Genomic DNA, 56,924 nt, shown 5'->3' on the forward strand with positions numbered 1-56,924 from the left:
GTGTGGGTCCCCCTCGCCGTGGCCCTCCTGATGGCCATGCTGACTGCCGCGTCCTACGCGGAGCTCGTCACCAAGTACCCGCGTGCGGGCGGCGCCGCGGTGTTTGCTCGGCGCGCGTACAAGAGCCCGATCGTCTCGTTCATGGTGGGCTTCTCGATGCTCGCGGCCGGTGTGACCAGCGCGGGTGGCCTGGCTCTGGCGTTCTCCGGTGACTACCTGCAGGTGTTCGTCGACGTGCCGGCGGTGCCCGCTGCGCTGATCTTCTTGCTGGTCGTGGCGCTGCTGAACGCCCGCGGAATCACCGAGTCCCTACGGGCGAACCTGGTGATGACCGTCGTCGAAGTGTCCGGCCTGGTGCTCGTCATCGCACTCGCCGGGTTGGTGCTGAGCCGCGGCGACGGAACCCCGTCCCGAGTGCTGGAGTTCGACGACTCCACCACCCCTGCACTGGCGGTTCTCGGTGCAGCGCTTCTGGCGTTCTACTCGTTCGTCGGTTTCGAGACGTCCGCCAATATGGCCGAGGAAGTGCACGACGTCAGCCGCGTCTATCCCCGGGCGCTGTTCACCGCACTCGCGACGGCCGGTGTGGTCTACGTCCTGGTGGGTCTCGCCGTCACCACGGTCGTTCCCCCGGAGACGCTCGCGCAGTCGAGCGGTCCGCTGCTCGAAGTGGTGGCCGCTGCCGACGCGGGCATCCCGCCGTGGCTCTTCAGCCTCGTCGCACTCATCGCTGTCGCGAATGGGGCGCTGCTGACGATGATCATGGCGTCGCGTTTGACGTTCGGGATGGCCCGCGACGGATTGCTCCCGTCGGCACTGAGCAAGGTCCTGCCCGGCCGGCAAACGCCGTGGGTCGCGATCATCGCCACCACCGTTGTCGCCATGATCCTGTGCGCGACGGGATCCGTGGCAGCACTCGCGGAAACCGTGGTCCTGCTGTTGCTCGTGGTTTTTGTCAGCACCAACATCGCGGTTCTGGTTCTGCGCCGGGACACGGTGGACCACGACCACTTCCGCGCGGCTACGATCCTGCCGGTCCTCGCGCTCGTCACGTGCGTGGTCCTCGCGACGCAGCAGTCCGCGGAGACGTGGCTACGGACCGGGGTGCTGCTTGCTGTGGGTGTCAGCTTGCACTTCCTTCAGCGCGTAACAGCCGGAAGACGCAGTGCCGCAGCATGACGGGGTCCTGACAACCGTCGAACCGTCAGGCCGAGTGCGATTCGGTGCGCAGCGCCGACCACCGTTCGGTCGCGGTTGTGCCGCCCCACACGCCGTGCGGCTCACCGGCGTCGAGTGCGTGACGCAAGCAAGACGCGATAACCGGGCATGCTGCGCAGATCTCCTTGGCGGCATTCTCTCGGTCTCTTCGCCGATTTCCGCGTTCGCGTGTCGGCCCGAAGAACAATGTTGGGTCAGCGGATCTGCAGGCCCCGGACAGTCGCCAGTCCCACACGTCGGGACGGGCACTGGGAAGAACGACGTTTCGAGTCACTCGGCGCGAGGTCATGCCATTCAGCGTCGTCGAGTGAGATCAGGATGGGCAGAGTTCCGATCGCCCGGATTCGATCGATCGTCCGGCCGTGTCATCGTCAGGTCGTCGGCAATTCGAAGTTGCCGAACAGCACAGTCGCAAGGCCCAGCGCCACAACGATGTTGACGACGGTGGCCGAACCGAAGACCGCGATCGGACGCCACCCCGCCTCACGAATGCCGGATGCGGAGAATTCCAGTCCGATCGAGACGAACGCGAAGATGAGGAACCAGGTCCGAAGATCGTTGATCGTCGTGACGTCGGCTTTACCGCCGGACACGTTGGCCACCCACAGCGTTCCGATGATCGACGCGGCGACGAAGCCGAGGACGAACTTGGGGAACCGTGCCCAGAAGTCGCCCACGGTCGGACGAGCCGACGACGTCCGCTCCACTTTCAGCGCGAAGTAGGCAGTCAGTGCGATCGCCACGACACCGATCAGCGCGTTCTGAGTCGTCTTGACGATCGTGGCGATCTGCAGGGCGTCCTCGCCTGCGATGGCTCCCGAAGCAGCTACCGCAGCGGTGGTGTCGATGTTTCCGCCGATCCAGGCGCCGGCGACTGCGTCGGACAAACCGAAAACGCCTGCGAGCCATGGTAGAAGGAATATCGACGGCAGGGCAAACACAATCACCAGCGACGCGCTGTAGGCGAGTTGCTCCTTCTTCGCCTGCACCGCGCCGGCTGCGGCGATGGCCGCGCTGACGCCGCAAATGGACACGGCCGAGGCCAACAGCGCACGCAGTTTGTCGTCGATGCCCAGTCTGCCGGCGAACCACCAGGTGAAGCCGAAGACGATGGTGATCAACAGGATTGCCTGAATTATGGCTGGTCCCGCCGCAGTCACGAGAACCTTCAGGTCGACGGATGCGCCCAGCAGCACCAGGCCGGTCTTGATGAAGAACTCGGTGCGGTATCCACCGGACAATTTCTCCCGTACACCCAGCCTCCCGAGCACGAGGTTGCCGATCAGTCCCAACGCGATTGCGTAGACCGGGAACTCGATCGCTTTCCCGAGCCGCTCGAACGGGGTGTCGGTGAGCCAATGCGGAACCTGCGTGTCGAGGAATCGGACCAGTGCGCCGAGAACCAGTACGACCAGCACGCCGCCCACCGCCAGTGGCAACCCGCGGCTCGCGCGCTCGTTCTCCAGAGCAAGGTTGTCGCTCATGGGACCAAGCTCGCGGGAATCACGCCCGCAAGTACGAGTGCAACGAGCACCAGGCCCACGACCACGGACGCCCAGTTCTCGGTCAGCCAGGCACGTCGTACTGCTTCGATGGACTGGTCGCCGCCGCGTTCGGCAGATGTATCGGACATGGTTGGGAACACTATCGGCGATCTGCCGCATATGAGCGGTTTGCAATCATGCTGATTCTTAGGTTGTCGGCAGACTTTCGCTCACCGTGATTGACACTCTTTTCCCAGCTCAGATCGGGCCATTCGCGCGACATAGGTCCACGACAATCTCAGGTGTCGGACCGAACGTTCTGCGTCGACGACGAACTCTTTTCATGTGCCGACGGATTCGTGCCCACGCTGGCGAAGTACGGTATTCCGCTCAACGGGCCGGGCGGTGTTCCCACCGGCAGATGCAAGATCTGAACGGGCGAGTGGACATCGGGGGTCAAGAACCGGCGAACGTAGCTACGACTGGTCGAAGGGCGAGCAGCTGATCAGCTGAGCGATGGGATCACGTCAGTTCCCCAGCACCTCGAGGACCTGCCGAACCAGATCGTCGATGTCCGCGCCGGTGGTGTCGATCGACAGGTCCGGGTCGTCGGGAGTCTCGTAAGGGGCGTCGACTCCGGTGAGTCCCTTCAGTTCTCCCGCGCGTGCGCGGGCGTAGAGGCCCTTCGGGTCGCGCCGCTCGCATTCCTGCAGTGGCGTCGTCACCGCCACCTCGATGAACCGTAGATCCGCCGCGTCGTTGAGTGCCCGCGCGATCTCACGATCGGATCGCAGGGGCGACACCAGCGAGGCAATGGCCACCACGCCGGCGTCGGCGAGCAGTCGGGTGAGATGTCCGACGCGCCGGACGTTCTCGGCGCGGTCGCCCGGGCTGAACCCGAGGTCGTCGGACAGTCCGTGCCGCACGTTGTCCCCGTCGAGGAGGTACGCGGTGCGGCCCGATTCGACCAGTGCCCGCTCCAACGCGACTGCCACCGTGGACTTCCCCGACGCCGGCAATCCGGTGAACCAGACGGTGGCACCGCGTTGACCGGTCGACGCCCACCGCTGACCACGGTCCAGCGCAGACGGATGCCATTTGATGTCGTTGCGTGTCTGCACGCCGGGTTTGACCTCACGGGCAACGGTGATGGTTCCCGCCCCGACGGTGTCGTTCGTCGTTTCGTCGATGAGGATGAACGATCCCGCGTCGCGATTGCCGAGGTACGGATCGGCGACGACCACAGACGACGTGCGGAGTGTGACCGACCCGATATCGTTGAGCGCCAACTCGACCGGGGAATCCTGCTCGTCGAGAGTCTCCGGGTCCAGCTTCGTGTCGAGCGCCTGCACGGTCGCGCGGACCGTCGATGCGGTGTGCTTGAGCGAGACGCGGTCACCCGCGCGCAGCGGAGTTTCCCCGAACCAGCACACGGTTGCGTCGATCTCTCTGGCGAGTACCGGCACGTGCGCGCCGTCCACCGCACTCACGATGACGTCGCCTCGACCGATGTCGATGTCGTCGGCCAGAGAAATCGAAATCGACAGCGGCGCAACCGCAACGGTTCGGGCTTCGTCGAGGGTGTCGATTTCGGTGACGGTACTGGTGGATCCGGACGGAAGCACGGTCACCGCGTCGCCGACGGACAGGGTGCCTGCAGACAGACGGCCGGTGTAGCGCCGGCGCTCGAGCTCGTTCGGTCGTGACACCCATTGAATCGGAAGACGCAGCTCGGCGGGTTCCGCTGCGGGAGCGGTCAGTTCGACCGATTCGAGGTACTCGAGCAGCGTCGGCCCGGAGTACCACGGTGTGTTTGCGGAACGATGCACGACGTTGTCGCCGTCCTTCGCGGCGAGCGGGACGACGGTGAGTTCCGCGGCGCCGAGTCGTGTGGCCAACTGCTGGAGCTCTGTTTCCACTTCCCTGAATCGCGATTCGGAGTAGTCGATCAGGTCGATCTTGTTGACCGCGGCCACGAGATGCTTGACCCCGAGCAGGCTGGAAATGCGCGCGTGACGGCGAGTTTGGCGGAGTACGCCGGCGCGTGCGTCCACGAGCAGCACCGCGACATGCGCGTTGGAGGCACCGGTGAACATGTTGCGGGTGTAGCGCTCGTGCCCCGGCGTATCGGCCAGGATGTAGCTGCGCTTGGCGGTCGAGAAGAAGCGGTAGGCCACGTCGATAGTGATGCCTTGTTCCTGCTCGGCGCGCAATCCGTCGGACAGGGCGGCAAGGTCGGGTAGGCCGTCTGCTTTCGTCACGGCCTGGAGGTGGTCGAGCGGGAGGCTGTCGGTGTCGAACATCAAGCGACCGATCAGGGTACTTTTCCCGTCGTCGACCGATCCGGCGGTGGCCATTCGAAGGAGCTGCCGCGGGGTCTCGTTACCGGTAGTCATCAGAAGTATCCCTCGCGTTTGCGGTCTTCCATGGCGGCTGTGGATGTGCGGTCGTCGGCGCGGGTTTCGCCGCGTTCGGAGACGGTGGCGGCGCTGATTTCGTCGATGACGCCGCTGATTTCGGTGGCGTGAGATCGGACGGCTCCGGTGATGGTGAGGTCGCCGACGGTGCGGTAGCGGACCATTTCCACGCGGGCCTGTTCGGTGTCGGTGGCTTCGGTGAATTCGGAGGTGGCGAGCAGGATGCCGTCGCGTTCGAAGACTTCGCGTTCGTGGGCGTAGTAGATGGAGGGTAGTTCGAGGTGTTCGAGTTCGATGTAGCGCCAGATGTCGAGTTCGGTCCAGTTGCTCAGGGGGAACACGCGCACTTGTTCGCCGCGTTTGATGCGTCCGTTGTAGAGGGACCAGGGTTCGGGGCGTTGGGCGCGGGGGTCCCATTGGCCGAATTCGTCGCGGAAGGACAGGACGCGTTCTTTGGCGCGGGCGCGTTCTTCGTCGCGGCGGGCTCCGCCGAATGCGGCGTCGAATTTTCCGGCTTCGAGGGCGTCGAGGAGGGTGCGGGTTTGTTGTCGGTTGCGTGATCCGCTGGGTCCGCCGATTTCGGTGACGCGTCCGGTGTCGATGGCGTCTTGGACGGAGGCGACGATGAGGCGGTGTCCGCCGGCGGCGAGGCGGCGGTCGCGGAATTCGATGACTTCGGGGAAGTTGTGTCCGGTGTCGACGTGCATGACGGGGAAGGGGATTGGGGAGGGCCGGAACGCTTTCTCTGCCAAGCGGAGGAGGACGATGGAGTCCTTGCCCGCCGAGAAGAGCAGGACGGGTCGTTCGAGTTCGGCGACGACTTCGCGGATGATGTGGACGGATTCGGCTTCGAGAGCGCGTAGTTCGTCGACATGGGTGACAGCTGGCTGGGTGACAGTGGTGGCGGTCATGCATTCACCCCTTCCTTCTTGAAGCGGGTGATCCAGTCGTCGGACCGGGCGTTGCCCTGTCGCTGGAGTGCCGGTGGTGGGGCGAGACCGGGGTCTAGTCCGAGCGCCGTGAGTACGCGCGCCGTGACACCGGTGGTGTCCGCGGCGAGGTCGGCGAAATCGACTTCCACCGGTTCGATGTCGTTGTCGGCGAACCACTGTCGCCAGTGGGCCTCCTGGTCCTCGAGGATGGTGAGCAGGTGTGCGATCCCGCCGGCGTGATATTGCGCTGCCGCATCCTTGTCCGGATCGCCCTTGCCGCGCCACACCTGCGTCTGCACCGCGCGCCACATCGACACTGCCTGCGCCACCACGTCGCTGCGGTAGACGTGCACGAATGTGACGTCACCGACGACGTCGTGGAGTGCGGAGAGCAGGTCGTCGCCGGAGCGCGTGGGAAGGCCGCGCGCGCGGTCGAGCACCAGAGGAGTTTGGTTCCACATGAGCTTGCCGCCCCACACACGGTTGGAGCTTCTGCCCTCACGCAGGATGCGGTCTCGCCACTGCTCGCTGGTCTCGGTGGACGGTGTTCCTGCCTCGAGCGGTGCGAGCAGGCGCAGAATGGAGTCGTCGGTGACACCCTCGAACCATTGCCTCGGCTGCGGCGGCCTCGATGTCGATGGGAGGTACTGGAAGAACTCCTGCGGTTCACCGGCCTGGCCGGTGGCCCGAAGCGACTCCACCAACAACGTGCTGCCGCTGCGTTGCGACGCCAGAACCAGATACGAACGCGGTTGATCGCTCATGGTCGCAGATACTAACGGCAGCCGAAGTGGGGCGCGCACCAGCAGTTTTCATGCACGGTGAGTGAAACCATTGCCGAATCAGGCAGGGTGTGTATCAGGGTTCGTGGTCGTCGGCGATTCCACGTTCGGAGCTGATGGCGGATCGAGACGGTAGTTTCAGACCTTTGATGGCCGCGTAGTCGTGGGTGTAGCGCTCCGAAATGCGTTCACCGACGAACTCGGACGGAATCACGTCGCGCGTGAACTCGCGCCAGGTATGCAGCCGCATGGCGAGATCTGCAGCGACGGAGGCAAATTCGGGGTCGTCGTGCAGATTCACGGTCTCGCTCGGGTCTGCAGTCAGGTCGTAGAGCTCACGCCTTGCCCGAGGCCCGCCGACCGAGTCGACGACCGCCTGACCCGACGGGCTCTCCTCGATGTCCCACGGAAGATCGAGTTCGGGCCGATCGGCATAGTTCTCGATGTAGCTGAATTCCTTGGTCCGGACGGCTCGGATGGGATCGAACGAATCGTGGTACGTCTTCGACGTGAAGACCTGTTGCCGCGCAGGATCACCGCCGATGGTCAATTGGGATGCGTGCGAGATGCCCTGCACCTCGTCCGGCACCGGAACGCCGAGGAGCTCGAGCACTGTGGGCACGATGTCTACACCGCTGAACAACTCGTCGTAGCGCGAAGTGGACACCGAACGGCCGGTTGGCGGCCGGACGATCAACGCGATGCCGGTACCCGGTTCGTAGAGCGTCGACTTGGCTCTCGGGAAGGCCGGCCCGTGGTCGGTGAAGAACACCACCCATGTCGACTCGTCGAGACCCTGCTCGGCAAGGGTGTCGAGCAGTCGGCCGACTGCCGCGTCCGCGACAGTCACCGACCCGTGGAACTCGGCGAGGTCCGCCCGCACCTCGGGGGTGTCCGGCAGGTAGTCGGGAACGTCGACGATGTCGGTGTCGTCAGGTGTGTAGCGCGCGCGGGGATAGGGGCGGTGCGTCTCGAAGAACCCGGCCGTCAACAGGAACGGCCTCGATTGCTCCGTACGAAGCCACGCCTGCGACTTCTCGACCACGTACTCGCAGTACGAGTTGGATACGTCGAACTCGTCGAAACCGAGCCGCGATGGAAATGACGTCTCGTGCTGCATGCCGAAAAGCGCAGTGTACCAACCGGATCGAGACAATATGGCGGGGAGCGTCTCCACGTCGGGTCGGTATTCCCACCCGTGGTGCGCCAACCCGACGAGGCCGTTGCTCTGTGGGTAGCGGCCGGTGAAGATCGACCCACGCGAGGGGGAGCACAGCGGAGCCGTTGCGTGCGCGCGGGTGAAGAGGACCCCCTCGGCCGCCAACGTGTCGAGCCTCGGGCTCGACACGGACGAGTGACCGTATGCGCCCAGATGACGCCCCAGGTCGTGCCAGTGAATCAGTAGCACATTGTCTTTCGCCATGGTCACTGAGTACCACATGCGATCATGTGGTGATGGCCGGATGCTGCTCCCCTTCGCGTGACGCGCGAGGCGCACGCGCTCGCTCGGTCTCTGCCGGCGGGTCGGCCCCACCCTTCGTCACGCTGACGGGCGGCACCTTCCTCATGGGCAGCGACGACGCGTATGCCTACCCGACCGATCTCGAGGGTCCGGTTCGCGCTGCGTTCGTCGGAGCATTCGACATCTCGGTCGCCACCGTCACTGTGGCGGAGTTCGACGCCTTCGCGCGCGCCACCGGGTACGTCACCGATGCGGAATCGTTCGGCGACTCGCTGGTGGCCGCGGCGGCCCTTCCCGTGGCCGACGCCTCCCCCGCAGTCACGTCGACGCCGTGGTGGCGGGTGGTCCGGGGTGCATCGTGGCGTAGGCCGTCGGGTCCGGATTCCGAGCTTGACGCACGTCGCGATGTGCCTGATCACCCGGTTACGCACGTCTCGCGACGTGACGCTTGGGCGTTCTGCGCATGGTCGGGGACGACTCTGCCTACCGAGGAACAGTGGGAGTTCGCTGCCCGCGGCGGTCTCGAGCAGCAGCCGTTTCCGTGGGGCGCCGAGGAAGACCTGACGCGCATGAACACGTGGGCGGGCGAATTTCCAGGTTTCAGAACCGACGTTGTGCTGACCGAACCCGCGGTGTCCCACGCCCCCAACGACTTCGGGCTCTACAACTGCACCGGGAACGTGTGGGAATGGACGACCGGAACCTTCGATGCAGCACGACGGGATCCGCGAGGCGTCATCCGAGGGGGCTCGCACATGTGCCACGCCAGCTACTGCCGGCGGTACCGGACCTCGGCCCGGTCGGGGGTCGGTGACGACACGTCCAGTGGGCACATAGGATTTCGCGTCGTGAGGAATTCATGACCGCTCTCGACGTGCGCGAGGTCCCCTGGGACCACCCGGACGCGGCGCAGTTGCGAGCGGAGATGGCGGCCGAGGTCGGGCCCCGGTACGCCGACCGCGAGGCCGACATGGCACGCACGAAAGCCAATGCGGTTGCGCCCGATACCGTGGCGAGGACGTTCGTGGTCTACGCGGCGGGAGAGCCCGTGGGCCACGCCGCTGTGCGGTGGAACGGCGACGACTTGGAACTCAAGAGGATGTTCGTCCGGCCCGCTGCCCGCGGAACCGGTGTGTCGCAAGAGATTCTGTACGCTGCTGAGAACTCGGCTCGTGACGCGGGCTTACCGCGGATCATTCTGCAGACCGGGGATCGCCAGCCCGATGCCGTTCGGCTATACGAGAAGAGTGGGTACACGCGGATCCCGATTTTCCCGCCATACGAGTCCATGCCCTTCTCCAATTGCTTCGAGAAGATCTTCGATGCGAGCGAATGACGGGAGTCGAACCCGTGTGGACGGCTTTGCAGGCCGCTGCCTCGCCGCTCAGCCACATTCGCATCTGTTCTGACGAACTGTCACCGGGCGAAACGGTGACAGGAACAACATCTCGCACGTAGTTGCACAGCAACACATTTTGGATCGCCGTGATCGAAACCGGTCACGCGACGTCCGCGACCGCGATGTGGACAGTCGGATATTGTGCAGACTCGACCACGGTGCGCGACGCGCGCAGCAAGCCGACGTTCTGAGTGCGTGCGCGCCGGGCAAGTACTTCGAACGCGTGCTCCCTGCTGTAACCGTACAAACCGATGAGAACGCCGATGGCGACGTCGATATCCGTTCGGGACGAGGAGGGGGAGGGTGTGTCGTGATTGTTCATGGGGACTAGTCTCCTGCGCGCGGCCAGTTCTGGACAGACTTCGGATCGTCGTGGTTGTTACTACCTCGGAGTTCGAATCAGCTCGAGTAAAACTCTGGACTCGGACGACTGGATCTGTTGCAGCGCAATCGATTTGTGGTGAACAGCGCCGCCCGGGAGGCTTGATCGTATGACGACGGAGATTTCCGTGCATCCACTCGACGACCCTGTGCGGTCGTCACTGCGGGGCGCACATGCCAAGTTCGCAACCTGGTCGGGGCAGATAGCTCGCTACGACTCCGAGGTCGCCGGTTTCGTCGGTCACCCGCCCGATCCGGCCGCGCAGGATTTCGCCGATCTGGCGAGTCTCGTCGGCCCGTCTACCGAGGTGGCGCTCCGCGGCGCCTTTGCGCCGCCGCCCGGCTGGGACACAGTTGGGGCGTTCGACTCGGTGCAACTGGACGGGTCGGCGCTCGAGGTCGAACAGGATTCGGAGACCGTGGTTCTCGGTCCCGAGCACGTGCCGGCCGTTCTCGATCTGGTCGAGCGAACCAAACCCGGGCCCTTTCGTCCCCGAACAATCGAGATGGGTACTTATCTGGGATTGTTCGACGGAGACGCACTCGTGTCGCTTGCCGGCGAGCGGATGCACCCGCAGGGGTGGACCGAGATAAGCGCTGTATGTACCGATCCCGACTATCGGCGCCGCGGTCTCAGCGCCCGGTTGGTGCGGGCCGTCGGGCACGGCATCCGTGAGCGCGGCGAGATCCCGTTCCTGCACGCACGGGCTGACAACTACTCGGCGATCGCGATGTACGAGTCGCTGGGCTTCGTGCTGCGCAAACGGTCCGTGCTGACGCTGGTGCGGACACCGGGGTCATGACGGAGATGGGGAACGTGTACGAGTCGGTCGCGGACGCCATCGGCCACACCCCGCTGGTCCGGTTACGCAGAGTCGCTCAGGGAATCGACGCCGCCGTGTACGCCAAGCTCGAATTTCTCAATCCCGGTGGTAGCGTGAAGGACCGGGCTGCTGTGTCGATGATCGACGCCGCCGAGCGCGACGGTTCGCTGAGAACCGGCGGAACGGTCGTCGAGGGTACGTCGGGCAACACCGGCATCGGTTTGACGATGGTTGCAGCGTCGCGCGGCTACCACAGCATCGTGGTGGTCCCCGACAAGACCAGCACGGAGAAGATTGCGACCCTGCGTGCGCACGGCGCCGATGTGCGGGTGGTCTCGGGCGCGAGGCCCACCCAGCATCCGGAGCACGTTCGCAACCTGGCCGCCCGCATCGCCGCCGAGACACCGGGCGGGTGGCTCGCAGGGCAGTACGACAACCCTGCCAACCCCGACGCGCACTACCGCACGACCGGTCCTGAGATCTGGCAGCAGACCGGCGGGCGAATAACGCACTTCGTCGCCGGGATCGGTACCGGTGGAACTGTCACCGGCGCAGGACGATTCCTGAAGGAGGCGTCCGCAGGACAGGTTCGGGTGATCGGCGCCGACCCTGAGACCTCGAGCTACGGCGGTGGCGACGGACGGGCTTTCTACATCGAGTCGGTAGGTCACTTCGTGCACCCCGAGTCCATCGAGGACACCTGGCCGGCGTCGTACGACCCCACAGTGCTCGACACCGTGGAACGGATTTCGGACCAGGAATCCATCGACGTGGTGCGAGATGTTGCACGCAGGGACGGTTTGCTCATCGGCGGCTCGTCCGGCACAGCGGTAGCGGCGGCCCTTCGTGTAGCGCGCACCCTCCCAGCCGATTCGATGGTGGTGGTGATTCTCCCGGATTCGGGGCGGTCGTACGTGTCCAAGTACTTCGATCCGGAGTGGTTGCAGCGCTTCGGTTTCGACGGCGTGGCTGCTCCCGTTGCAGCCGAAGGACCTCGTGCCGTTCGCTCCACCGCCACCATCGGTGAGGCACGAGAAGCGCTGGGCAACCGTCCCACGCTCCCCGTGGTGCTCGGGCGAGCGAAACTCGAGCCGGTGGTCGCAGCCGAGATAGTCGGCGCGATTCATCTTGCCCACGTGGCGGATGCACCGGCCGACGATCCGATCACCGACTACATCTCAGCAGCGCTTCCTCTCGTCGGCTCCGGGGACTCTTCCGGAGTTGTCGTGCACGGTGGGCGTGTTGTCGACGTGCGCTGAGGACGGCCCTCACGTCTGGACCGTGCGCGTATCAACGTAGGGCCGGCTACACCTTTTCGATCGCGCTGATTCGAACCGTCGACCGCATGCGATCGACCCCATAGCGTCGTCACCGACCTATGGGGGAGAGATGACCACTACCGACGCACGTCCCGTTGTGCCGCAGACACATCCGGTAACCGGTCCGGAATCCAGCCCGACCCGGTCAGCCTGGCAGCGCTACCGGTGGACCGTTCTGCGTGTTCTGTCGCCGATCGCGATCCTTCTGCTGTGGCAGATCGCCAGCGCTGCTGGCGTTCTTTCCGAACGGGTACTGCCCGCACCGTCGTTGATTCTAGACGCGGGCCTGGAACTACTGCGCAACGGTGAGTTGGCCGACGCGCTGGTGGTATCCGGCGGACGGGTGGTGCAGGGACTCGTGCTCGGAGGCGTCATCGGGGTGGTGCTCGGCGCTCTGGTGGGGCTGTCTCGTTTCGCCGAGGCGACCGTGGACCCGCCGCTTCAGATGTTGCGCGCGCTTCCCCATTTGGGTCTCATTCCGCTGTTCATTCTCTGGTTCGGCATCGGAGAGACACCGAAGATCCTTCTCGTCGCCCTCGGTGTGGCGTTTCCGCTCTACCTGAACACGTTCTCCGCTATCCGGCAGATCGATCGCAAGTTCGTGGAAACTGCTGTTGTGCTGGGGTTCACGTGGCGCCAGAAGTTCTCCACCATCATCCTGCCGAGCATCGCGCCGCAGCTACTCGTGGGTCTGCGCCAGTCGCTCGCGATCGCGTGGCTCTCACTCATCGTCGCCGAGCAGATCAACGCGGACACGGGACTGGGCTACATCATCAACAACGCACGCGATTTCCTTCGCGTCGACACCATCATTTTCGGACTCGTGGTCTACGCGCTGCTGGGTATCTCCACCGATGGCATCGTGCGCATCCTCGAGAAGCGCGCTCTGCGCTACACGGCAGGTTCATGATGACTTCGGCCACGAAAACCGTTGCGACACTGCAGAATATCGACAAGTGGTACGGGACCAATCAGGTTCTGCGCGGCGTCGATCTCACAATCGGACGGGGTGAAATCGTCTCACTGGTCGGACGCTCCGGCTCCGGCAAGTCGACCATCCTGCGAGTGTTGGCCGGCCTATCGACCGATCACACCGGTGAGCGCGAGGTCGAGGGCAACCCGGCCGTCGCATTTCAGGAGCCGCGTCTGTTTCCGTGGCGCTCGGTGCGCCAGAACGTCTCCTACGGGCTCAACACCGCCGGAGTGACCGGACAGGCTGCGCTGTCCGCGGCCGACGCCACGCTGGAGGAGGTCGGGCTGGGAGACAAGCGAGATGTCTGGCCGCTCACACTGTCCGGGGGACAGGCGCAGCGAGCATCGTTGGCCCGTGCGCTGGTCGGCGAGCCGGAACTACTGCTTCTCGACGAACCGTTCGGAGCTCTCGACGCACTCACCCGACTCACGATGCAGTCGTTGCTGCTCGATCTGTGGGGGCGTCACGAGTTCGGCATTCTGCTGGTCACGCACGACGTCGACGAGGCGGTAGCGCTGGCCGATCGAGTCCTCGTACTCGACTACGGCGCCGTGACCCTGGACGTACCAGTCGACCTCCCCCGACCCCGTGATCGCGGGACATCGGGCTTCTCCCGGATCCGTACCCATCTGCTCGGCGCCCTCGGCGTCCACTGAGCTCCTCCAACCGGAAAGAACCATCGTGTCCAACACACGCCGCTATGCCGGCGCCCTCATTGCCCTGTCCCTGTCCGTTGCCGCTCTGACCGGGTGCGTCTCGCGCGGCCAGGACACCGCCACCGCCGACGCGCCGGCGTTGGTCTCGAACGAGGACTTGTCGACCGTCACACTGAACGTCGGTGACCAGAAGGGCGGTACCGAGGCCCTCCTGAAGGCGTCGGGCCAACTCGACGGCACCGCGTACCAGGTTGCGTTCTCCACGTTCACATCCGGTCCGCCGCAGGTGGAAGCCGCAACGGCAGGGCAGATCGATTTTGCTGTCACCGGCAATACGCCGCCGGTGTTCGGAGTCGCGGCCAACGCGCGCATCAAGATCGTCTCCGCATACTCGAACAACGCGAGTGGCGATCAGATTCTGGTCCCGGCCAATTCGACGCTGACGTCGTTCGCAGACCTGCGGGGTAAGAAGATCGCCGTCGGAAAGGGTAGTTCCGCACACGGCCACGTGCTGCTTCAGCTGCAGAAGGCGGGGCTGACCGACAAGGACGTTCAGCTGGTGTTCCTGCAGCCGGCGGACGCCGGAACTGCGTTCGCGGCCGCGCAGGTCGACGCGTGGGCAATCTGGGATCCCTACACCGCCATCACGCAGGTGCAGACGGGTGCGAAAACGCTGACCACGGCGGAAGGCGTGGCCAACGGGTACGGCTTCGGTATCGCATCCCAGCAGGCGCTCGACGACCCGAAGAAGAACACGGCCTTACAGGATCTCGTGGTGCGCCTCGCCAAAGCGTCGGCCTGGGCGAAGGACAACCCTGCCGTGTGGGCTGCCGACTACTCCGCGGCGGTCGGCATCGATCCGAAGGCCGGCGAGCTTGCGCAGGGCCGGAGCCAGCGACCGGCAATTGCGCTGGACGCCGCTGTGATCGATTCCGAGCAGAAGCTGTACGACGCGTTCGTCGAGAGCGGATCCATCCCCGGTGGAAACGAGTTCGCCGACTTCGTCGACACTCGATATGCCGACGCCATCGGTTCCGCCACCTAATTTCTCGAGGAGTGACATATGACCGCACGCATCTTCTGGTTCCTCCCCACCGCGGGCGACGGACGCTCGATCGTCGGCTCGTCCCACGCCTCCGGGCAGAAGGTGGAGCCGGCCGGGTTCCGGCGACCCACTCTTCGCTACCTGACCGAGGTCGCACAGGCGGCCGACCGGCTCGGATACGAAGGGGTTCTGACTCCGACCGGAACCTGGTGCGAGGACGCGTGGCTCACCACCGCTGCATTGCTCCAGAGCACACGGCGTCTCAAGTTCCTGGTCGCCTTTCGTCCCGGCCTCACCCCGCCCACACTTGCTGCTCAGCAGGCGGCGACTTTGCAGCGGTTTTCCGAAGGTCGGCTCCTGCTGAACGTCGTCACGGGGGGTGACGACGTCGAGCAACGGCGGTTCGGTGACTGGAACGACCACGATCGCCGGTACGCCCGCACGGACGAGTTCCTCGATCTGGTGCACCGCATCTGGACCGAAGGCTCGGTCGATCACGAGGGCGAGTTCTTCAAGGTCGCAGATGCGCGGGTGTCCGAAGCGCCGGACCCGTTGCCCGAGTTCTGGTTCGGTGGGTCGTCCGACCCCGCACTCGCCGTGGCGGCGAAGCGGGTGCAGACGTACCTGACCTGGGGTGAGCCGCCCGCGGACGCTCGCGCGAAGATCGAACGGGTGCAGACCCTGGCCGACGAGGAGGGCCGCAAGCTTTCCTACGGCATCCGTCTGCACACCATCAGCCGTGACACGTCCGAGGAGGCGTGGGCGGTGGCGCAGCGCCTGCTCGACGCATTACCCGACGGGCAGGTTGCCGACGCGCACCAGCTGCACTCGTCGTCGCAGTCAGAAGGTCAGCGCAGAATGGCTGCGCTGCACGGTGGTTCGAAGGACTCACTCGAGATCTACCCGAATTTGTGGGCAGGAGTGGGGTTGGTGCGCGGTGGCGCAGGAACGGCGTTGGTCGGCTCGCACGAGGAGGTCGCGAACCTGATCGCGGAGTATCACGACGTCGGTTTCGACGAGTTCATCCTCTCGGGCTATCCGCACCTGGAAGAGGCTTATCACTTCGCGGAAGGCGTGCGCCCGATCCTGGACGCGCGCGGGATCACCGTGCCGGCCCCGTGAGAAGCCCACTTGTAATCAGTCTGATTCGAACTATCGACCCGTTCTTCACGAACACGTAGCTTTCTCCCTAGCCATCCAGAGCGACCGAGAGACCTTGGCTCGACGACGTCGCAGCAACCCCGTGCTTGCACGTGAGGGTGCTACCGCCAGGACCGATGGGAGAGAACAGAAGTGACCACTACCGACGCGCGTCCGGCTGCCGAGAAGGCAGAACCGTTGGACGGCGAGAATCTGATCGTCGCCAGAACCTGGCACCCGTGGCGGTGGGTCATCTCCATTGTCACGCTGGTGCTCGTTGCGCAGTTCGTTCACGGATTGGCAACCAACGCCGGCTGGGACTGGGCAACGTTCGCCCAGTACTTCACGGCCAAATCCGTGATGGCAGCGCTGTGGCTCACCATCCAACTGACGTTCTGGGGAACGCTGATCGGATTCGCCCTGGGTATCGCGCTTGCGGCGGCCCGCTTGTCGCAGAACCCGGTGCTGCAGATCATCTCGTGGTTCTACATCTGGGCGTTCCGTTCCATTCCACTGATCGTGCAGCTGCTGTTCTGGTTCAACATCGCCTACCTCTATCAGACGCTGTCGCTCGGAATCCCGTTCGGTCCCTCGTTCTTCGAGTTCAACGTCAACAGCGTGATCAGCGGGTCGACCGCGGCAATCATCGGTTTGGCGTTGCACCAGGCCGCCTACTCCGCCGAAATTGTCCGCGCAGGCATCATCTCCGTCGATCAAGGGCAGCTCGAAGCAGCTGCAGCGCTGGGAATTCCGAAGCGACGTGAGTTCTTCAAGATCGTTCTGCCACAGGCCATGCGCGGCATCTTGCCGAACGCGGCCAACGAGGTCATCAGCCTGTTCAAGGGCACGTCGATCGTGTCGGTCATGGCCATCGCCGAGCTGTTCTACCAGGTGCAGGTGATCTACGGACGCAGCGGCCGAGTGGTGCCGATGCTGATGGTCGCCACCGTCTGGTACGTGATTCTGACGTCGCTTCTGTCGGTGGTGCAGTTCTACGTCGAACGCCACTACGCGAAAGGCGCTCTGCGTAACGTGCCGCCGACACCGATTCAGAAGCTGCGCAGGCAACTTGCGGGCATTCCACTGTCGCCGCGGGGAGCAACACGATGACGACCGAGATCGAGCATTCACCGTTCGCTGTCGAGGCGAGGGGTGTGCACAAGTCGTACGGTGCTCTGCAGGTTCTGAAGGGTGTGGACCTCACGGTTCGCCCGGGCGAGGTCACGGCAATTCTCGGACCGTCGGGATCGGGCAAGTCCACCTTGCTGCGAACACTGAACCACCTCGAGAAGGTCGACGCCGGTTCCATTCGAGTGGACGGCGAACTCGTCGGGTATCGGCAGAAGGGCCGCAAGTTGCACGAGCTGAAGCCGAAAGAGATTCTGCGGCAACGGTCGCAGATCGGATTCGTGTTTCAGAACTTCAACTTGTTCCCACACCTGACCGTACTCGAGAACGTCATCGAGGCGCCCTTGTCGGCGCAGAGGCGCAGCCGGTCCGAGGTCGAGTCGGAAGCACTCGAACTGCTGAAGCGCGTCGGTGTCGGAGACAAGGCACACGACTACCCGCGCCGGCTGTCCGGTGGGCAGCAACAGCGTGTCGCCATCGCGCGAGCACTCGCGTTGCGTCCCAAAGTCATTCTGTTCGACGAACCGACCTCGGCCCTCGACCCGGAACTAGTCGGCGAGGTGCTCGAAGTCATCCGCCGATTGGCTCGCGACGGCGCGACGCTCGTCATCGTCACCCACGAGGTGGGTTTCGCCCGTGAGGTAGCAGACACCGTCGTGTTCATGGACGGCGGTGTCGTCGTCGAACAGGGTTCTCCTGCACAGGTGTTCGACAACCCCCAGCACGATCGCACCAGAGCTTTCCTCTCCCACGTCCTCTAGACAACTCACTCCCCGCACGAAGAAAGTAGAACCATGTCTGTCTCATCCCGGCGCCTGGCGTCGGTCCTGTCCTCGGTGGCCGTTCTTGCGCTGGTTGCGACCGGCTGCAGCGACCCTGCGCAAGAGAACACCGTCGTGTCCAACGAAGGAATTTCCTACGACCTGTCACCCGAGCAGAGCGGACGTATCCACACGGACAAGGTCGACGAGATCGCGGCAGAAGTCCCGCAGGCCATTCGAGACCGCGGAACCATCGTCGTTACGGGAACGGCGGGATCTGTTCCGCCGCTCGGCTTCTACGCGACGGATGACACCACTGTAATCGGCTCCGAGATCGACCTGGCCAACTTGTTCGCCGACGTGTTGGGCCTGAAGGTCGACCGCCAGACCGCGGACTGGGCGCAGAACTTCGTCAAGATCGACTCCGGCGAAAACGATGCGTTCATCTCCAATGTGACCGTGACAGAGGAGCGCAAGGAGAAGTACGACTTCGCGACCTACCGCCTGGACAACCTTGCACTCGAAGTCCCCAAGGATTCGGACTGGACGTTCACCGACCGCAAGGACATTGCCGGCAAGAAGATCGGTGTGTCCTCGGGAACGAACCAGGAGCAACTGCTCGTCGACTGGAACGCGCAGAACGCGGCTGAAGGAATCGCACCGGCCGAGATCGTGTACTACCAAAACGCGGGGGACTACTACCTTGCACTTTCGTCCAAGCGCATCGACGGCTACCTCGGGCCGAACCCGTCGGCGCAGTACCACTCGTCCAGTACAGGTGAATCCAAGATCATCGGCACGTTCTCCGGCGCGGGTGACGCGCTGCAGGGCGAGATCGCGGTTCTGGTCAAGAAGGACAATGGTTTGGTGAAAGCGTTCAACGACGCGATCAACCACACGATCGAAAACGGTTCGTATCAGAAGGTTCTCGAGAAGTGGGGCCTGGCCAGTGAGGCCGTGACGACCTCGGAGATCAACCCCGTCGGTCTTCCGAAGAAGTCCTAGCGTGCGCGTGGTCGTGATCGGGGGCGGCGTCATCGGCGCCGCCTCCGCATGGCGGCTCGCTCTTCGAGGAATCGACGTCATACTGCTCGAACAGTTCGGCACCGGTCACACACGCGGTGCGTCCCATGGCAGTTCGCGTATCTTTCGGCACGCGTACGACAACGACGTCTACACCGAACTAGCGGTTCACGCCGGGCGGTTGTGGGACGAGTTGGATGCGGCATCGGGCGCCGAGCCGGTACTGACCCGGACGGGAGCTGTGGATCACGGTCCGTCCGCGGTGATCGCTGCTCGTGCCGCATCGCTGGCCAGGGTCGGCCGTCCGTTCGACATCGTCGCCCCCGCCGCTGCCGAACGCCGTTGGCCGGGAATGCGATTCGACACGTCCGTTCTTCACAATCCCGACGCGGGGCGGTTGCATGCCGACCGGGCCGTCGCGTCACTGCTCGCGCGAGCGCAGGAGAACGGAGCAGATGTACTGCACGACAACCCTGTTCACGATATCAAGTTGCTGTCCGATGGCGTCGAGGTGGTTACCCGATCCGGCGCGCATCGTGCGGACGCCGTCGTGAGTGCCGCGGGAGCCTGGACGCCGGAACTCGCGTCCGGTCTACCCGACATCGCACTGCCCGAGCTTCGGACGACTCAGGAGCAACCTGCGCACTTCGCGCCCATCGACGAATCCTTGACGTGGCCGAGCTTCGTCCACCACCCAGGTGGGGCACTGAACGAGGCGGACCACGCCGGAGGGATCTACGGGTTGTCCTCCGAGCACGGCATCAAGGTCGGCGAACACGCGACGGGACCGGAGGTGATCCCGTCGTCCCGCTCCTTCGTTGCGGACCCGGCGGGCGAGGAGAGGTTGCGGGCGTACGCGTCGCGGTGGCTTCCCGGCGTGGACTCCGGCTCTGCCGCATCCGTCACGTGCCTCTACACCTGTTCGCCGGACCACAACTTCGTGGTGGACCGACGTGGCCGCGTCACGATCGCAGCGGGCTTCTCCGGGCACGGGTTCAAGTTCGCGCCGGCCGTCGGTGAGTACGTGACCGACCTGGTCACCGGGGTATCGACGGTGCCGGTAGGCGGATTGTCGACGCTCTTCGGGCTGGGCGGGAGAGTTCGATGACCTACTGGTCTCACAGGAGGATGGAATGGCTGACCGCGGGTGCGTGTTGCACCCTGACATGACTGCGCCGCAGCTCACCGTGGCACGGGTGGATCAGAGCGATCCGCTCGCGCTGCCCCTGCTCGCCGAACTGGCGGTCGAGTACAGCACCCGCTACGGCGGCACTGCCGACCAGTTGTTCGAGGAATTGGCGGCGTACCCTGCGGAAGAGTTCGCGACGCCCCACGGCGGGTTGATCGTGATCCTGCAGGACGGGGAGTCCGTGGCAGGTGGGGCGTTTCGCCGCTACGACGCGCAGACTGCAGAGCTCAAACGCATCTGGACGTCGGCCCGGCATCGGCGGCGCGGCCTCGCGCGCCGCGTCCTCGTCGAACTCGAGGCGGCCATCGCCGACCGGGGTTACACCCGCATCTACTTGACCACCGGCTGGCGTCAGCCGGAAGCCGTCGGGCTCTATCTGGCTGCGGGATATACCCCGTTGTTCGACCCCACCACCGAACCGACCGAAGGCGTTCCCCGCGCGTTCGAGAAGACGACTGGAGTAATCGAATGACCCTGACAACAGGCATTTTCGCCGTCGGAATCGACATCGATCCGACGGACACGGTGTCGGGCGACGTACTGACCGCACGCGTCGTGGCCGCCGAGAACGCGGGCTTTACCTTCGCGACGTTCGACGACACCCCGGTGGCCGGAGACGGTCCCCGTGTGGACGCCATCACTCGCGCCGCGTTCGTCGCCGCGACCACGAGCACGATCGGTCTTGTACCTCTGGCCGGGACGACATACTCCGAGCCGTTCCATGTCTCCTCTCAACTCGCCTCGCTCGACTACGCCTCGCGTGGGCGCGGCGGCTGGATCGCCGCCCGCACGGATCCGCGCGCCGCCGACGCACTCGGCACGCCGGCCGTCACGGGCACGGCGGAACTGGCACAAGAGCAACGAGATTCGATCACCGTCGTTCGTGACCTCTGGGATTCGTGGGAGGACGACGCCGTCGTCCGTAATGCCGCCACCGGACGGTTTCTCGACGCGAGCAAGCTGCACTACGTCGACTTCGTCGGTCAGACGTTCACGGTGAAGGGTCCCGCCATCGTCCCGCGTCCACCGCAGGGTCAACTGGTGGTGTTCGGGCGCGACGGTGACATCGACCCCCAACAAGTCGACGTCGTCCTGGTGTCGGGCACGCGACCGCTCGTCGCCGCGCTGGTGGTCGAGGAGATCTCGATCGATCTCGTCGATTCCGAGTCCGCTGCAGCGCTTCTCGATCGCCTGATCGCCCTCGCCGACGAGGTCGACGGGGTGCGCCTGCTGCCGACGGACGTCGACCGCGACGTACGTGCCATCGCCCGATACGTACTGCCGCCCTTGTTCGAACGCGGCATCGCCCATCGGCCGGTGCCGGGTACGTCGCTGCGGCAGTCGCTCGGGTTGACCCGCCCCGCCAACCGATTCGGAGCAACAGCATGAGCACCGACAGATTCCCCGACGCCCATGTCCACTTCGGTGTCTTCATGCAGGGCGTCAATCACACGACGGTCTGGTCCGACCCGGCGTCCGGATCCCAGATCGACTTCGAGACCTTCCGCCGCATCACGCAGACCGCGGAGCGAGGACTGTTCGACGCGTTCTTCCTCGGCGAAGGGCTTCGGCTCCGCGAGCAGGACGACAAGATTCTCGATCTGGACATCGCGGGACGGCCCGACGCGATCACACAACTTGCGGCACTGGCCGGCATCACCCGCAAGATCGGGCTGGTCGCCACCCAGAACACGACCTACAACGAACCGGCCGACCTCGCACGCCGACTCTCGGGCCTCGACGTGTTGTCGAACGGGCGCGCTGGGTGGAACGTAGTCACCACCGACAATGCGTGGACTGGTGAGAACTTCCGCCGCGGCGGCTTCCTCGATCATGCGCTGCGCTACGAACGCGCGGGTCAGTTCTTGGACGTGGCGCGGGCGCTGTGGGACTCCGACGGTGCCGCGGTGCGACACACGTCCTCTCAGTTCGACATCACCGCCACGCCGACGCTCCCGCGCAGCCCACAGGAGCACCCCGTCATCTTCCAGGCCGGCGATTCGGGGCAGGGGCGAGACTTCGCTGCTCAGCACGCCGACGTCATCTTCTCCCGCCACGGAACCGACTTCGACGATGCACTCGAGTTCGCGGACGACATTCGAGCGCGATTGCGTGCGCAGGATCGCCCGGAGGAGGACATCAAAGTTCTCCCGTCGACGCAGATCGTGTTGGCGGAGAACGAGTCCGAGGTCGAAGAGAAGGTGCGCTGGGTCAAGGACGGACAGTTCACGGGGCCCACTGCGCTCTCGTTGGCCGCACTGGTGTGGGGCAAAGATCTTTCGCATCTCGACCCCGACGGTCCGCTTCCCGCCGAAGACCCGGTGCCGCAAACGATCTCCGGCACTCGGGGATCCTTCCGCGATGGCAACGATCCCGTCGAGGTCGCACGCGAATGGCGAGCGTTGGCCGAGGCGAAGAACTTGTCACTGCGTGAGGTGATCATCGAGACCACATCGCGCTCCGGGTTCGCCGGAACGCCTGGACAAGTGGCCGACGAACTGGTCCGCTGGGTGCGCGGCGGGGCCAGCCATGGCTTCAACATCTCGCCGTACATCGTGCCGGGCGGCCTCGACGACATCGTCGACTGGTTGGTTCCGGAGCTGCAGGAACGCGGTGCGTACCGGACGTCGTACGAGGGTTCGACACTGCGTGAACACCTGGGGCTGCAGAGGCCGCTGACTCTACGAGACAAGGGCGACCTGCTCTGACCGTCACCGAGGCGTTGCCGAGACACACGGGCATCGTGGTCACCTGCGCTGCAGCAGGTTTCACGACACTGGTGGACTCGGCGGTCGTCACCATCGGTGTTCCGTCGATCAGGGAGTCGTTGGACGCCGGTACGGCAGACATCCAGTGGATTCTTGCAGGATATTCGCTGACCTTCGGGCTCGCACTCGTCCCCGCGGGCCGACTGGGAGACGTCGTCGGTCGTCGACGGTTGTTCCTCGTCGGTATTGCCGTGTTCGCGGTGATGGGCGTGGTGGGCGCTCTCGCCGCCGCGCCGTGGATGGTGATTCTGGCCCGACTCGGCCAAGGCCTCGGCGGTGGAGTCATCAGTTCTCAGGTCCTGGGCGCCATTTCGGGTAACTTCGACGGCGACCGACGCGTACGCGCACTTGCTGCATACAGCGCAACCGGTGCCGCCGCCGGTCTCGTCGGCCCCCTGTTGGGCGGAACCTTGCTGGGGCTGGCCCCGCTCGATCTCGGGTGGCGCTACCTGCTGGTGCTGAATGTTCCGTTCGCCCTGGTGACACTGGTCCTCGGGGTTCGGTACCTGCCCCGAGATCATGCCCCGCGGGGAAGCGCGGGAGTCGACCTCGTAGGGCTCGGTCTCCTCGCCGCTGCGACGTTGTCGGTGATGCTGCCCATCGTGTCGTCGATTCCGGCGATTGTCACGCTCCCTCTGGCCGCCGTACTCGCGGGCGCGTTCTGGTGGTGGGAACGGCGCTACGCGGCCGCCGGCGGTGTGCCCGTTCTGTTGCCCGCCCTGACTCGGTCACGCGGCTACATGCTCGGCGTATCGATCGCGCTCTTCTGGTTCGGCTCGATCCTCGCGATCAACGCGGTCGTTGCGCTGTACCTGATCGAAGGTGTGGGCCTGCCCGCGTTACAGGCCGCGTTCGTGTTGTCCGGCAGTTCCATTGCGATGGCAGTCTCCTCCGCATTCGGCTGGCGCGTCGTCGCCCGGTACGGGCGAGTGGTGGTGGGCGCTGCTGTCGTCACCGAGATCGCCGTAGTCCTCGGCTACCTCGCTGCGGTCACCGCATTGTCCACCGAGACGTTCTCCCGGTCACCGGTGACGCTGGGTCTGTTCGTCGCGCTTGCCGTGCTGTCGGGAACGGCCAGTGGATTCGTCGACGCCCCCAATCGCGCTCTGACGCTGGAGCACTCACCCGCCGGTGCACATGGCGTGGCGGCGGGTTTTCTTCAGCTGTCGCAGCGACTGTCCGCCACCGTGAGTTTGGCGGGCGTGTCCGGAATCTACCTCGGCATGTTGAGCCGAGACGCCGACAACTACGGGCGCGCGGTCGGCACGGGGCTCGCCGTGTGCCTCGTGCTTCTGTCCCTGTCCTTCGTCTGCGCCGAACTGGACAGACGGAACCGAAGAACTGTCGACCTACGATAAGGAGTTCGCCATGCCCGTGGAGTTTCTCGGAATAGCCGCCACCAACGATGGTTCGGAGACGCACCCCCGCACCAGCTCCGGTGCGTTCGACCGCGACTACACGCTGAAGATCGCGCGTGCGCACGAGGACAATGGTTGGGACCGAATCCTTTTCGCGTACGGATCTGGTGCACCGGAACCGTCGGCGGCCGCCGCCTACATCGCCAGTAATCTCGAGAAGATCGAGATCCTTCTGGCGCACAGGCCCAACGTGTCGTACCCGACCTTCGCGGCCAAAACCTTCGCCACTCTCGATCAGATCTCGCAAGGGCGGCTGACGGTTCACTTCATCACCGGGGGGACCGACCACGAGCAGCAGCGCGAAGGCGACTTCCTGCCGAAGGACGAACGGTATTCGCGAACCGAGGAGTACATCCAGATCGTGAAGAAGGCGTGGACCTCTCGCGAGGCGTTCGACCACGAGGGAAAGCATTACCGGTTCGCCGACTTCGTGGCCGACGTGTTCCCCGCGACCGAGCCTCGTCCGAACATCTCGTTCGGCGGGTCGTCTCCGGCCGCCTACGCCGTCGGCGGCGCCGAAGCGGACATCTACGCGCTCTGGGGCGAGCCCATCGAGAGTACGAAAGAGCAGATCGCGTCGATCACCGCGTCTGCGAAGGCCGCCGGCCGGGCCGAACGCCCTAAAATGCAGGTTGCATTTCGTCCGATCATCGCGCCCACCGAGGAATTGGCGTGGAAGAAAGCGGAATCTGTCCTGACTGCGATCGAGGCACGCACCGCGGGCGGTGCCCCGTTGACCCGCCGCCACTCTCTGACGAACCCGGAGAATTCCGGTTCGCAGCGTCTGCTCGACATCGCAGCGAACACCGATCGCTTCGGACCCGCAGGATGGACGGCGACCGCGAAAGCCACTGGTGGCGCGGGTAATTCGAACGCACTCGTCGGTACACCCGAGACCGTCGCGGCGGCACTGCTCGAATACTACGACTTGGGAATCGAGATTCTTTCCGCGCGCGGATACGACCTGTTCGACGATGCCGTCGACTTCGGTCGTTACGTCATTCCGATCGTGCGCGAGGAAGTGGCCAAGCGCGATCGAGTGGCCTGAACCACTGGTTTTGCGCCGCCCGCCGAGGCGGCTTAGTATGAGGATTCACCATCCAGAGCGACCGAGAGACTTGGCTCGTCGACGTCGCAGCAACCCCCCGCTCACGCGGGTGAGGGTGCTACCGCCAGGACCGATGGAGGCACCGCATGACATTCACGGCAGGGATTAGCACCGCACGGTGTTGCACCAACACCTGGGCTCGTCGACACGTCGATTTCGGACGCCTGTCCGCTTCGACCTGTCCCAGCTGACGGTCGAACTCCCCTTCGCTCACGCGCGCCCGTCACACGGCCTGCGTTTTCCCGTACGCAAAAAGATCCCGGAGATCTCTCGGTGCCTACCAGCCATGCACACACACCTGTCTTCAAGGCCGCGATCGGTCTCGTCGCTCTGACCACCGCCCTCACCGCCTGCGGTGGTGCCGGTGGCACCGGGGCGGCCGACGCCGGACCGGCCCAGCCCGGCGGCACCCTGAAGTACGGCCTGTCGACCGCGCCGACCTGTTCGGATCCGGCTCAGGCCGGAACCAACCAGACCATCTACGTGACCCGCGCGGTCGTCGACTCGTTGACCGATCAGAACCCCGAGACGGGCGAGATCGTTCCGTGGCTGGCAGACAGCTGGGACGTCAACGCGGACGCGACGGCCTTCACGTTCAAGCTCAGGAGCGGCGTGACGTTCAGTGACGGCACACCCGTCACCGCGCAGTCGGTGAAGAACAACTTCGACGCCATCGTGAACACGGTCGGAGCGGCCAAAGCGCCTCTCGCGGCAAGCTATCTCGCCGGGTACGTCGGGACGACCGTCGTCGACCCCCAGACGGCGCAGGTGACATTTACCTCCCCCAACGCGCAGTTCCTGCAGGCGTCGGCGACGTCGCAGCTCGGACTGCAGGCCGACGCCACCACGTCGCAGCCTGCCGAGGCGCGCTGCCAGGGCGGCAACATCGGCAGCGGCCCCTTCATGTACACCGACTACCAGCAGGACCGGTCGGTCACGGTGGCCAAGCGAGCCGGATACGCCTGGGGCTCTCCCGCATTCGGTCACACCGGCGAGGCGTACCTCGACAGCATCGAGTTCACGGTCGTCCCCGAATCGGGTGTGCGGACGGGAAGCCTGTCGTCGGGTCAGCTCGACGCGGTCAGTGACGCGCTCCCGCAGGATGCGCCCACCATCGAAGCAACCGGCGGGCGCATCCTCACGACGTCGAATCCCGGTACTCCCTTCGGTATTCAGCCCAACGTCTCCCGCGGCCTGCTCGCAGACCCTGAAGTACGCAAGGCGCTCGTACCGGCCATCGACCGGCAGCAGCTGGTCGACACGGTTCTCGGGCCGAACTTCAAGCCGGCGACGTCGACCCTCGCCAGCGCGACGCCGGCGTACGTCTCGCTCCCGGACGTGACGTTCGACCCGGACAAGGCGAAGTCCATTCTCGACGCCGCCGGCTGGGTTACCGGTGCCGACGGGATCCGCGAAAAGGCTGGACAGAAACTAAGTTTCAAGATCCTGTTCAGCGCGGTGTTCGCCGGCAATCAGGCCATCCTGGAACTGCTGCAACAGCAACTACGGGACGTCGGCGTCGACGCGCAGCTCGATCTGACGTCGGTCCCCGATTCGATCGCCCGTCAGAACGCGGGCGACTTCGACGCCACGTACTACAACAGCACCCGCGCCGACGGTGACATCCTGCGGACGACATTCGCGGTGGACGGCCGAAACCTGAACCAGCGCGGACCGATTCCCGATCTGGACACATCCTTGGCGGACCAATTGCGTACCACCGACACGACTCAGCGTGGTGAACTCCTGGCAGACGCGCAGCAGCAGGTGCTCGACAACGGCTTGTGGATTCCGACGGTGGAACTGTCGCAGGCGGTCGGCGCCGGTGCGGCGGTGCAGGACCAGAAGTTCGACGCCTCGGCCCGCCTGCAGTTCTTCGACACCTGGCTGAGCAGGAGCTGATCATGCTCAGATACCTCGGGCTGCGTGTGGTGCAGGCGATCGGCGTGCTGTGGGCGGCTTTCACCATTTCGTTCGTGGTGCTGTTCCTGCTGCCGTCCGACCCGGTGAGCATTGCCGTCGACGCGGGCGGTGGCAGTGGCACTCCCGTCGACGCGGCGGCGGTTGCCGAGCTGCAGGCACGCTACGGCTTGGACAAGCCGGTGCTCGAGCAGTATTGGACGTCGCTCACCCACGCAGTGCGAGGTGACCTCGGAACGTCGATCTCGACCGGTCAACCGGTGACGACCGCGATCCTCGACGCGGTACCGAGCACCTTGGCGCTCGCCGGGTTCGCGCTCGTCCTCGCCGTCGGGTTCGGCGGTGGCTTGGCGTTCGTGGCCACGTATACCCGTGCTCGCTGGCTCCGCACCGCGCTGCTGTCGCTTCCTCCGCTGGGAGTCGCGGTTCCGACGTTCTGGGTCGGACTGCTTCTTCTGCAGGCATTTTCGTTCGGACTGCCGATCTTTCCGGCGTTCGGCGATCGGGGCTTCGGTTCACTGGTGCTTCCGGCCATCACCTTGGCGGTCCCGACGGGTGCGGTCATCGCCCAGGTGCTCTCCACCAGTCTGACCACGACGTGGCGCCAGCCGTTCACCGCGGCCGCCGAAGCGAAGGGCGCGTCCCGCTGGCGAATTCAGACGCGACACGTGCTGAGGCTGGCAAGCGTACCGGCATTCACCATTGCGGGTGTGCTCGTCGGAGAGCTCCTCGCCGGATCGGTGGTCGTCGAAACCGTGTTCTCTCGCGCCGGTGTCGGTCGGCTCACGCAGACATCGGTTCTGGCGCAGGACGTCCCGGTGGTGCAGGGGATCGTGGTGATGACCTCGCTGGTCTTCGTGCTCGTCACGTTGCTCGTGGACATCGTCTACCCGCTGATCGATCCGCGGATCATGCAGCGCAGCAACAACAAAATCGAGAAGGCCGAGGAGCCCGCCCATGTCTGACGTTCTGGTTCTCGACAAGTTGCCGGCCAGCACTCCGCCCGAACCGACTCCCCGTCGACGTCGGGGGGCCGTGCGCCGGGTGTCGAGCAAGATCGGCGTCGCGTTGTCGGTGGTCGTGCTGATCGTGGCCCTCGGCTTCGCCGTCGTCCCGTCGGTCTTCGCGAGCGGCGACCCACTCCGCGGTACACCGGCCGACAAGCTGCAGGGTCCGAGCGCGGCGCATTGGTTCGGCACGGACAACATCGGTCGCGACGTTTACACGAGGGTGGTACACGGTGCCGGATTGTCTCTCAGTGCAACGCTTCTGGCCGTCGCGATCGCGCTGGTCGCCGGGTCGATTCTCGGACTACTCAGTGGAGCCGTCGGCGGAGTCGTGGACTCGGTGCTGATGCGCCTGGTCGACGTGCTGCTGTCGATCCCGACTCTGCTGTTGGCGCTCGCCCTGGTCACCGCGCTCGGTTTCGGCACGGTCAACGTCGCCATCGCAGTCGGTGTCACCTTGATCGCGAGTTTCGCTCGGGTCATGCGGTCCGAGGTTCTGCGCGTACGCCAGTCGCTGTACGTCGAGGCGGCGTTCGCGTCGGGGTCGCGGTGGCATACCGTGCTACGTACGCACATTCTGCGCAATGCCTATCCGCCCGTGATCGCTTTGGCTGCAGTGCAGTTCGGCATGGCCGTCCTGTTCGTGTCATCACTGAGCTTCCTGGGTTTCGGTGCCGTGCCTCCTACTCCGGAGTGGGGATCGCTGGTGTCCGAGGGTCGCAACTTTCTCGCCACGTCCTGGTGGCTCACCACGCTTCCCGGCCTCGTGATCGTCGTGGTCGTGCTCTCGGCTCACCGGGTGGGCCACGCATTGGACCGGGGTGATCGAGCGTGACTTCGCTGCTGCAGGTCGACGGGCTCCGCGTGTCGTACGGACCGACGGAAGCCGTGCGCGGCATCGGATTCGAGATCGCCCGCGGTGAGGTACTCGCGCTCGTCGGCGAGTCGGGCTCCGGGAAATCGACCACCGCACAAGCCATCATCGGGCTGCTGGCGGGATCCGGCACCATCACGGGCGGCACCGTGACGTTCGACGGGGAGCGTATCGACAACGCCGGTTACCGCCGCTTCGAGAAGTTGCGTGGTGCTCACCTCGGACTGGTTCCGCAGGACCCCACCACCTCCCTGAACCCGGTCAAACGAGTCGGAGAGCAGGTGGCGGAGGTCCTTCGTATTCACGGCCGCGCCGACCGCCGCAACGCGGCGCTGGAAGCCGTACGCATTCTCGACGAGGCGGGGATCGACAACCCGGAACTGCGCGCGCGGCAGTACCCGCAGGATCTGTCGGGTGGGCAGCGTCAACGGGTGCTCATCGGTATCGCGCTTGCGTGCCAGCCGGAACTGGTGATCGCCGACGAGCCCACCAGTGCTCTTGACGTGACCGTGCAACGGCGCATCCTCGATCACCTCGCCGCGCGGATCGCCGAACACGGTACGTCCGTGCTGCTGATCACCCATGACCTCGGCGTAGCGGCCGATCGTGCAGACCGCATCGCCGTCATGCAGAACGGGGACATCGTCGAGATCGGCCCGGCGCGTGAGGTTCTGAACAGTCCGACAGCCGACTACACCAAGAAGCTGATTGCGGCGGCGCCGAGTCTGACGTCGGTGCGGATCCCCCGCGCCGGCCGTGACGCCCAGCCCGTAGTGCTATCGGTCAGGAACGTGTCCAAGACGTTTCGCATCGGCCGCGGACAGAACCTGACGGCCGTGGACGACGTGTCCTTCGATGTCGAGCGGGGACGTACCGTGTCGATCGTCGGGGAGAGCGGGTCGGGCAAGTCGACGACGGCTCGAATCGCACTGCGGTTGGAGAACCCGTCGGCCGGATCGATCCAGTTCGACGGAACGGACATCACCACCACGCGTGGCAAGGAGTTGCGAGCACTGCGCCGGCGGTTCCAGATCGTGTACCAGAACCCGTACGCGTCGCTGAATCCGTCGCTGCGCGTCAAGGATATCGTGGCGGAGCCGTTGGTGGCGTTCGGTCTCGGGACGCGGTCCACGAGACCCGACAGGGTGGCGGAGTTGCTCGATCAGGTTGCGTTGACACCCGAATACCTCGAGCGGCGTCCAGCAGAACTGTCCGGTGGACAACGACAGCGAGTCGCTATTGCACGAGCGATTGCGCTGCATCCGGAACTGCTGGTACTCGACGAGCCGGTGTCGGCTCTCGACGTGTCGGTGCAGGCGCAGATCCTCGCTCTACTCGACCGATTGCAGAACGAGCTGAACCTCAGCTATCTCTTCATCTCGCACGACCTTGCGGTGGTGCGGCAGATCAGCGACACCGTTCTGGTCATGCGTCGAGGCCAGGTCGTCGAAACGGGTTCCGCTGAGGACATATTCGACAATCCGCAGCACGAGTACACCAAGGAACTGCGCAACGCGGTTCCGGGAACGGGAGTTTCGGCATGAGCACGCTCGCGATAGAGCTGACAGGGACTGGCGCTCACCCGCAGGCGTGGCGGCGGAAGGATTCGCGGGCCGAGGAGTTGTTCGGCGGTCGGTACTGGGTCGATGTCGCGCAGGCTGCCGAACGTGCGGGTGCGCATCTGTTGTTCGTTCCCGACGCCTTCGACGGACGCTCGCTCGACGCTGTCGCGATAGCGGCGCGCGTTGCGACGTCCACGTCGACCCTGGGACTGGTTCCGACGGTCACCGTGACCCATACCGAGCCGTTCCACGTCTCCAAAGCCATTGCCACGGTCGACATCGCGTCGCTGGGCCGGGCCGGTTGGCAGGTCGAGGTGTCCGAGGGCGCCGAACCGGCAGCGCTCGTCGGTCGCAAGGACGCTCAGAATCCGGCGTCACTGTGGCAGGAGGCGGGGGAGGCCGCCGAGGTGGTCACCCGGTTGTGGGACAGCTGGGAGGACAACGCCGAGATCCGCGACGAGTCGACCAACCGGTTCGTCGACCGAGACAAGCTGCACTACATCGACTTCGAGGGTGAGTTCTTCTCGGTCAAGGGTCCGTCGATCACGCCGCGATCCCCGCAGGGTCAGCCGCCGATCGCGGTCCGCGTGACCGGCCCGGAGTCGGCAGCCTTCGCGGCAGCGCACGCAGACATCGTGCGCATCCGCGCGGCGTCGCTGGAGGAGGCGGCAGTGGTGACGGCGCGAGTCCGTCGCGCCGTGGTCGCACAGGGCCGCGACCCGCAGAACGTGCGCATCCTGCTCGACATCGACATTCTCGTGGGTGACGACGCTGCCGCCGATGTGGCGCAGCTGGAGGAGTGGGCAGGGCAGGTGTTCGAGGCGGACACCGTGACGTTCGTAGGCAATGGCGAGGCGTTGTCCGACCTGGTTGCGTCCGTCGATATTTCGGTTGCGGACGGGGTCACGCTGCGCCCTCTGACACTGTCGACCCTGCTGGCCCTTCCGTCCGGTACGACAACGGCGGGCACCCTTCGCGACCACCTCGGCCTCGACCGGCCCGCCAACCAGTACGCGATCTGAGGACTGCACATGTCTCGCAAACAGATTCACCTCGCCGCACACTTTCCCGGCGTGAACAACACCACTGTCTGGAGCGATCCTGCGTCCAAGAGCCAGATCGACTTCTCCTCGTTCGAGCACCTTGCACGCACCGCCGAGCGGGGGCTGTTCGACTTCTTCTTCCTTGCCGAAGGGCTTCGCCTTCGCGAGCATCGCGGCAAGATTCACGACCTCGATGTGGTCGGCCGTCCAGACACGCTGACGGTGCTCAACGCGCTGGCCGGTGTGACCACGCATCTCGGTCTGGCCGGCACCATCAACACCACGTTCAACGAGCCGTACGAGCTGGCACGCCAGTTCAGTTCGCTGGATCATCTGTCGGACGGTCGCGCCGCGTGGAACATGGTGACGTCGTCGGACGCGTTCACCGGCGAGAACTTTCGGCGCGGTGGCTACCTTCCGCACAGCGAGCGCTACGTCAGAGCCGGTGAGCTGATCGGTCTGGCCCGACAGTTCTGGGACAGTGGGCAATCCGACGGTCTCGTCGTCGATCGTGAGCGCGGAATCCTCACCACCGAACCGCCTGTAGTGCAAGAGAAGACGTCTCAGTTCGATGTGCGAGGGCAGTTCGGTCTACCACGCAGTCCCCAAGGACATCCCGTCCTGCTGCAGGCGGGTGATTCGAGCGACGGGCGCGAGTTCGGTGCCGCGAACGCCGACGCCATCTTCACGTTGCACGGCAGCATCGAGTCCGGGCAGAAGTTCTACGCCGACGTCAAGGGGCGACTGGCCAAGTACGGACGCGAACACGCCGACCTGAAAGTACTTCCGGCGGCGACCTTCGTCCTCGGTGACAGCCCGCGCGATGCAGAGGAGAAGGCGCGGCACATCCGCGAACAGCAGGTGAGTGGCAAGACGGCGATCTCGTTCCTCGAGCAGACGTGGGGGCGCGACCTGTCGGAGTACGACCCGGACGGTCCGCTCCCCGACGTCGAGCCGACGGGGGACGCGAGCATCACACGCGGCAAGGCGCGTCACGCCGATCCTCGAGACGTCGCGAAGGCGTGGCGAGAGAAGGCGGAGGCCGACAACCTGAGCATTCGCGAGTTGATCATCGAGGTGACCTCTCGTCAGCAATTCGTCGGCACCGCCTCTCAGGTTGCGTCCGAGATCGACCGCTACGTCCAGGAAGACGCGTGCGACGGATTCATCCTGGTACCCCACATCACCCCCGGAGGGCTCGACGAGTTCGTCGACACCGTCGTGCCGGAACTGCAGGAGCGAGGGAGCTTCCGCACCGAATACACCGGGCACACCCTGCGCGAGCATCTCTCGCTGAAACACCCGTACGACCGAACCGAAGGAGTGCGTGCATCATGACCACTGCAACAACATCATTCGAGCAGGACTGGCAGGCCTGGCACACCGACCGGGAAGCCTACTTCGCCGACCCGTTGGGATGGGTCGCCCTCACGGGCCTGTTCTGGCTCACCGAAACGCCCTCTGCGGTCGACGATCTGCCGGGCCTGTGGCGCGCGGACGACGACGGTCTGTACGTCACGGCAGACAAGATCGACGGTCTGTCCGTCGACGGCATTGTGGTCGACGGGACCGAGACCTTGCTGCCGATCGAGGGCGCTCCGGGACTGATCGTCGCGGCGGGTGAGCGCCGTATCGAGGTCATTCGACGGACCGGATCGGTCGCGCTGCGCGTGCACGACCCGAAGGCGCCCACGTTGCAGTCGTTCGGCGGCATACCGACCTTCGAGCCCTCTCCGGAGTGGGTCGTCACTGGAACCTTCACCCCGTACGACGCGGAGCGGACGGTCACCACCGGGGCTGTCGTCGCGGGCCTCGAGCACCATCACGCCGGACTCGGTGTGATCGACTTCGAACTGGGCGGCGTGCCACAGCAATTCGTGGCCTTCAAGGGCAAGACATCAGGTTTCCAGATCCTCTTCACGGACGAGACCTCGGGCGTCACCACGTACCGCGCCTGCCGATCGCTGGCTGTAGCCGAACCGGATGCCGACGGTCACGTCGTGCTCGACTTCAATCGGGCGTCCAATCTGCCCTGCGCGCTGACCGATTATGCGACGTGCCCGGTTGCGCCGCCAGAGAATCGCCTGGCGGTGGCGGTCGAGGCGGGCGAGAAACTGCCCGTCCGGTGACGATTCCACTGTCGGTTCTGGATTTGTCGCCAATACCGGAGGGGTCGACGCCGGCGCAGGCCCTGCGCAACACGCTCGACCTTGCGAGGAACGCGGAGGAGTGGGGATACGCGCGCTACTGGGTTGCCGAGCATCACTTCGCGGCAGTGGCCAGCTCGTCGCCGGCGACACTGATCGGTCTGATAGCGGCTGCTACCAACAGAATTCGTGTCGGTTCGGCCGCGGTGCAGTTGGGTCACCACACCCCGATCTCGGTCGTCGAATCGTTCGGGACCGTGGATGCCCTCTACCCGGGACGCGTCGACCTCGGCATCGGACGATCGGGTCAGAAGCGTGCCGAGGCGCTTGCTGCCGGGCCGGCGCCGATCCGGGAGGCTCGCGTCGTGGACGGACTTCTCGTGCCGGCGCCCGTCTCGCTTGCCGCGGCCCTGCGGGCAACGCGTCTGGCCGCCACCGTGTCTGCGGTGCAATTCCCCGGGTCGAAGCCACCGGCGTTCGCGGGCGCGCTCGACGACGTACTCGCGCTGTTGTCCGGGACGTTCTCCTACAAGGACATTCCGCTGGAGGCAACGCCGGGGACCGGAGCAGACCTGCAGGTGTGGCTGTTCGGCAGCAGCGGTGGCGAAAGCGCCCAGCTGGCGGGCAAGTTGGGTCTCCCGTTCGCGGCGAACTATCACGTGAGTCCCGCAACCACTCTGGATGCGGTGGACGCGTACCGGAACGCGTTCGTACCGTCGCAGCGTTTGGCCGAGCCGTATATCGTGGTGTCAGCGGACGCAGTGGTTGCCGACGACGACGAGACGGCCCGTGAGTTGGCGTCGACATTCAGTACGTGGGTGCACAGCATTCGCAGCGGACACGGTGCGATCGAGTATCCGAAGTCGGCACCGGCGCTGACCGACGACGAAGCGGTTCTGGTGGCCGACCGAGTGGAAACCCAATTCGTCGGATCGGCAGCGACGGTTGTAGCGCAACTCGAGACGCTGGCACGAGTGACCGGCGCGAACGAACTTGTCGTCACCGGAATGACCCATGATCACGAGGATCGCAAGCGGTCGTTCCAGTTGCTGGCCAAGGAGTGGGGACTTCCTGCTCTTCGGGTGAACTGATGTTGCCGGTGCTGGATCTGTCCGTTGCAGAGCGTGATCCCTCCTCGTTCAGGTCCGCGCTCCGCGAGGCCACCCACCTCTACGGCTTCTTCTATCTGACCGGTCACGGCGTTCCGAATTCCGACATCGCGGAGGTCCTCGATTCGGCGCGTGAGTTCTTCGCGCTGCCTCAGGACGCGAAAGACGAAATCAGTCAACTGAACTCGCCGCAGTTTCGTGGGTACACCAGGCTCGGTGGAGAACTCACCAACGGGACCGTCGACTGGCGGGAGCAAATCGACATCGGTCCCGAGCGCGAGGTCGTCGACGGCGCCGAGGAGTACTGGAACCTGCAGGGACCGAACCAATGGCCGTCGGCGCTGCCGGCCTTGCGGTCGACGTTCGAGAAATGGGACAGATCGCTCTCCGCCGTCGGCTTGCGGTTGCTTCGGCACTGGGCTGTCTCGCTCGGCGCGCCGGAGAACACGTTCGACGCAGCCTTCGCAGACAAGCCTGCCACGCTGATCAAAATCGTCCGGTATCCCGGAAACGAAACCAATCCACAAGGGGTTGGTGCGCACAAGGATTCGGGTGTGCTGACGCTGCTCCTCGTCGCCCCCGAATCGGAGGGGTTGCAGGTCGAGTCCGAGAACGGTGACTGGATCGACGTTCCGCCTCTGCCCGGCGCGTTCGTCGTGAACATCGGTGAGCTGCTCGAAATAGCCACCGGCGGGTACCTGAAGGCGACGCGCCACCGAGTGTCGGCGCCCCCGCCAGGCACCGACCGGATATCCATCCCGTACTTCCTGAACCCGGCGCTCGATGCGACCGTCCCGGTACTCGACCTACCACCCGAGTTGGACCGACGGGGTGTCGACGCAGACCCGAACAATCCGATCTTCTCGACATACGGGGAGAACGCGTGGAAGTCGCGTACGCGGGCGCATCCGGACGTAGCGGAGAAGTGGCACGGGATCGTGCCGACGAAAGGAGTTGCTGCACAGTGACTCGACGCAGACGAACTCTCAAAACCGTGACCGGTGTCAGTGGCGGTACCGACGTCTACGACGCGGCCGTCGATCCGACACGGTCCACACTCCAGTCGTCGATCGAGATCGCAAAGGTCGCGGAGACCAACAAGATCGACGCACTCTTCGCCGCGGACCTGCTCAGCTTCAACGCTCAAGGAGCGATCGGCGCCCAAGAACCCTTGATCTACCTGGCGGCTCTGAGTGCGGTGACCTCGCACGTCGGCCTGATCGCCACCGTCACCACGACGTTTCATCACCCGTACAACCTCGCGCGTCTGTTCGGCACCCTCGACCACGTCAGCAACGGCCGTGCTGCGTGGAACGCGGTCACATCGTCGTTGGGCGAGGAGAATTACGGCGAGGGCGCACTGCCGAGCCCCGAGGAGCGGTACGCACGGGCGACGGAATCGCTGGAGATCGTCAATGCTTTGTACGACAGTTGGCGACCCGGTGCGCTGTCCCCCGGACCGGACGGCGCCGTGCTGGACGCGTCTCTCGTGCGCCCGGTCGACTACCGGGGCACGTACTTCTCCGTCCAGGGGCCGCTGAACATTCCGCCCCTGCCGCAGGGTCGGCCCGTGCAGTTCCAGGCCGGGCAGTCCGCCGGCGGCGTCGAGCTGGGTGCACGCTTCGCCGAGGTCGTCTTCACCTCGCTGGCCACGCTCGACGACGCCATCACCTACACCAAGAACGTCCGGACTCGGGCCGCCGAATGGGGACGGGGTGAGGAACTGCCGTTGATCTTCAGCTCCCTTCACGCCACCTACGGATCGACGGAGGCCGAGGTGCGACGGCTGGTGCAGGAACAGAACGACTCGCATGACTTTGTCGCGGGCCGAGCCCGCTTGGAGGACATGCTCGGCGGCGGCGTCGACCTGTCGGACCTGCCATTGGACAAGCCGATTCCCGTCGAACTACTTCCCGACCCCACAACGGTCAACCGTCGCCGCGGACGCGTCGAGATCTTCGGAAAGCTGGCTTCCGAGGGGAAGACGTTGCGGCAGTTGATCATCGCATCGAAGGATACCGGGCACTGGGCTGAGGCAGGCACCCCCGATCAGATCGCCGACGCCATCGAAGAACGGTACGAGGCGGGAGTACTCGACGTGATCTCGCTCGGTGGACTGGGCCAGCCGCGTACTCGTGATTTCGTCGTGAACGGGTTGCTGCCGGAACTGCGGCGGCGGGGGATCGTCGGGAACGATTACGTGGGCGGCACATTCAGAGAGAACCTCGAACTGCCGCCTCTCCAGCGGAGAGTGTCGTGTCTATCCGGGAAGTAACCGGCGTGATCGAAACCCTTGACGAAATCGTTTGTCGTGTCTGCAATTGAGTCCGTGCCCATTCCATGGATCGTGACTGCCCAACACTGTCCGGGTTAGACCTTCTCGGCCCGTTCGTCCGACTTTCGATTCAGGAGCAAAGCACGTGAAGACCCTCATCCTCATCGCCGTCGTCGGGTTCGCCGCCCAACTCGTCGACGGCGCGCTCGGCATGGCGTACGGCGTCACCACCACGACACTGTTGCTCGCCATCGGCACCAACCCCGCCACCGCATCCGCGACGGTTCACCTCGCCGAAATCGGCACCACGTTCATCTCCGGTGTCTCGCACTGGAAGTTCGGCAACGTGGACTGGAAAGTGGTGCGGCGCATCGCGTTACCCGGCGCTGTCGGTGCGTTCCTCGGCGCCACGATTCTGTCTCGACTGTCCACCGAGAGCGCCGCGCCGGTCATGGCTCTGATTCTGTTGGCGCTCGGTCTCTATATTCTCATCCGTTTCACCTTCCAGGGAATACCGCGCGGCAACCTGGGGAAGCCGCTGCGGAAACGATTCTTGGCGCCACTCGGGTTCGTTGCGGGATTCGTCGACGCAACGGGTGGCGGCGGATGGGGGCCGGTGGGAACGCCGGCAATTCTTGCGAGCGGTCGGTTGGAGCCGCGCAAGGTGATCGGGTCCATCGACACCAGTGAGTTCGTCATCGCCTTGGCCGCCAGCCTGGGGTTCCTGTTCAGCCTGGGCTCGCAAGGGATCAACGTCGGCTGGGTGCTGGCCATCCTGGCGGGCGGCGTTCTTGCGGCACCACTCGCGGCGTGGCTGGTGCGCCATGTGCCGCCGAGATTGCTGGGCGCCTCGGTCGGTGGGATCATCGTTCTGACCAACGCGCGCAGCCTGATTCGGAGTGGATGGTTCGAGCTGAGCGGCAGTCTGCAGACAATCGTGTACGTCACCATCGTCGTGGCGTGGATCGGTGGGTTCGTCTACTCGCTGCGGGCGTACCTGGACGATCGTGAAAACGAATCGGCCGACCGCATCGCCGAGGAGGCGCGGCGCGCCGGAGACGTCAACGTCTGATCCGAAGGAACAATTCACGTCGAACGGAAGTTGGTAGTCCACATGACACGAGTAGCGGTAGCAACAGCGTTAGGTGGACCGGAGGTACTGCAGATCGTCGAGGAGGCCGTGGCGCATCCAGCGGCCGGGCAGGTTCTCGTCGACATCAAGGCCATCGGCGTCAACCCCATCGACTACAAGCTCTACAGCGGAGCTTTCGGTTCGGACGAATCGACACTGCCGATACGACTGGGCAGCGAAGCATCCGGTGTCGTGACCGCGGTAGGCGCCGGTGCCACCGGCCCGGCGGGCCCCATCTCGGTCGGCGACGAGGTGATCGTGACCGGGGTGTCCGGCTCGTACGCGGAGAAGCTGTTGGCTCCGGGAGACGCCGTCTTGCCGAAACCGAGCAACCTGAGCTGGGAAGAAGCAGCGGGGTTCGTCCTCGTTGCCGGAACGTCCTACGACACTCTCGAAGTGACCAAGGTGGGCGAGGGCGACACCGTCCTGGTACACGGCGCTGCCGGCGGAGTGGGATCCATCGTGGTCCAGCAGGCGAAGGCGCGCGGCGCTCGCGTCATCGCAACCGCGCGCGCGATCAATCACGACGCGCTCCGCGACTACGGCGCCGAACCCGTCGAATACGGCGCCGGACTGCTCGATCGGGTGAAGGCACTGTCCCCGAACGGAATCAGTGTCGCGATCGACACCGTCGGGACCGACGAGGCGGTCGACGTGTCCCTGGCGTTGGTGGCCGACAAGTCTCGCATCGTCACCATCGCCGCGTTCGACCGCGCGGACGACGACGGCTTCCAGTCCGTGGGCGGGGGGAATCAGGAAAGTGCCAAGCGTCGCAAAGCAGCTCGACTCGAACTGGTCGACGCTGCGCGCGCAGGCACACTGGTTGTCCCTATCGCCAAGACCTTCCCGCTCGACGAGGTCGCCACGGCTCACCGGGAATTGCAGACGCAGCACTCGCGGGGAAAGTTCATTCTGATTCCATGAGCGAAAACCGCTGGGCTGTAGATGAATTACTGGCTCGCTACTCTCACGTCGTCGACAACGCGGCGTGGGAGGAGTTGAGCTCGGTGTTCACTGCGGATGCAGTGGTCGACGCCGAATTCTCCGAGGTGATCGGACTCGACGCGATCCGAGGACTCCTAGAATCGTTCGATCCACTCCGTTCCCACCACACGCTGAACACCATCACCAAGACGGACGAGTCCGGCGCGATCCATGCGTGGAGTCGGTTCCTGATCGTCGAGTTTGACGCAACGTCGTTGACCGGTGACTATGTGGACGAGCTCGTCGAGACCACCGATGGTCTTCGGATCAGTAAGCGTCGCATCAGTACTCGGAACCGGCCGGAGGATTCGCAGGGTAGACGTGAGTCGTTTGCGACGTGGTCGTGACGGAGACCCGGGTCGACTCCGATACCGCCGCCGAGATCCTCGACGTACTAGCTCGATACGCCCAGGTGATCGACAACCGTGATTGGGATCAAGCGGACTCTCTCTTCACGGACGACGTGGTGTTCGGATCGTCCAGTGGGGTCGCGGAAATACGCCGGATGGTGGAGGACGTCCATCCCTACCACCCACACCACACGACGAACACGATCATGACTCGGCGGCCCGATGGCACCGTGCGCGCCTGGAGCAAGTTCTTCATCGTCCGCACCGACGGATCCGTCGGCAGCGGCGATTATCAAGACACGTTCCGGCACACCGATACCGGTTGGCGTATCGCGCATCGCGTGGCCAGTCGCGGAAACCGCCGCGACGACGATCCTGGCGGGCCGTCTCGTCGAACGTTCAGCTTCGACGGGTGGCGGGCGCCGGGGACGGCCTGATCGCAACGCTAGCCGGTGACCCGCAAGCATTCGTCGAGTTGGTACATCAAAGTGGCACAACGGCTTCGACCTCGTAATGCTGGCGGGTACCGATTCAGGACATCGACCAACACGTCGGTTGCCATCGACTGTGCACGACGCAGTTGTGCTGAGGCGGCAGCAGCGTCGCCCGCGAGAACCTCGGCGACTCGTGCGGCGTTCGCCGCCGCGCGAAGGATGTGGCCGACCTGATGCGCTCGTCGAATCGGATGTAGGTAGGCAGTCATCGACGACTTCCGCCGCTACCTCGCCCGCGCCGAGAGCGCCCACGCCGACAGCGTCGACCCCGACGACCTCGCCCACGCCGTCGACGCTCTCGGGTACCTCACCCGCCACCTCACCGCCGACGAATTGGCCCTCGCCGCCCGCGAATACTCCGAACGACTCCTCCCCGACGGGATCCCCGACAAGGACACCAAAGACGTTCCGTTCCTGACCATCTCACCCCAACGCGAGGACGGGCTGCGCCGCATCATCGGGCTCATCGACGCCGAACTGCACGCCTACCTCGAACCGTACATGGCCAAGTACTCCGCCCCCGGCATGCTCAACCCCGACGACGCAACCCCGATCACCGACCCCGAACCCGACAGTGGCGCCGATGCCGATGCCGATGCCGATACGGGACCGGGTGCCGATGCCGATGCCGAGTCGGACGACGACGCACGAGCGGGTGCTGCCGATGACGACGACGAGTCGGACGACGACGACGAGTCGGACGACGACGCACGAGCCGGGACCGACGAGCACGGGGACGGGGACGGGGTGCCCGGTGACCGAGAACCACCCGCCCCCGAATCCCCCGAACAGCAAGCCCGCCGCGACACCGCTGCCGCCCGCGACACCCGCCCCGCCGGAAAACGGCGCCACGACGCCCTCAAATTCGTCCTCCGCACCGCACTGATGTCGGGGAAGTTCGGCACCCACCGCGGCATCCCCGTCTCCGTGGTCATCACCACCACCCTCGCCGACCTCGACAAACACAGCGGATACGTCCGCACCGGCGGCGGCACCCGACTCACCCGAGACGACCTGAGACGCATGGCTTCTCACAGCGACAACTACCTCGTCGTCTTCGACGAACACACCCGCAAACCGTTGTACCTCGGCCGCACCCGCCGCACCGCCTCACCCGAACAGCGCTACGTCCTGCACGGCCTCGACCGCGGCTGCACGTTCCCCGGCTGCACCGGCACCGCCTACTACAGCGAAGCGCACCACCGCATCGACGACTGGGCCGACGGCGGCAACTCCGACGCCGACGCATTCGCCTTCGCCTGCCCCAAACACCACCGCCTGCACGGAACCGAACCCCACCAGTTCCGCACCTCCGTCGCCCCACCGGAGCACCCGCAGTCCGGTCGAACCCTCTGGCACCACAACACCGCCGACCCCACCATGAGCCACGGCCGCGTCAACCATGCCCACCACCCCGAGGAATACCTCCTCACCACCTGAACCCCGACAACACGACTCAGCCCCGACCGACACCACGGCCGGGGCCAGAAGTCGTGCCGAAATTGGCTGTTCGAATGCGGTGGAACGCGACTACCGTCCAGAGATGGCAGCCAAGCAGTTTCAAGTCACGTTCGACTGCGCAGAACCCGCAAAAGTCGCCCGGTTCTGGTGCGAGGTACTGGGCTATGTCGCGAACTCGGGCGACGACTGGGCCGCCGCCACCGACCCCGCCGGTACCGGCCCGCGGCTGTACTTCCAGCGCGTACCGGAAGGCAAGACGGTGAAGAACCGAGTTCACCTCGACGTCAGAGTAGGAACTGGTCGGGTTGGTGCGCAGCGACTTTCGACCTTGGAAGACGAAGCCGCACGGCTGATCGAGCTCGGTGCCACGCGTGTGCGACTGCTACCCGCCAACGACGACGACGAGTCGTGCATGGTGATGCAGGACATCGAGGGGAACGAGTTCTGCCTCGACTAGCCGGCCCGACCTGGCTCAGGACTCCTCGGCGGCGGCCTTGGCTCGGTCGGGCACATGCGTCGATTGGGATCGCGGCGGACGCTCGTACGTGTTCGCTGCCGGGGGTCGCTCGGGGAGCTCGACATCGGGTTCGGGTACGTCGCCGTAGTCGATCGTCGAGAGCAGGTGGGAGATCATGTTGATCCGTGCGTGCTTCTTGATGTCAGATTCGACTACATACCAGGGGCTTTCGAGCGTGTCGGTGTAGTCCATCATCTCGTCCTTTGCCTTGGAGTAGTCCTCCCACCGCGTGATGGACTCGAGGTCCATCGGGCTCAGCTTCCACTGTTTGAGCGGGTCGTTCATCCGCTTGCGGAAACGCTTCAACTGCTCACTGTCCGACACCGAGAACCAATACTTCCGCAGCACAATGCCGTCGTCCATCAGCAGTTGCTCGAACACCGGGGTCTGCGACATGAACCGCGAATACTCTTCGGGTGTACAGAACCCCATGACCTTTTCGACACCGGCCCGGTTGTACCAGGATCGGTCGAACAGGACGATCTCGCCCGGTGCGGGTAGATGCGCGATGTAGCGCTGGTAGTACCACTGGCCCTTCTCGCGCTCGGTGGGCGTCGGCAATGCGACGGTGCGCGCGACGCGACCGCTCAGATGGTCCGTGAAACGTTTGATGGTGCCACCTTTTCCGGCGGCATCGCGTCCCTCGAACAGGATCACCACACGGGCGCCGGTCGCTTTCACCCATTCCTGAAGTTTGACCAGTTCCGTCTGTAGCCGGAGGAGCTCGTCCTCGTACACGGCGTTCGGAATCTTCGGTGTCGCCTTTTTCGACTTCGTCATCGATCAACGGTAGGTCTCTCGACGCCCTCGTGGTCGCAGACTGCGTAATCTTCTTGTTTCGAGTCCCTCGGGACAGATCAGGCCGGTGGCTCCCACAACTCGATGGGGTTGCCTTCGGGGTCGTGGATGCGAGCGAACCGCCCGGACTCCGGAGTGTCCCACTCCGGGTCCGTGATGATCTCGATCTTGTTGTCCCGCAACGTCTGCAACAATCCGTCGAGGTCGCTGACGCGCAGGTTGATCATGACCTGCTTGTCGGCCGGCCAGTAATCCGTGGTCGCCTCGAACGGCGCGAAGACGAGCGGGCCGCCCCGAGTGCTCCATGCGTACTCGTCGGGCGAGGTGGGGCCGATGCCGAGGTGCTGGTGGTACCACGCGGACAGAGCGCCAGGGTCCTTCGCACGAAAGAAGAATCCGCCCATTCCCAGTACCGGCATCAGGACAACAACCCCTCGGCCACCGCGTCGTTGTGCCGGAAGAATCCCGCGTTGATGCCGGGACGGGGGAAGGCGCCCGACCACGTGTGTCCGGCAACCCAGGGTCCGACGGCGAACCGTCTCGGGTGAGCGTTGCCATGGGCGTCGACCAGCCGTGAATGGCCGTCGACGGCCAGCTTGGCGGGGGACGTCGCGGACGCCCGTATCTCACGAACGGCACCGCGTGCGTGCAGAGTGCGGAGCAGTGCGTCGCCGCTGAACTCGATACTCGGAATGGGAAGGCGCGCTTCGATGTACGCCCTCGCATGAACGACGTCGGGTTGCGAGGAAGACCGTGCCACGAACTGCCCGTCGTCCGTTCCGAATCGCGTATCGGGCCCGAGGAACCGGATCACCCCGGCGCGGGCGAGCGCCAACATCTGCTCGAGACGCTCTGGCGGAGGACCGCTGGCGACGAAACTGAAGAACGAGTGCAACCATCCCTCGACGTCGCGGGCCACCGTCTCCGACGACAACCGTTCCGTGCGTACGAGTTCCCCGACCGTCGCGTACACCGACAGCAGTGCGGAGAAGACGGCCGCGTCGCTGCTCCACTCGGGATCGGCGCTACGGTAGAGGTCTGCTTCGCCGTAGGCGATGACGCGGGATTGCACGTCGTCCAGCCCGCCGTAGGTCTCACCGGCCAACGGTCGGTCCAGACGGTCGAGGTCGATGCGGTCTTCGCGTTTGGGTACGAACTCTTCCTCGAGTTCACGGATGCGCGACGACGACCAGTCGTGCGCGGCGAACACGGCGTCGAAGTCCTCCCACGATCCCGACGTGCGCTCCGGATGCGATCGGAACAGTTCGTAATAATGCGCTCCCGCAAGCTCTTTGGATGCCAGCGGCCACACCTGCGTCCGGAAGTCGAGCGTGTCCGTGCCCGGAAACGCGGCGGGAACAAAGTACCTCGGAAGTGGTGGGCGGGCGTCGGCGATCGAGTAGGAGATCTTGGCGTGGTAGGGAACTCCGCGCCTCGACCCGACGTACAGGACCGGTTCGCGTCCGGAGTGCGTGTAGGACAACGAGCCCGACGGTTCCCGGTAGAAGAGTCCGCCCCGGGATTCGGCCAAGAGGACCATCCAGTCGACGAACGCCAACCCGATGCCGGCGACCAGGACCGGTTCACCCTCCGGGACCGGGGACGGGTCGAGATCGGCGGTGTACCCCGGCCCGACGTAGACCAGATTGTTCTCCAGAGCGTAGCTGCGTAGCGTCTTCTCGCGCTCCGACTCCGACGAATCCGGATGACCCTGTGCAAGAACGACACTGTCGGCGTGGAGCGTGGTTCCGTCGTCGAGAGTCAGGACTTGACGGTCGCCGTCGTCGACGATATCGAGAACTGTCGCCCGGTGGACCTCGATGCTCACGTGCTCGGGCGCGGCAGCGAGCGCACGGTCGAACACCCAGGCCAAGTAGTAGCTGTGCAGGGTGCGGGAGGCGAAGGACGTCGTGGTGAAACGCTCGACCTCGGAGCTGATATCGGGCATTGCCGACAACTTTTCCCGGTGGGCCACGACCCACTCGCCGAGCGTGGGACCAGGGTCCACCGGCGAGGAGACGCTGGACGTCGGGTCGGTGAACATCGCGACATCGGCTGCGACGGAATTCATCCACAGCAGCGTATCCTGGTCCTTGCGCCAAATACGGCCGGCGCCAGGCGAATACGGGTCGACCAGGTCGATGTGTACCGGCCGGGGATCGGTGGCAGCGCGGGCGACGAGACGTTCGAGAATGCCGGTGCCGCGGGGGCCGGCTCCGACGATGGCTACCTTCACGCGAGACTCCGTTCCGAGGTAGTGAAACCCGCGGCGCGGTCTTCGTCGTCGACAGTCCACAGCGTCGTCGGCGCGAGTTCCTTCTGCACCAGCGGAACGACTTCTTCGGCGAACTGGCGGAGCGTGTCCTTCTGCCGCTCGAAGTCGAGGACGTGGTTGATCGACACCGACTGCAGGTCGTGTCGGTAACTGGCGTGGTAATCGACGATCTTCTCGGCGACCCGCTGCGACGATCCGACCAGCGCCGGTCCGCGGTCCACAGCCTCTTCGATGGTGCGGAAGCTGGTGGTCTTGCCGACGGCGCCGGGGGCGTGCTTCCGCTTGTCCATCTGAGCGACGATGCCCTCGTAGATCGGCCGGAACTCGTCGGTCGCCTGTTCGGTGGTCGCACCGAGGAAAAGGCCGCCGGAACCGGACCCGACGTACGCCTTGGCGGGGTCGTGTCCGTGCGCGAGGTACTGCTCTCGGTAGCGATCGATCAGCACCTTGTAATTCTCCCTCGGCTGGAACGCGTTCGCAGTGACGATCGGGTCACCCCACTTCGCCGCGAGGTCGACTGCGTGTGTGGACGTAGCCGACCCATGCCAGATTCGGAACGGACCGTCGAACGGGCGAGGCAGGGTGGTGGCGTCGGACAGGGAGTGGCGGTGCGTGCGCACTGCGTCCACATGCTCCTCGCGGAGCAGTCGACGCAACAGCTCGTAGTTCTCGGTCAGGTAGTCGTACTGCTTCTCGATGTCGAGCCCGAAGAGCGGGTACTGCAGTACTTCGTTTCCCTTTCCGACGACGATTTCGAGTCGGCCGCGTGAAAGCTGATCGATTGTTCCGAAGTCCTCCGCGACCCGAATGGGGTCGAGCACCGACAGAACGGTCACACCCGTCGAGAGCAGGATCCGATCGGTGGCCTGCGCAATCGCACCGAGGATGACCGTCGGACTCGACGACAGGACGTCGCCGGCGTGACGCTCGCCCACCGAGTACGAGTCGATTCCGAGCTCTTCCGCCAGCACGGCCATCTCGATCACCCGGTCGAATCGGTCGGCCGCGGACACGACGGCCCCGGTCACCGGGTGCGGCGGGTTGAAGATGATGTCGAGTATCTGAAAACGCACGGCGGCTCTCCTCGTCCTTACTCTTGCCAACCCGTCAACGCTGCCGGAGCTTCCCCGCCGCGCCAATGGTTTCGCGCAGGACGATTCGAAGTCGCCGTGACAGGCTGGTGGGGTGCAGACACGATCGAAGGCAGTCCTGGCGCTGATCCTCGTGATCGCCGCCGTGGTGGCCGCACTCACGATCGACATTCCCGACCCGGAACCACTGCGTGAGCGGGTGGCCGCCGCCGGTGCCTGGGGTGTGGTCGCGTTCATGGCCGTCTACGTGCTGGTGACGCTGACTCCGTTTCCGGCCAGTGCCCTCACCATTGCCAGCGGACTCCTCTTCGGACTGGTGACCGGCGCGGTGATCGTGCTGGTCGCGGCGACGGTGGGATCGTGGCTCGGCTTCCGGCTCTCGCGGTGGCTCGGACGCGACGCCGTCGCTCGAATCGGATGGGCCCGCGTCGCATCCATCGACGCCCTGATCGGTCGACGCGGGTTCCTGTCCATCCTGTTGATCCGGCTCGTCCCGGTCTTTCCGCTCGTCGCCGTCAACTACGCGGCCGGTCTCAGTGCCGTCCGCGAGCGCGAGTACGTGCTGGGCACCGTGCTCGGAATCATTCCCGCGACGATCGGTTACACGGCGCTGGGTGCGTACGGCACTTCGCCGCTGTCGTGGCCGTTCCTGATCGCCGTCGTTGCCGTGGCCCTCATCGCGGCCGTCGCTGGGTTCGCGGCCAAGAACATGCGGGTACCGGCGGCATGAGCAGACCCGACGAACGTTTCACTCTCGCGAGCGAGCGGACCTTCCTCGCGTGGATACGCACAGCGCTGGGGCTCCTGGCGGGCGGTATCGCGATGATTCATCTGGTTCCTGAGTTCAGCACGCCGGCGGTTCGTACGCTGCTGGGCCTCGTGCTGATTCTGGCCGCGGCCGGGGTCGCCGCGACGGGTCTGCGTCGGTGGCAGAAGGTCAAGCGTGCGTTGGAGACGGGCGCAGAGATGCCGTCGTCGACCGACCTGTGGGTAGTGGCGATCGCTGTCGGTGGGGTGGCGTTGGTGGCCGCGGTGGTGACGGTGGTGTCGGCGTTCGTGTAGCGCGGGTCACCGGAGCCCCAGTACCTGTATTGCGTTCTCTTTCATGATCATCGGTACCACCTCGTCCTTGATGCCCAGTTCGGCGAAGTCGGCGATCCATCGGTCCGGCGTGAGGACGGGGAAGTCGGAGCCGAACAGTGTCTTGTGCTTCAGCAGCGAGTTGATGTTGCGCACCAACTGCGGCGGGAAATACTTCGGCGACCACCCGGACAGGTCGATGTAGACGTTCGCCTTGTGCGTCGCGATGGAGATGGACGAGTCCACCCACGGCACCGACGGATGCGCGAAAATCATCGTCAGCGAGGGGAAGTCGGCCGCGATGTCGTCGAGCAGCATGGGATCGGAGTAGCGCAGCTTGATCCCGCGGCCGCCGGGAAGTCCTGCACCGATGCCGGTTTGACCGGTGTGGAACAGCGTGACGAGGCCGTGCTCCGCGCATGCCTCGTAGATGGGGTAGTACTTCCGGTCGTTCGGTTCGAAGTCCTGCAGGCTGGGATGGAATTTCATCCCGCGAACACCGTAGTCGCGCGCCAGAATGCCGACTCGGGACACCGCCTCCTGCACGTCGTGGGGGTCGACGGAGCCGAAGGGAATCAACACATCCGAGTGCTCGGCCGCCTTCGCCGCGATCTCCTCGCTCGACACCGGCGGGTGGCCCAACGCGGTCCGCGCATCGACGGTGAACACCACCGCCGCCATGTTCCGTTCGCGGTAGTAGGTCGCAAGATCGTCGACGGTCGGGGTGCGGTTCGTTCCGGCCTTGAAGTACTTCGCCGACGCGTCCAACAGCTCCTGATCGAGCGAACAGTGGTGTGCGTCATCGGCTTCGACATGGGTATGAACATCGATGGCGACGATCGAGTCGAGGTCGAGTGCGGGCGTGTAGGACACGATGCTCCTAGGGAAGGTGGTGGCTGGAGCGCTTGAGGCGCATGATGTCGACGAGCAAGCGGTCGCGGTCGGCGACGAGCCCGGCCTGGTCGACGCCGGCCATCTCGTCGTCTATTCCGGCGACCAGCTTGTCGGTCAGTTCGGGCGTGAGCTGCGGTTCACCGAGATCGTCCATCCATTTCTGGGTGGGCGGTCCGAGGTGCTCCAGCAGATGACGCATTCCGCCCTCGCCCCCCGAAAGGTGTTGCGTCGTCAGCGGTCCGACGACCGCCCAGCGTAGTCCGGGCCCGTGGGAGATGGCGGTGTCGATGTCGGCGACGGTCGCAACCCCACGGTCGACGAGTGAGTACGCCTCGCGCCACAGTGCTGCCTGCAACCGGTTGGTGACGTGGCCGGGAACCTCGGCTCGCACCAGAACCGGTTTCTTGCCGATGCTGCGGTAGAAGTCCAGTGCGGAATCGGCGTGAGCCGTGGTAGTCGCCTGTCCGGGAACCACTTCCACCAACGGAATGATGTGAGCTGGATTGAACGGATGCCCGACGAGAACCCGGCCGGGATCGACACGGCACGATCCCTGCAGCAGGGACGGTGCGAATCCGGACGTCGACGACGCGACGATGACACCGGGCCGGACGGTCGCGTCGACCTCGGCGAGGAGGGCGACTTTGTGGTCCAGGCGCTCCGGTCCGTTCTCCTGGACGAAGTCGGCGCTGCGTACTGCGTCCTCCAGCGAACGCACGAACCGGAGGGAACCTCGAGACGTCGCAGGGCGCCCGGACAGTTCCGTGGCGATGTCGAGTTGCGTCTCGAGCGAGGCGGCAAGCCGTTCGGACGCCCCGTCGGCGGGATCGGTGGCAAGCACGTCGTGGCCCGCGGCGAGAAAGCACGCCGCCCAGGCGGACCCGATGATTCCGGTGCCCACGACCGCGACGGTCATTGCAGGCTCGCGAAGGCGTCGAGCGAATCCGGTTGTGCGAGGGAACCCGGAGCGACGACGGTGGACGGGTCGGCGCCCAGCAGCACACGTTTAGCCGGAATCTCGAGCTTCTTTCCGGTGCGGTTGTAGGGGACGACGGGGACGGCGTGGATCTCGTCGGGAATGTGGCGGGGCGACAAGGACGTACGCAGAGCAGTAGAGATGGTCGTGCGCAGATCGTCGGTGAGCTCACCGACGGTGACGACGAACAGCATCAGCTTGCCCATGCCGCCCTGGTCGTCCTCGATGTGGACGACGAGCGAGTCGGTGACGCCGTCCAGTTCCTCCACCACTCGGTAGAACTCGGCGGTACCGAGCCGAACACCGCCCCGGTTCAGTGTTGCGTCGGACCGGCCCGTGATGACGACACCGCCGTCCTTGCGGAAACGGATCCAATCACCGTGGCACCAGACACCGGGGTACTTTTCGAAGTAGGCGCCGCGGTAGCGCGATCCGTCGTCGTCGCCCCAGAACTTCACGGGCATCGACGGGACCGGTTCCGTGATCACGAGTTCGCCGAGTTGGCCTATCACCTCGTTACCGTCCTCGTCGAATGCGGTGGCCGCGAAACCGAGGCTCGGCCCGGACATCTCGCCGGCATACACGGGCGTCAACGGTGAGGCTTGGACGATGCCGGTACACACGTCCGTTCCACCGCTACCGACGTTGAGCAGAACATCGGGACCGAACCGATCACAGATCCATCGGTATCCCTCGACGGGGAGGGGACTGCCGGCGGCGCCGAACTGACGAACGGCGGACAGGTCGAATTCCGTGACCGGTTCGATCCCGTCACGACGGCAGGCCATCACGACACCCGGGCTCATTCCCATGACTGTCGCACCGGTCTCGGCCGCGACCTGCCACTGATAGCGAATGTCCGGATACATCGGGTTGCCGTCCATCATGACGATCGCGGACCGCACCACGAGGCCGCCCACCAAGGTGTTCCACATCATCCACGCGGTGGTGCTGAACCACGAGAAGGTGTCACCCGGGCCCAGATCGAACTGCAACGCATGGTTCTTCAGCGTCTCGAGCAGAATTCCGCCGTGGCCGTGGACGATCGGCTTGGGCTTGCCCGTCGTACCCGAGGAGAAGAGGACCACGAGAGGGTGGTCGAACGGCACCGGCTCGAAGTCGGGAAGGGAGCCGGGGGCACCGGAATCGTTGCGGCCCAGTTCGTTCCACGATGTGACGTCGTCGTCGACGGTGACCGAGCCGTAGGGCACCGAGACGACCGCGGACACACCCGGCAGCGCGGCCCTGATCTGTGCCACCTCGTCCCGACGGTCGATGGGCTTCGCGCCGTAGGTGTACCCACCGACGACGAAGAGGACCTTGGGGTCGATCTGGCCGAAGCGGTCGATGACACTGGGCGCTCCGAACTCCGGTGCGCAGGCGGCCCAGACTGCGCCGAGGCTGACCGTCGCCAAGAACGCCACGAGCGTTTCGGGGATGTTCGGTAGATAGCCCGCAACTCGATCTCCGCGCTGGACACCCAGTTCGACGAGACCGGCCCGGACACGTCGCACCTCGTCACGAAGCTCGGCGAAGGTCATGTCGATGTCGTCGCGGGTCTGCGATCGCGCCTTGACGACGATGGTGTCCCGGTCGGCGTCGGTGCCCAGGGAGTGCTCGGCGTAGTTGATACGCGCTCCGGGAAACCACTGTGCGCCGGGCATGGCTCGCTCGGTGAGCACGGCCTCGTAGGGGGCGTGGGTGACGACGCCGAAGTAGTCCCAGATCGTCTCCCAGAAGTCCTCGATGTCGGTGGACGACCAGCGCTGCAGCGCGTTCCAATCGTCGAACGGTCGTCCGCGCTCGGTCTCGAGCCAGTCGAGGTAGGCACCGACGCGGGAGGTCTTGCGAGCGTCGTGGGGAACGGGGCGGAGCACCTCGACACTCTGCGAGGCAGTTTTCACCTTCGGCCCGCTCCCGTCGAGGAAGGCACCCATGCGCTCCTTGGCCTCGGAACTCGACTGCGCCACGGCAGCCATCAGCGACTCCATCATCAGGCCCTCCTCGGGGCCCACCTCGGCGATACGCGGAAGGGCCTGCAGCACCGCGTAGTTGGTGACCGGAGAGTTTGCGGCGATCTTCTCGGCCAAGTCGAGTGCGGTGACGAGACCGTCGTCGACGAGGTAGGTGGCCAGGCCGAGGCGTTCACCTTCCTGCGCGGACAGGACGCGGCCGGTGAGCATCATGTCCTGCATCCGAGCCACACCGATGAGCCTCGGGACGCGCACCGACGCGCCGCCACCGACGAAGAGACCGCGCTGGCCTTCCGGGAGTGCGAAGAACGCGCTGGGTTCTGCGACCCGAATATGCGCAGCGGCAGCAAGTTCGAGGCCACCGCCCACCACGGCGCCGCGCAGCACGGCGACGACGGGAACCGCGCCGTCGGCCAGTTCGCCGAGAGCTTTGTGCCACATGCGGGAGTGATGCAACCCGCCGACGGCATCACGCTCGGTCAGTTCGGACAGGTCGAGGCCCGCGCAGAAGTGATCGCCCGACGCGTTCAGGACGACAGCGCGGACGCCGTCGGGGGGTGATCGGAAGAACTCGCCCAGGGCGCGAATCGTGTCGTCGTTCAACGCGTTTCGCTTTCGGGGACGGTTCAGAGTCAGGACGCCGACGTCACCCTCGAGGTCGAAGAGCAGTGATTCGGAGATGTGGGTGGTCATCGGTGAGCCTTACTGGTCGCATCCGCGTGAGCACCGAGGGCGCCGCCGTCGCGGAGGTCTTGTTTGCGGATCTTTCCGGAACCGGTTCGGGGGAGGGCGTCGACGAACGTGACCACAGCTGGAACCTTGTACTTCGCCAGTCGGTCCAGGGCGAACGTGCGCAGCGTGTCTGCGTCGAGCGCCGAAGCCGCCGAGGTGACGACGTAGGCATGGCCCACCTCGCCCCACCGGTCGTCTGCCATGCCGACGACGGCACACTCCGTCACGTCGGGATGTTGGTACAAGACGTTCTCCACCTCGGCCGGATAGACGTTCTCGCCGCCGGAGATGTACATGTCCTTCATTCGGTCGACGATGAAGACGAAGCCGTCGTCGTCCTGGTAGGCGATGTCGCCGGTGTGGAACCATCCGCCGTCACTGAACGCGTCGCGCGTGGCGTCGGCGTTGCCCCAGTATCCCGGGGTCACGTTGGGGCCGCGCACGATCACTTCACCTGCGGTGCCTCGGGCGGCTTCGGCCCCCGAACCGTCGACGATGCGCACCTCGTCGAACATTACCTGCTGCCCGGCGGACCCGGCCTTGCGCTCGACGTCACGAGGGCTGAGAAAGGTTGCACCGGGCGCGGTTTCGGTCAGACCGTATCCCTGGCAGAAGGTCACGCCCTTCTCGCGGTAGGTGTCGATCAGTCGGCGGGGGATCGGAGCGCCGCCCGACATGACGCTGCGAAAGGAACCGAGGTCCGCATCCGCCCAGCGCGGCGACTGTGCGAGCTGGGCATACATCGACGTGACGCCGAACATCCACGTGATGCCGTGCCGGTCGACGAGATCGTAGGTGTCGTCGACGTCCCACTTCGGGGCGATGACGTTGGTGCCGCCCTTGAGGTAGACGGTCAGAACCACCTGATCCAGTGCCGCGACGTGGAACATCGGCGCCGACACCAACGCGACCTCGTCGGACGAGACGTCGACGTCGAGCAACATGTTGTAACTGTTCCACAGCAAATTCTCGTGTGTGAGAACAGCGCCCTTGGGTCGCCCCGTGGTACCGGAGGTGTAGAGCACAAATGCCGGGTCGTCGCCGCCGACCTCGGCGGCCGGCGTCGAGTCCGGTTGCGATGGAACGGGTTCGGGTGACCACTCCACGTACTGCACCGGTGTGGGGCAGGTCAGTGCGGCCACGGTTGCCGACAGTGCCGAATCGGCCACCAGGACGGCGACGTCGGCGTCGGCGAGTTGGTAGTCGAGTTCCGGAGCGGTCAGTCGGTGGTTGAGCGGAAGGAAGACTGCGCCGAGCCGCATCGCCGCGAGCATGGTCTCCACGAGGGCGGGGTGATTCGGCCCGAGGTAGGCGACTCGATCACCCGATCGCACGCCGGACCGTCGAAGGTCGGCTGCGCGTCGCAGGACGCGGTGATGCAGTTCGCGGTACGTCAGTTCGGCGCCGAGGTAGATCACCGCGGTGGCGTCGCCGCTCATGCGAGCGCGGCGCTCGGACAGTGTCGCCAGTCCCGGCCGATAGCTCACGAGTGCACCGCAGCCGAATCCGTCGCGACGACCGTCGACAGCGCGCGGTCCTTGGTTTCACCGAGCTTGACGATGCAGACGATCGACAGGGCGGCTACGGCGGCGATCACGATGGACAGCGAGACCGTGCTGGTCCCGCCGTTGGCGCTCATCATCGCTGCGAACAGGACCGGCGAGATGCCGGCGCCGATGCCGGCGATCTGGTAGCCGAGAGATGCTCCGGTGTACCGGTATTCGGTGTCGAACAGTTCCGTGTAGAGACCGGCGAGCGGGCCGTAGACCATCGGATGAATGACGGCCTGCCCGACGACCAGCGCGAGCACGATCATGGGAAAGCTTTGGGTGCCGATGAGCGGGAACAGGGCGAAGCCCCAGAGAGCGATGCCGACGGATCCGGCGATGACCATCGGCATTCGGCCGATCTTGTCCGACAGTGCGGACCACCCGATGATGCCGAAGACGGAGAAGAACGACGAGATGGTGAGCGCGTTCAGGATGCTCTGGCGCGGCACGCCGATCTGGACGCCGTACGCGATGCAATAGGTGGTCAGAGCGCCCTGAAAGATGAACGCGCCCAGCCCGACTCCGACGGAGTAGACCAGCGTCTTCGGTTGAGACTTCAGGATGCGGACGAGGGGGATCTCCTTGTTGGTGACGCGGTCTTCCGCCACGACGAACTCCGGCGACTCTTCGACTTTGGCGCGGATCACGAGACCGACGACGAGAAGCAGCAGGCTCAGCAGGAACGGGATGCGCCACCCCCAGTCGACGAACGCGTCGTTGCCCACGGCAGCGATGGTCGCCGTGATCACGAGGGTCGAGGTGAGTGTGCCGGTCGGAGCGCCGGCGTTGGTGAAGCTGGCCCAGAACCCGCGGCGCGAGTCGGCGTGCTCGGCCGTCATCAGCACGGCGCCGCCCCACTCGCCTCCGAGTGCGACGCCCTGCACCACGCGCAGCAGCACCAGCAGGATCGGCGCGAGGAAGCCCGCCGTCTCGTAGCTGGGCAGTACGCCGACCAGTGTGCTGGCGATGCCCATGATCATCATCGTGAGGACCAACATCTTCTTGCGGCCCAGACGGTCGCCGAAGTGGCCGAACACCACCCCGCCGAACGGGCGGGCGAGGTAGCCGGCCGCGAACGTCGACAGGCTCGCGAGGGTGCCGAGCAGTGGCGTCATGTTGGTGAAGAAGACGTCCTTGAACACCACCGCGGCGCACGTCGCGTACACGAAGAAGTCGTAGTACTCGATGACGCTCCCGATGAAGCTCGACGCCGCAGCTCGCCGCACCATCTTCGGGTCTTTTGCCACGACGGGCGGATTCTGGTTCACGGGGACCTCGCTGGAGTGATGTGGCTCACGAATGGGGTGCTCGAATACTATGCACTCTTGTTGCGTCACGTCAACGAAACGAATTGTGTGGACGTCTCGGTCTAGACTCGCGGTATGGAATCCGAGGAGGTCAACAGCACTCCGCAGTCGCTGCTGTTGGCCTTCCTCGGAATGCACCTGCTGTGGAAACCCATTGCGATCAGCGGCGCATCGATCGTCGACGTGTTCGGCTGGCTCGGCGTCGGGCAGGCAGCCGCGCGGTCGCTGTTGGCGCGAATGACCGATCGCGGAATGCTCGATCGGCACAAGATCGGCCGTAAGACCTACTACTCCCTGACCCCCGACGGCGCCACGATCCTCGACGACGGCTCGCGCAAGGTGTGGCGCGGCGCCGGGCATTCGTCGTGGGACGGGCAGTGGACCACGGTCGTGCTGTCGGTGCCCGAGGATTCCCGCCACCTGCGTCACAGAGCGCGGTCCCGGCTCGGCTGGGCCGGGTTCGGAAACACCTCGTTGGGACTGTGGGTCGCACCCGGCCGGCACGATGTCGCCGCGATCCTGGGGACCGAGTTCGACGGCGCGGACATCACGGTGATGGTCGGACGCACGGTCGCGCCGACGACCGACCGATCGCTGGTGGCGTCGGCGTTCGATCTGGACGAGATCGCGCGCGGCTACGTCGCGTTCGGGTCCCGCTGGTCGTCGCTCGTGGCGGAGGACCTGACCGCATCCGACGCGTTCGCCACCCGGGTGCGGCTGCAGGCGCAGTGGTTGTCGCTCGGCCGGTCCGACCCACTGCTCCCCGCGTCGTTACTGCCGGACCGGTGGCCGGCCGAAGATGCCGAGAAGCTGTTCCGGCGACTCGACGCGACGTTGGACCGTGCGTCCATCGGTATCGAGGCGAGCGGACTGGATTCGATTGCCGTTCAACCGGTTCCGGAAGACACCGTTCTCGATGCGAGCAGCGCCGTGAGCTCCTCGGCGTAAGCGAGCTGGATCCGCAGCTTCTCGCAACTCCTCTGTGCCCGTTCGTGAAACGCCGCGACGAGTGCGGTCGACGACGGGTCGTCGATGGCCGCCAACAGTTCGCCCATCTCCTCGAGCGTGAACCCCAGCGGCTTCATTCGCCTGATCACCAGCAGCCTGTCGACGTCGGCGTCGGTGTAGAGGCGGAAGCCTCCCGCACTGCGCGCGGACGGTGTGACCAGACCGGCCTCGTCGTAATGCCGAATGGTGTTGATGGACAGCTCGGTTCGCTTTGCTACCTCACCGATTTGAAGGTGGCTCATGCCATACCGCTGAGCCGGTCTCGACGTTCCGCGCTTGCTTCGTTCACGCCGACGATGGTGACAGTTTTCCCCTTGGCGCGGTACTTCTCGGTGATCGCGTCGAGTGTCGCCACGGTCGAGAAGTCCCAGATGTGCGACTCCGTCAGGTCGATCACGACGTTCTGCGGATCGCCCACGTAGTCGAACTGGTAGATCAGATCGTTGCTCGAGGCGAAGAACAGTGCGCCGCGAACCGCGTAGACGCGGGTGTTCTCGTCGGGATGGGCCACGTCGACCACCTCGGTCAAGTGCGCGACCCGGCGGGCGAACAGGACCATCGCGACCAGCACGCCCACGCCCACCCCGTAGGCGAGATTGTCGGTCGCCACCGTCACCGCGACGGTGGCCAGCATGACGGCGGTTTCGCTCTTGGGCATGCGGCGCAACGTTTTCGGGTTGATGCTGTGCCAATCCATCGTGCCCACCGACACCATGATCATGACCGCGACGAGCGCGGCCATGGGGATGAGCGCCACGATGTCGCCGAGCACCACCACGAGGATCAGCAGGAACACCCCGGCCAGGAACGTCGAGATGCGGGTACGCGCACCGGAGACCTTCACGTTGATCATCGTCTGGCCGATCATGGCGCAGCCGCCCATGCCGCCGGTGAACCCGGTGACGATGTTGGCCACGCCCTGACCCCATCCCTCACGG

General features: G+C 65.2%; 56 protein-coding genes, 1 tRNA gene, 1 pseudogene and 2 riboswitches (2 of these 60 running past the window's edge). Of the genes and pseudogenes, 38 read left to right on the top strand and 20 right to left on the bottom strand.

Translation table 11 applies throughout. From position 1 onward, the window contains the following. Window positions 1-1,179, top strand: the 3' portion of a protein-coding gene (locus IEW02_RS02375; RefSeq protein WP_188543088.1) for an APC family permease. 147 nt of this gene lie to the left of the window's left edge; 1,179 of the gene's 1,326 nt are visible here — the last part of the coding sequence; its start codon lies beyond the left edge, outside the window; it ends in the stop codon at window positions 1,177-1,179. Window positions 1,180-1,204: 25 nt separating this feature from the next. Here IEW02_RS02375 and IEW02_RS02380 read toward each other — a convergent pair whose 3' ends face one another. The 3 genes from IEW02_RS02380 to IEW02_RS02390 form a co-directional block, all read right to left on the bottom strand. Next, window positions 1,205-1,507 (bottom strand): WhiB family transcriptional regulator, encoded by a 303-nt coding sequence (locus IEW02_RS02380; protein WP_188543089.1) that lies wholly within the window; start codon window positions 1,505-1,507, stop codon window positions 1,205-1,207. A gap of 82 nt (window positions 1,508-1,589) precedes the next feature. Further along, a complete protein-coding gene (locus tag IEW02_RS02385) occupies window positions 1,590-2,702 on the bottom strand; it encodes a YeiH family protein (RefSeq protein WP_188543090.1) in 1,113 nt (370 codons plus the stop codon). Beyond that, entirely contained in the window at window positions 2,699-2,851 is a 153-nt protein-coding gene (locus IEW02_RS02390) for a hypothetical protein (protein WP_188544096.1), read from the bottom strand. The genes IEW02_RS02385 and IEW02_RS02390 overlap by 4 nt, the downstream gene beginning before the upstream one ends. Before the next feature lie 153 nt (window positions 2,852-3,004). Between IEW02_RS02390 and IEW02_RS25035 the strand changes: the two are divergent. Continuing rightward, window positions 3,005-3,121, top strand: a pseudogene (locus tag IEW02_RS25035) (glycine betaine ABC transporter substrate-binding protein); the annotation flags it as partial. A 108-nt stretch (window positions 3,122-3,229) separates the two neighbouring features. Here IEW02_RS25035 and cysC read toward each other — a convergent pair. From cysC to IEW02_RS02410, 4 genes are all read right to left on the bottom strand, one after another. After that, complete coding sequence (cysC, locus tag IEW02_RS02395) at window positions 3,230-5,098, bottom strand: adenylyl-sulfate kinase (RefSeq protein ID WP_188543091.1); 1,869 nt, start codon at window positions 5,096-5,098, stop codon at window positions 3,230-3,232. Beyond that, a complete protein-coding gene (cysD, locus tag IEW02_RS02400) occupies window positions 5,098-6,030 on the bottom strand; it encodes a sulfate adenylyltransferase subunit CysD (protein WP_188543092.1) in 933 nt (310 codons plus the stop codon). The genes cysC and cysD overlap by 1 nt, the downstream gene beginning before the upstream one ends. Then, the gene (stf0, locus tag IEW02_RS02405) at window positions 6,027-6,815 is read right to left on the bottom strand and encodes a trehalose 2-sulfotransferase (protein ID WP_188543093.1); all 789 of its coding nucleotides are present in this window, start codon (window positions 6,813-6,815) and stop codon (window positions 6,027-6,029) included. The genes cysD and stf0 overlap by 4 nt, the downstream gene beginning before the upstream one ends. Window positions 6,816-6,909: 94 nt before the next feature. Then, window positions 6,910-8,256, bottom strand: a complete 1,347-nt coding sequence (locus IEW02_RS02410) for a sulfatase family protein (protein WP_188543094.1) — start codon at window positions 8,254-8,256, stop codon at window positions 6,910-6,912. Between the two features lie 32 nt (window positions 8,257-8,288). Here IEW02_RS02410 and IEW02_RS02415 point away from each other — a divergent pair, with 32 nt between their 5' ends. Together IEW02_RS02415 and IEW02_RS02420 are read left to right on the top strand one after the other, a co-directional pair. After that, a complete protein-coding gene (locus IEW02_RS02415; protein WP_188543095.1) occupies window positions 8,289-9,158 on the top strand; it encodes an SUMF1/EgtB/PvdO family nonheme iron enzyme in 870 nt (289 codons plus the stop codon). Further along, complete coding sequence (locus IEW02_RS02420; protein WP_188543096.1) at window positions 9,155-9,631, top strand: GNAT family N-acetyltransferase; 477 nt, start codon at window positions 9,155-9,157, stop codon at window positions 9,629-9,631. The genes IEW02_RS02415 and IEW02_RS02420 overlap by 4 nt, the downstream gene beginning before the upstream one ends. Here IEW02_RS02420 and IEW02_RS02425 read toward each other — a convergent pair. Then, window positions 9,623-9,693 (bottom strand) — tRNA-Cys (locus IEW02_RS02425). The two genes, IEW02_RS02420 and IEW02_RS02425, sit on opposite strands and share 9 nt — an antisense overlap. 101 nt (window positions 9,694-9,794) lie before the next feature. Next, window positions 9,795-10,016: an ANTAR domain-containing protein gene (locus tag IEW02_RS02430; RefSeq protein ID WP_188543097.1), complete on the bottom strand. Its 222-nt coding sequence runs from the start codon at window positions 10,014-10,016 to the stop codon at window positions 9,795-9,797. Between the two features lie 169 nt (window positions 10,017-10,185). Between IEW02_RS02430 and IEW02_RS02435 the strand changes: the two genes are divergently transcribed. The 31 genes from IEW02_RS02435 to IEW02_RS02585 all read left to right on the top strand — a co-directional run bounded on the left by IEW02_RS02435 (window position 10,186) and on the right by IEW02_RS02585 (window position 42,242). Further along, window positions 10,186-10,878 (top strand): GNAT family N-acetyltransferase, encoded by a 693-nt coding sequence (locus IEW02_RS02435; protein ID WP_188543098.1) that lies wholly within the window; start codon window positions 10,186-10,188, stop codon window positions 10,876-10,878. Next, window positions 10,875-12,158, top strand: coding sequence for a PLP-dependent cysteine synthase family protein (locus IEW02_RS02440; protein WP_188543099.1), 1,284 nt, complete (start codon window positions 10,875-10,877; stop codon window positions 12,156-12,158). The genes IEW02_RS02435 and IEW02_RS02440 overlap by 4 nt, the downstream gene beginning before the upstream one ends. A gap of 130 nt (window positions 12,159-12,288) precedes the next feature. After that, window positions 12,289-13,128, top strand: a complete 840-nt coding sequence (locus IEW02_RS02445) for an ABC transporter permease (RefSeq protein WP_188543100.1) — start codon at window positions 12,289-12,291, stop codon at window positions 13,126-13,128. After that, entirely contained in the window at window positions 13,125-13,847 is a 723-nt protein-coding gene (locus IEW02_RS02450; protein WP_188543101.1) for an ABC transporter ATP-binding protein, read from the top strand. The genes IEW02_RS02445 and IEW02_RS02450 overlap by 4 nt, the downstream gene beginning before the upstream one ends. A 25-nt stretch (window positions 13,848-13,872) precedes the next feature. After that, window positions 13,873-14,892: an ABC transporter substrate-binding protein gene (locus IEW02_RS02455; RefSeq protein WP_188543102.1), complete on the top strand. Its 1,020-nt coding sequence runs from the start codon at window positions 13,873-13,875 to the stop codon at window positions 14,890-14,892. A gap of 18 nt (window positions 14,893-14,910) precedes the next feature. Then, complete coding sequence (locus tag IEW02_RS02460; protein WP_188543103.1) at window positions 14,911-16,014, top strand: LLM class flavin-dependent oxidoreductase; 1,104 nt, start codon at window positions 14,911-14,913, stop codon at window positions 16,012-16,014. 68 nt (window positions 16,015-16,082) lie between these two features. After that, window positions 16,083-16,176, top strand: a riboswitch (SAM riboswitch). Window positions 16,177-16,185: 9 nt separating this feature from the next. Further along, on the top strand, window positions 16,186-17,142 hold the full coding sequence (locus tag IEW02_RS02465) for an amino acid ABC transporter permease (RefSeq protein ID WP_371829902.1): 957 nt from the start codon (window positions 16,186-16,188) through the stop codon (window positions 17,140-17,142). Next, a complete protein-coding gene (locus IEW02_RS02470) occupies window positions 17,139-17,921 on the top strand; it encodes an amino acid ABC transporter ATP-binding protein (protein ID WP_188543104.1) in 783 nt (260 codons plus the stop codon). The genes IEW02_RS02465 and IEW02_RS02470 overlap by 4 nt, the downstream gene beginning before the upstream one ends. 33 nt (window positions 17,922-17,954) lie before the next feature. Next, the gene (locus IEW02_RS02475) at window positions 17,955-18,926 is read left to right on the top strand and encodes an ABC transporter substrate-binding protein (RefSeq protein ID WP_188543105.1); all 972 of its coding nucleotides are present in this window, start codon (window positions 17,955-17,957) and stop codon (window positions 18,924-18,926) included. A 1-nt stretch (window position 18,927) separates the two neighbouring features. Next, a complete protein-coding gene (locus IEW02_RS02480; protein ID WP_188543106.1) occupies window positions 18,928-20,052 on the top strand; it encodes an FAD-dependent oxidoreductase in 1,125 nt (374 codons plus the stop codon). A gap of 58 nt (window positions 20,053-20,110) precedes the next feature. Beyond that, complete coding sequence (locus tag IEW02_RS02485) at window positions 20,111-20,605, top strand: GNAT family N-acetyltransferase (RefSeq protein ID WP_188543958.1); 495 nt, start codon at window positions 20,111-20,113, stop codon at window positions 20,603-20,605. Further along, window positions 20,602-21,522 (top strand): LLM class flavin-dependent oxidoreductase, encoded by a 921-nt coding sequence (locus tag IEW02_RS02490; RefSeq protein WP_188543107.1) that lies wholly within the window; start codon window positions 20,602-20,604, stop codon window positions 21,520-21,522. The genes IEW02_RS02485 and IEW02_RS02490 overlap by 4 nt, the downstream gene beginning before the upstream one ends. After that, window positions 21,519-22,841: an LLM class flavin-dependent oxidoreductase gene (locus IEW02_RS02495; RefSeq protein ID WP_188543108.1), complete on the top strand. Its 1,323-nt coding sequence runs from the start codon at window positions 21,519-21,521 to the stop codon at window positions 22,839-22,841. Before IEW02_RS02490 ends, IEW02_RS02495 begins: the two co-directional genes overlap by 4 nt. A 14-nt stretch (window positions 22,842-22,855) precedes the next feature. Next, the gene (locus IEW02_RS02500) at window positions 22,856-24,259 is read left to right on the top strand and encodes an MFS transporter (RefSeq protein WP_229745737.1); all 1,404 of its coding nucleotides are present in this window, start codon (window positions 22,856-22,858) and stop codon (window positions 24,257-24,259) included. A gap of 10 nt (window positions 24,260-24,269) precedes the next feature. After that, complete coding sequence (locus IEW02_RS02505) at window positions 24,270-25,367, top strand: LLM class flavin-dependent oxidoreductase (RefSeq protein WP_188543109.1); 1,098 nt, start codon at window positions 24,270-24,272, stop codon at window positions 25,365-25,367. A 45-nt stretch (window positions 25,368-25,412) separates the two neighbouring features. Next, window positions 25,413-25,507, top strand: a riboswitch (SAM riboswitch). 193 nt (window positions 25,508-25,700) lie between these two features. Continuing rightward, window positions 25,701-27,329: an ABC transporter substrate-binding protein gene (locus IEW02_RS02510; protein ID WP_188543110.1), complete on the top strand. Its 1,629-nt coding sequence runs from the start codon at window positions 25,701-25,703 to the stop codon at window positions 27,327-27,329. A gap of 2 nt (window positions 27,330-27,331) precedes the next feature. Beyond that, window positions 27,332-28,312 (top strand): ABC transporter permease, encoded by a 981-nt coding sequence (locus IEW02_RS02515; RefSeq protein ID WP_188543111.1) that lies wholly within the window; start codon window positions 27,332-27,334, stop codon window positions 28,310-28,312. Then, window positions 28,305-29,189, top strand: a complete 885-nt coding sequence (locus IEW02_RS02520; RefSeq protein WP_188543112.1) for an ABC transporter permease — start codon at window positions 28,305-28,307, stop codon at window positions 29,187-29,189. Before IEW02_RS02515 ends, IEW02_RS02520 begins: the two co-directional genes overlap by 8 nt. After that, window positions 29,186-30,772 (top strand): dipeptide ABC transporter ATP-binding protein, encoded by a 1,587-nt coding sequence (locus tag IEW02_RS02525; RefSeq protein WP_188543113.1) that lies wholly within the window; start codon window positions 29,186-29,188, stop codon window positions 30,770-30,772. The genes IEW02_RS02520 and IEW02_RS02525 overlap by 4 nt, the downstream gene beginning before the upstream one ends. Beyond that, complete coding sequence (locus IEW02_RS02530) at window positions 30,769-31,812, top strand: LLM class flavin-dependent oxidoreductase (RefSeq protein ID WP_188543114.1); 1,044 nt, start codon at window positions 30,769-30,771, stop codon at window positions 31,810-31,812. The genes IEW02_RS02525 and IEW02_RS02530 overlap by 4 nt, the downstream gene beginning before the upstream one ends. A 3-nt stretch (window positions 31,813-31,815) precedes the next feature. Beyond that, window positions 31,816-33,171, top strand: coding sequence for an NtaA/DmoA family FMN-dependent monooxygenase (locus IEW02_RS02535; RefSeq protein ID WP_188543960.1), 1,356 nt, complete (start codon window positions 31,816-31,818; stop codon window positions 33,169-33,171). Next, the gene (locus IEW02_RS02540; protein ID WP_188543115.1) at window positions 33,168-33,962 is read left to right on the top strand and encodes a DUF1684 domain-containing protein; all 795 of its coding nucleotides are present in this window, start codon (window positions 33,168-33,170) and stop codon (window positions 33,960-33,962) included. Before IEW02_RS02535 ends, IEW02_RS02540 begins: the two co-directional genes overlap by 4 nt. Continuing rightward, window positions 33,959-35,071 carry an LLM class flavin-dependent oxidoreductase gene (locus tag IEW02_RS02545; protein WP_188543116.1) on the top strand — a complete coding sequence of 371 codons (1,113 nt, stop codon included), beginning with the start codon at window positions 33,959-33,961 and terminating at the stop codon, window positions 35,069-35,071. Before IEW02_RS02540 ends, IEW02_RS02545 begins: the two co-directional genes overlap by 4 nt. Continuing rightward, window positions 35,071-36,057 (top strand): isopenicillin N synthase family dioxygenase, encoded by a 987-nt coding sequence (locus IEW02_RS02550; RefSeq protein WP_188543117.1) that lies wholly within the window; start codon window positions 35,071-35,073, stop codon window positions 36,055-36,057. The genes IEW02_RS02545 and IEW02_RS02550 overlap by 1 nt, the downstream gene beginning before the upstream one ends. Continuing rightward, entirely contained in the window at window positions 36,054-37,364 is a 1,311-nt protein-coding gene (locus IEW02_RS02555; RefSeq protein ID WP_188543118.1) for an NtaA/DmoA family FMN-dependent monooxygenase, read from the top strand. Before IEW02_RS02550 ends, IEW02_RS02555 begins: the two co-directional genes overlap by 4 nt. Before the next feature lie 145 nt (window positions 37,365-37,509). After that, window positions 37,510-38,436, top strand: a complete 927-nt coding sequence (locus IEW02_RS02560; RefSeq protein ID WP_188543119.1) for a sulfite exporter TauE/SafE family protein — start codon at window positions 37,510-37,512, stop codon at window positions 38,434-38,436. Between the two features lie 42 nt (window positions 38,437-38,478). Further along, window positions 38,479-39,420, top strand: coding sequence for an NADP-dependent oxidoreductase (locus IEW02_RS02565; protein WP_188543120.1), 942 nt, complete (start codon window positions 38,479-38,481; stop codon window positions 39,418-39,420). Further along, entirely contained in the window at window positions 39,417-39,827 is a 411-nt protein-coding gene (locus IEW02_RS02570; RefSeq protein WP_188543121.1) for a nuclear transport factor 2 family protein, read from the top strand. Before IEW02_RS02565 ends, IEW02_RS02570 begins: the two co-directional genes overlap by 4 nt. Beyond that, a complete protein-coding gene (locus IEW02_RS02575) occupies window positions 39,824-40,267 on the top strand; it encodes a nuclear transport factor 2 family protein (protein ID WP_188543122.1) in 444 nt (147 codons plus the stop codon). The genes IEW02_RS02570 and IEW02_RS02575 overlap by 4 nt, the downstream gene beginning before the upstream one ends. Window positions 40,268-40,531: 264 nt before the next feature. Further along, entirely contained in the window at window positions 40,532-41,764 is a 1,233-nt protein-coding gene (locus IEW02_RS02580) for an HNH endonuclease signature motif containing protein (protein WP_188543961.1), read from the top strand. A 103-nt stretch (window positions 41,765-41,867) separates the two neighbouring features. Further along, window positions 41,868-42,242 carry a VOC family protein gene (locus tag IEW02_RS02585; RefSeq protein WP_188543123.1) on the top strand — a complete coding sequence of 125 codons (375 nt, stop codon included), beginning with the start codon at window positions 41,868-41,870 and terminating at the stop codon, window positions 42,240-42,242. A gap of 15 nt (window positions 42,243-42,257) precedes the next feature. On the opposite strand, the gene ppk2 is transcribed toward IEW02_RS02585, so the two are convergent. From ppk2 to IEW02_RS02605, 4 genes are all read right to left on the bottom strand, one after another. After that, window positions 42,258-43,082 (bottom strand): polyphosphate kinase 2, encoded by an 825-nt coding sequence (gene ppk2 / locus IEW02_RS02590; protein WP_188543124.1) that lies wholly within the window; start codon window positions 43,080-43,082, stop codon window positions 42,258-42,260. Between the two features lie 77 nt (window positions 43,083-43,159). Beyond that, window positions 43,160-43,519, bottom strand: a complete 360-nt coding sequence (locus IEW02_RS02595; RefSeq protein WP_188543125.1) for a VOC family protein — start codon at window positions 43,517-43,519, stop codon at window positions 43,160-43,162. Continuing rightward, entirely contained in the window at window positions 43,519-45,336 is a 1,818-nt protein-coding gene (locus IEW02_RS02600) for an FAD/NAD(P)-binding protein (protein WP_229745739.1), read from the bottom strand. Before IEW02_RS02600 ends, IEW02_RS02595 begins: the two co-directional genes overlap by 1 nt. After that, window positions 45,333-46,448 (bottom strand): LLM class flavin-dependent oxidoreductase, encoded by a 1,116-nt coding sequence (locus IEW02_RS02605; RefSeq protein ID WP_188543127.1) that lies wholly within the window; start codon window positions 46,446-46,448, stop codon window positions 45,333-45,335. Before IEW02_RS02605 ends, IEW02_RS02600 begins: the two co-directional genes overlap by 4 nt. A 112-nt stretch (window positions 46,449-46,560) precedes the next feature. Here IEW02_RS02605 and IEW02_RS02610 point away from each other — a divergent pair, with 112 nt between their 5' ends. Further along, window positions 46,561-47,196 carry a TVP38/TMEM64 family protein gene (locus IEW02_RS02610; RefSeq protein ID WP_188543128.1) on the top strand — a complete coding sequence of 212 codons (636 nt, stop codon included), beginning with the start codon at window positions 46,561-46,563 and terminating at the stop codon, window positions 47,194-47,196. Next, window positions 47,193-47,528, top strand: coding sequence for a YidH family protein (locus IEW02_RS02615; protein ID WP_188543129.1), 336 nt, complete (start codon window positions 47,193-47,195; stop codon window positions 47,526-47,528). The genes IEW02_RS02610 and IEW02_RS02615 overlap by 4 nt, the downstream gene beginning before the upstream one ends. 6 nt (window positions 47,529-47,534) lie before the next feature. Here IEW02_RS02615 and IEW02_RS02620 read toward each other — a convergent pair whose 3' ends face one another. Genes IEW02_RS02620 through IEW02_RS02640 form a run of 5 tightly spaced genes read right to left on the bottom strand, consistent with a single transcriptional unit; the run spans window position 47,535 to window position 54,939 of the window. Then, complete coding sequence (locus IEW02_RS02620; RefSeq protein WP_371829916.1) at window positions 47,535-48,422, bottom strand: amidohydrolase family protein; 888 nt, start codon at window positions 48,420-48,422, stop codon at window positions 47,535-47,537. A gap of 4 nt (window positions 48,423-48,426) precedes the next feature. Next, window positions 48,427-49,356, bottom strand: a complete 930-nt coding sequence (locus IEW02_RS02625) for a 3-hydroxyacyl-CoA dehydrogenase NAD-binding domain-containing protein (protein WP_188543131.1) — start codon at window positions 49,354-49,356, stop codon at window positions 48,427-48,429. Next, window positions 49,353-52,082 (bottom strand): acetoacetate--CoA ligase, encoded by a 2,730-nt coding sequence (locus IEW02_RS02630; RefSeq protein ID WP_229745740.1) that lies wholly within the window; start codon window positions 52,080-52,082, stop codon window positions 49,353-49,355. The genes IEW02_RS02625 and IEW02_RS02630 overlap by 4 nt, the downstream gene beginning before the upstream one ends. Next, window positions 52,079-53,608 (bottom strand): acyl-CoA synthetase, encoded by a 1,530-nt coding sequence (locus IEW02_RS02635; protein ID WP_229745741.1) that lies wholly within the window; start codon window positions 53,606-53,608, stop codon window positions 52,079-52,081. The genes IEW02_RS02630 and IEW02_RS02635 overlap by 4 nt, the downstream gene beginning before the upstream one ends. After that, complete coding sequence (locus tag IEW02_RS02640; RefSeq protein ID WP_229745742.1) at window positions 53,605-54,939, bottom strand: MFS transporter; 1,335 nt, start codon at window positions 54,937-54,939, stop codon at window positions 53,605-53,607. Before IEW02_RS02640 ends, IEW02_RS02635 begins: the two co-directional genes overlap by 4 nt. Window positions 54,940-55,053: 114 nt before the next feature. On the opposite strand from IEW02_RS02640, the gene IEW02_RS02645 reads away from it, so the two are divergent. Further along, entirely contained in the window at window positions 55,054-55,926 is an 873-nt protein-coding gene (locus IEW02_RS02645; protein WP_188543132.1) for a PaaX family transcriptional regulator, read from the top strand. On the opposite strand, the gene IEW02_RS02650 is transcribed toward IEW02_RS02645, so the two are convergent. Beyond that, complete coding sequence (locus IEW02_RS02650) at window positions 55,866-56,228, bottom strand: MerR family transcriptional regulator (RefSeq protein ID WP_188543133.1); 363 nt, start codon at window positions 56,226-56,228, stop codon at window positions 55,866-55,868. The genes IEW02_RS02645 and IEW02_RS02650 overlap by 61 nt on opposite strands. Next, a protein-coding gene (locus IEW02_RS02655) for a SulP family inorganic anion transporter (RefSeq protein WP_188543134.1) crosses the window boundary here: on the bottom strand, window positions 56,225-56,924 show its 3' portion. Its footprint extends 770 nt past the window's final position; 700 of the gene's 1,470 nt are visible here — the last part of the coding sequence; its start codon lies beyond the right edge, outside the window; its stop codon occupies window positions 56,225-56,227. Before IEW02_RS02655 ends, IEW02_RS02650 begins: the two co-directional genes overlap by 4 nt.

Origin of the sequence: Rhodococcoides trifolii (assembly GCF_014635345.1) — a bacterium.
Classification (GTDB): domain Bacteria; phylum Actinomycetota; class Actinomycetes; order Mycobacteriales; family Mycobacteriaceae; genus Rhodococcoides; species Rhodococcoides trifolii.

What these genes read in the sequence shown, in the direction of transcription:
- IEW02_RS02420 (WP_188543096.1), top strand. Translation starts at nt 9,155, where the DNA reads ATGACCGCTCTCGACGTGCGCGAGGTCCCCTGGGACCACCCGGACGCG.
- IEW02_RS02460 (WP_188543103.1), top strand. Translation starts at nt 14,911, where the DNA reads ATGACCGCACGCATCTTCTGGTTCCTCCCCACCGCGGGCGACGGACGC.
- IEW02_RS02515 (WP_188543111.1), top strand. Translation starts at nt 27,332, where the DNA reads ATGCTCAGATACCTCGGGCTGCGTGTGGTGCAGGCGATCGGCGTGCTG.
- IEW02_RS02650 (WP_188543133.1), bottom strand. Translation starts at nt 56,228, where the DNA reads ATGAGCCACCTTCAAATCGGTGAGGTAGCAAAGCGAACCGAGCTGTCC.
- IEW02_RS02385 (WP_188543090.1), bottom strand. Translation starts at nt 2,702, where the DNA reads ATGAGCGACAACCTTGCTCTGGAGAACGAGCGCGCGAGCCGCGGGTTG.
- IEW02_RS02520 (WP_188543112.1), top strand. Translation starts at nt 28,305, where the DNA reads ATGTCTGACGTTCTGGTTCTCGACAAGTTGCCGGCCAGCACTCCGCCC.
- IEW02_RS02625 (WP_188543131.1), bottom strand. Translation starts at nt 49,356, where the DNA reads ATGACCGTCGCGGTCGTGGGCACCGGAATCATCGGGTCCGCCTGGGCG.
- IEW02_RS02430 (WP_188543097.1), bottom strand. Translation starts at nt 10,016, where the DNA reads ATGAACAATCACGACACACCCTCCCCCTCCTCGTCCCGAACGGATATC.
- IEW02_RS02630 (WP_229745740.1), bottom strand. Translation starts at nt 52,082, where the DNA reads ATGACCACCCACATCTCCGAATCACTGCTCTTCGACCTCGAGGGTGAC.
- IEW02_RS02450 (WP_188543101.1), top strand. Translation starts at nt 13,125, where the DNA reads ATGATGACTTCGGCCACGAAAACCGTTGCGACACTGCAGAATATCGAC.
- IEW02_RS02475 (WP_188543105.1), top strand. Translation starts at nt 17,955, where the DNA reads ATGTCTGTCTCATCCCGGCGCCTGGCGTCGGTCCTGTCCTCGGTGGCC.
- IEW02_RS02390 (WP_188544096.1), bottom strand. Translation starts at nt 2,851, where the DNA reads ATGTCCGATACATCTGCCGAACGCGGCGGCGACCAGTCCATCGAAGCA.
- cysC (WP_188543091.1), bottom strand. Translation starts at nt 5,098, where the DNA reads ATGACTACCGGTAACGAGACCCCGCGGCAGCTCCTTCGAATGGCCACC.
- IEW02_RS02495 (WP_188543108.1), top strand. Translation starts at nt 21,519, where the DNA reads ATGAGCACCGACAGATTCCCCGACGCCCATGTCCACTTCGGTGTCTTC.
- IEW02_RS02415 (WP_188543095.1), top strand. Translation starts at nt 8,289, where the DNA reads ATGGCCGGATGCTGCTCCCCTTCGCGTGACGCGCGAGGCGCACGCGCT.
- IEW02_RS02570 (WP_188543121.1), top strand. Translation starts at nt 39,417, where the DNA reads ATGAGCGAAAACCGCTGGGCTGTAGATGAATTACTGGCTCGCTACTCT.
- IEW02_RS02470 (WP_188543104.1), top strand. Translation starts at nt 17,139, where the DNA reads ATGACGACCGAGATCGAGCATTCACCGTTCGCTGTCGAGGCGAGGGGT.
- IEW02_RS02615 (WP_188543129.1), top strand. Translation starts at nt 47,193, where the DNA reads ATGAGCAGACCCGACGAACGTTTCACTCTCGCGAGCGAGCGGACCTTC.
- IEW02_RS02445 (WP_188543100.1), top strand. Translation starts at nt 12,289, where the DNA reads ATGACCACTACCGACGCACGTCCCGTTGTGCCGCAGACACATCCGGTA.
- IEW02_RS02595 (WP_188543125.1), bottom strand. Translation starts at nt 43,519, where the DNA reads ATGCCGGTACTGGGAATGGGCGGATTCTTCTTTCGTGCGAAGGACCCT.
- IEW02_RS02540 (WP_188543115.1), top strand. Translation starts at nt 33,168, where the DNA reads ATGACCACTGCAACAACATCATTCGAGCAGGACTGGCAGGCCTGGCAC.
- ppk2 (WP_188543124.1), bottom strand. Translation starts at nt 43,082, where the DNA reads ATGACGAAGTCGAAAAAGGCGACACCGAAGATTCCGAACGCCGTGTAC.
- IEW02_RS02550 (WP_188543117.1), top strand. Translation starts at nt 35,071, where the DNA reads ATGTTGCCGGTGCTGGATCTGTCCGTTGCAGAGCGTGATCCCTCCTCG.
- IEW02_RS02440 (WP_188543099.1), top strand. Translation starts at nt 10,875, where the DNA reads ATGACGGAGATGGGGAACGTGTACGAGTCGGTCGCGGACGCCATCGGC.
- IEW02_RS02565 (WP_188543120.1), top strand. Translation starts at nt 38,479, where the DNA reads ATGACACGAGTAGCGGTAGCAACAGCGTTAGGTGGACCGGAGGTACTG.
- IEW02_RS02490 (WP_188543107.1), top strand. Translation starts at nt 20,602, where the DNA reads ATGACCCTGACAACAGGCATTTTCGCCGTCGGAATCGACATCGATCCG.
- IEW02_RS02505 (WP_188543109.1), top strand. Translation starts at nt 24,270, where the DNA reads ATGCCCGTGGAGTTTCTCGGAATAGCCGCCACCAACGATGGTTCGGAG.
- IEW02_RS02435 (WP_188543098.1), top strand. Translation starts at nt 10,186, where the DNA reads ATGACGACGGAGATTTCCGTGCATCCACTCGACGACCCTGTGCGGTCG.
- IEW02_RS02530 (WP_188543114.1), top strand. Translation starts at nt 30,769, where the DNA reads ATGAGCACGCTCGCGATAGAGCTGACAGGGACTGGCGCTCACCCGCAG.
- IEW02_RS02380 (WP_188543089.1), bottom strand. Translation starts at nt 1,507, where the DNA reads ATGACCTCGCGCCGAGTGACTCGAAACGTCGTTCTTCCCAGTGCCCGT.
- cysD (WP_188543092.1), bottom strand. Translation starts at nt 6,030, where the DNA reads ATGACCGCCACCACTGTCACCCAGCCAGCTGTCACCCATGTCGACGAA.
- IEW02_RS02585 (WP_188543123.1), top strand. Translation starts at nt 41,868, where the DNA reads ATGGCAGCCAAGCAGTTTCAAGTCACGTTCGACTGCGCAGAACCCGCA.
- IEW02_RS02485 (WP_188543958.1), top strand. Translation starts at nt 20,111, where the DNA reads ATGACTGCGCCGCAGCTCACCGTGGCACGGGTGGATCAGAGCGATCCG.
- IEW02_RS02645 (WP_188543132.1), top strand. Translation starts at nt 55,054, where the DNA reads ATGGAATCCGAGGAGGTCAACAGCACTCCGCAGTCGCTGCTGTTGGCC.
- stf0 (WP_188543093.1), bottom strand. Translation starts at nt 6,815, where the DNA reads ATGAGCGATCAACCGCGTTCGTATCTGGTTCTGGCGTCGCAACGCAGC.
- IEW02_RS02410 (WP_188543094.1), bottom strand. Translation starts at nt 8,256, where the DNA reads ATGGCGAAAGACAATGTGCTACTGATTCACTGGCACGACCTGGGGCGT.